The 57,671-nt window shown below is 59.0% G+C and carries 49 protein-coding genes and 2 pseudogenes (1 of these 51 running past the window's edge); 33 read left to right on the top strand and 18 right to left on the bottom strand.

The window, feature by feature from the left end; all coding sequences use genetic code 11:
• Nucleotides 1-281: the beginning of an SIR2 family protein gene (locus AB4Y71_RS15940; RefSeq protein WP_441721906.1), read on the bottom strand. 1,675 nt of this gene lie to the left of the window's left edge; the window shows 281 of its 1,956 coding nt (coding positions 1-281); the start codon lies at nucleotides 279-281; its stop codon lies off the left edge, out of view.
• Between the two features lie 114 nt (nucleotides 282-395).
• A complete protein-coding gene (locus AB4Y71_RS15935; RefSeq protein ID WP_441721903.1) occupies nucleotides 396-983 on the bottom strand; it encodes a helicase associated domain-containing protein in 588 nt (195 codons plus the stop codon).
• 37 nt (nucleotides 984-1,020) lie between these two features.
• Here AB4Y71_RS15935 and AB4Y71_RS15930 point away from each other — a divergent pair, with 37 nt between their 5' ends.
• The 3 genes from AB4Y71_RS15930 (at nucleotide 1,021) to AB4Y71_RS15920 (ending at nucleotide 2,897) form a co-directional block, all read left to right on the top strand.
• The gene (locus AB4Y71_RS15930; protein WP_441721900.1) at nucleotides 1,021-1,185 is read left to right on the top strand and encodes a hypothetical protein; all 165 of its coding nucleotides are present in this window, start codon (nucleotides 1,021-1,023) and stop codon (nucleotides 1,183-1,185) included.
• A gap of 279 nt (nucleotides 1,186-1,464) precedes the next feature.
• A complete protein-coding gene (locus AB4Y71_RS15925; protein WP_441721897.1) occupies nucleotides 1,465-2,157 on the top strand; it encodes a hypothetical protein in 693 nt (230 codons plus the stop codon).
• Between the two features lie 5 nt (nucleotides 2,158-2,162).
• A complete protein-coding gene (locus AB4Y71_RS15920) occupies nucleotides 2,163-2,897 on the top strand; it encodes a hypothetical protein (protein ID WP_441721894.1) in 735 nt (244 codons plus the stop codon).
• Here the strand turns inward: AB4Y71_RS15920 and AB4Y71_RS15915 are convergent.
• Both AB4Y71_RS15915 and AB4Y71_RS15910 read right to left on the bottom strand, forming a co-directional pair.
• The gene (locus AB4Y71_RS15915) at nucleotides 2,881-4,080 is read right to left on the bottom strand and encodes a M23 family metallopeptidase (RefSeq protein ID WP_441721892.1); all 1,200 of its coding nucleotides are present in this window, start codon (nucleotides 4,078-4,080) and stop codon (nucleotides 2,881-2,883) included. The genes AB4Y71_RS15920 and AB4Y71_RS15915 overlap by 17 nt on opposite strands.
• A complete protein-coding gene (locus AB4Y71_RS15910; RefSeq protein WP_441685886.1) occupies nucleotides 4,080-4,598 on the bottom strand; it encodes a hypothetical protein in 519 nt (172 codons plus the stop codon). Before AB4Y71_RS15910 ends, AB4Y71_RS15915 begins: the two co-directional genes overlap by 1 nt.
• 90 nt (nucleotides 4,599-4,688) lie before the next feature.
• Here AB4Y71_RS15910 and AB4Y71_RS15905 point away from each other — a divergent pair, with 90 nt between their 5' ends.
• The 10 genes from AB4Y71_RS15905 (at nucleotide 4,689) to AB4Y71_RS15860 (ending at nucleotide 16,077) form a co-directional block, all read left to right on the top strand.
• Complete coding sequence (locus AB4Y71_RS15905; RefSeq protein WP_441721889.1) at nucleotides 4,689-5,957, top strand: MinD/ParA family ATP-binding protein; 1,269 nt, start codon at nucleotides 4,689-4,691, stop codon at nucleotides 5,955-5,957.
• A 3-nt stretch (nucleotides 5,958-5,960) separates the two neighbouring features.
• Nucleotides 5,961-6,308 (top strand): hypothetical protein, encoded by a 348-nt coding sequence (locus tag AB4Y71_RS15900; protein WP_441685890.1) that lies wholly within the window; start codon nucleotides 5,961-5,963, stop codon nucleotides 6,306-6,308.
• Nucleotides 6,308-7,069, top strand: coding sequence for a hypothetical protein (locus AB4Y71_RS15895; RefSeq protein ID WP_441721886.1), 762 nt, complete (start codon nucleotides 6,308-6,310; stop codon nucleotides 7,067-7,069). The genes AB4Y71_RS15900 and AB4Y71_RS15895 overlap by 1 nt, the downstream gene beginning before the upstream one ends.
• Nucleotides 7,066-9,159 carry a hypothetical protein gene (locus AB4Y71_RS15890; RefSeq protein WP_441721883.1) on the top strand — a complete coding sequence of 698 codons (2,094 nt, stop codon included), beginning with the start codon at nucleotides 7,066-7,068 and terminating at the stop codon, nucleotides 9,157-9,159. The genes AB4Y71_RS15895 and AB4Y71_RS15890 overlap by 4 nt, the downstream gene beginning before the upstream one ends.
• Before the next feature lie 9 nt (nucleotides 9,160-9,168).
• Nucleotides 9,169-10,809 (top strand): hypothetical protein, encoded by a 1,641-nt coding sequence (locus tag AB4Y71_RS15885; protein ID WP_441721880.1) that lies wholly within the window; start codon nucleotides 9,169-9,171, stop codon nucleotides 10,807-10,809.
• A 212-nt stretch (nucleotides 10,810-11,021) separates the two neighbouring features.
• The gene (locus AB4Y71_RS15880) at nucleotides 11,022-12,419 is read left to right on the top strand and encodes an ATP/GTP-binding protein (RefSeq protein WP_441721877.1); all 1,398 of its coding nucleotides are present in this window, start codon (nucleotides 11,022-11,024) and stop codon (nucleotides 12,417-12,419) included.
• A complete protein-coding gene (locus AB4Y71_RS15875) occupies nucleotides 12,394-14,154 on the top strand; it encodes a type IV secretory system conjugative DNA transfer family protein (RefSeq protein ID WP_441721874.1) in 1,761 nt (586 codons plus the stop codon). The genes AB4Y71_RS15880 and AB4Y71_RS15875 overlap by 26 nt, the downstream gene beginning before the upstream one ends.
• A complete protein-coding gene (locus AB4Y71_RS15870; RefSeq protein WP_441721871.1) occupies nucleotides 14,151-14,786 on the top strand; it encodes a DUF4913 domain-containing protein in 636 nt (211 codons plus the stop codon). The genes AB4Y71_RS15875 and AB4Y71_RS15870 overlap by 4 nt, the downstream gene beginning before the upstream one ends.
• A gap of 249 nt (nucleotides 14,787-15,035) precedes the next feature.
• On the top strand, nucleotides 15,036-15,470 hold the full coding sequence (locus AB4Y71_RS15865; protein ID WP_441686406.1) for a helix-turn-helix domain-containing protein: 435 nt from the start codon (nucleotides 15,036-15,038) through the stop codon (nucleotides 15,468-15,470).
• 43 nt (nucleotides 15,471-15,513) lie between these two features.
• On the top strand, nucleotides 15,514-16,077 hold the full coding sequence (locus AB4Y71_RS15860; protein WP_441721868.1) for a PIN domain-containing protein: 564 nt from the start codon (nucleotides 15,514-15,516) through the stop codon (nucleotides 16,075-16,077).
• A 190-nt stretch (nucleotides 16,078-16,267) separates the two neighbouring features.
• Here AB4Y71_RS15860 and AB4Y71_RS15855 read toward each other — a convergent pair whose 3' ends face one another.
• Together AB4Y71_RS15855 and mobF are read right to left on the bottom strand one after the other, a co-directional pair.
• Nucleotides 16,268-17,482: a hypothetical protein gene (locus AB4Y71_RS15855; RefSeq protein WP_441721866.1), complete on the bottom strand. Its 1,215-nt coding sequence runs from the start codon at nucleotides 17,480-17,482 to the stop codon at nucleotides 16,268-16,270.
• A gap of 15 nt (nucleotides 17,483-17,497) precedes the next feature.
• Nucleotides 17,498-21,838 (bottom strand): MobF family relaxase, encoded by a 4,341-nt coding sequence (gene mobF / locus AB4Y71_RS15850; protein ID WP_441721949.1) that lies wholly within the window; start codon nucleotides 21,836-21,838, stop codon nucleotides 17,498-17,500.
• A gap of 603 nt (nucleotides 21,839-22,441) precedes the next feature.
• On the opposite strand from mobF, the gene AB4Y71_RS15845 reads away from it, so the two are divergent.
• The gene (locus tag AB4Y71_RS15845) at nucleotides 22,442-22,876 is read left to right on the top strand and encodes a hypothetical protein (RefSeq protein ID WP_441721864.1); all 435 of its coding nucleotides are present in this window, start codon (nucleotides 22,442-22,444) and stop codon (nucleotides 22,874-22,876) included.
• 279 nt (nucleotides 22,877-23,155) lie between these two features.
• Here the strand turns inward: AB4Y71_RS15845 and AB4Y71_RS15840 are convergent, their stop codons facing one another.
• Nucleotides 23,156-23,578 carry a hypothetical protein gene (locus AB4Y71_RS15840; protein WP_441721861.1) on the bottom strand — a complete coding sequence of 141 codons (423 nt, stop codon included), beginning with the start codon at nucleotides 23,576-23,578 and terminating at the stop codon, nucleotides 23,156-23,158.
• Nucleotides 23,579-24,223: 645 nt separating this feature from the next.
• On the opposite strand from AB4Y71_RS15840, the pseudogene AB4Y71_RS15835 reads away from it, so the two are divergent.
• A pseudogene (locus AB4Y71_RS15835) lies at nucleotides 24,224-24,397 on the top strand (IS110 family transposase); the annotation flags it as partial.
• 638 nt (nucleotides 24,398-25,035) lie between these two features.
• Here AB4Y71_RS15835 and AB4Y71_RS15830 read toward each other — a convergent pair.
• From AB4Y71_RS15830 to AB4Y71_RS15810, 5 genes are all read right to left on the bottom strand, one after another.
• The gene (locus AB4Y71_RS15830) at nucleotides 25,036-26,664 is read right to left on the bottom strand and encodes a ribonuclease J (protein WP_441721858.1); all 1,629 of its coding nucleotides are present in this window, start codon (nucleotides 26,662-26,664) and stop codon (nucleotides 25,036-25,038) included.
• A 464-nt stretch (nucleotides 26,665-27,128) separates the two neighbouring features.
• Nucleotides 27,129-27,914, bottom strand: coding sequence for a universal stress protein (locus AB4Y71_RS15825; protein WP_441721855.1), 786 nt, complete (start codon nucleotides 27,912-27,914; stop codon nucleotides 27,129-27,131).
• A gap of 90 nt (nucleotides 27,915-28,004) precedes the next feature.
• Complete coding sequence (locus AB4Y71_RS15820) at nucleotides 28,005-29,234, bottom strand: MFS transporter (RefSeq protein ID WP_441721852.1); 1,230 nt, start codon at nucleotides 29,232-29,234, stop codon at nucleotides 28,005-28,007.
• A gap of 18 nt (nucleotides 29,235-29,252) precedes the next feature.
• Nucleotides 29,253-30,767 carry a SulP family inorganic anion transporter gene (locus tag AB4Y71_RS15815; RefSeq protein ID WP_441721850.1) on the bottom strand — a complete coding sequence of 505 codons (1,515 nt, stop codon included), beginning with the start codon at nucleotides 30,765-30,767 and terminating at the stop codon, nucleotides 29,253-29,255.
• A 168-nt stretch (nucleotides 30,768-30,935) separates the two neighbouring features.
• A complete protein-coding gene (locus AB4Y71_RS15810) occupies nucleotides 30,936-31,175 on the bottom strand; it encodes a hypothetical protein (protein ID WP_441721847.1) in 240 nt (79 codons plus the stop codon).
• A gap of 86 nt (nucleotides 31,176-31,261) precedes the next feature.
• On the opposite strand from AB4Y71_RS15810, the gene AB4Y71_RS15805 reads away from it, so the two are divergent.
• From AB4Y71_RS15805 to AB4Y71_RS15790, 4 genes are read left to right on the top strand one after another with little or no spacing between them, the layout of a single operon-like run.
• Complete coding sequence (locus AB4Y71_RS15805; RefSeq protein ID WP_188687255.1) at nucleotides 31,262-32,869, top strand: peptide chain release factor 3; 1,608 nt, start codon at nucleotides 31,262-31,264, stop codon at nucleotides 32,867-32,869.
• A gap of 10 nt (nucleotides 32,870-32,879) precedes the next feature.
• Nucleotides 32,880-33,356, top strand: a complete 477-nt coding sequence (locus tag AB4Y71_RS15800) for a hypothetical protein (protein WP_188687254.1) — start codon at nucleotides 32,880-32,882, stop codon at nucleotides 33,354-33,356.
• 37 nt (nucleotides 33,357-33,393) lie between these two features.
• Nucleotides 33,394-33,771 carry a helix-turn-helix domain-containing protein gene (locus AB4Y71_RS15795; RefSeq protein ID WP_441721842.1) on the top strand — a complete coding sequence of 126 codons (378 nt, stop codon included), beginning with the start codon at nucleotides 33,394-33,396 and terminating at the stop codon, nucleotides 33,769-33,771.
• A 49-nt stretch (nucleotides 33,772-33,820) separates the two neighbouring features.
• Nucleotides 33,821-35,848, top strand: coding sequence for an acyltransferase family protein (locus AB4Y71_RS15790; RefSeq protein ID WP_441721839.1), 2,028 nt, complete (start codon nucleotides 33,821-33,823; stop codon nucleotides 35,846-35,848).
• Between the two features lie 194 nt (nucleotides 35,849-36,042).
• On the opposite strand, the gene AB4Y71_RS15785 is transcribed toward AB4Y71_RS15790, so the two are convergent.
• Complete coding sequence (locus AB4Y71_RS15785) at nucleotides 36,043-36,447, bottom strand: MerR family transcriptional regulator (protein WP_441721836.1); 405 nt, start codon at nucleotides 36,445-36,447, stop codon at nucleotides 36,043-36,045.
• Between the two features lie 176 nt (nucleotides 36,448-36,623).
• Between AB4Y71_RS15785 and AB4Y71_RS15780 the strand changes: the two genes are divergently transcribed.
• Nucleotides 36,624-38,147: a SulP family inorganic anion transporter gene (locus AB4Y71_RS15780; protein WP_441721833.1), complete on the top strand. Its 1,524-nt coding sequence runs from the start codon at nucleotides 36,624-36,626 to the stop codon at nucleotides 38,145-38,147.
• 277 nt (nucleotides 38,148-38,424) lie between these two features.
• Here AB4Y71_RS15780 and AB4Y71_RS15775 read toward each other — a convergent pair whose 3' ends face one another.
• From AB4Y71_RS15775 to AB4Y71_RS15765, 3 genes and pseudogenes are all read right to left on the bottom strand, one after another.
• On the bottom strand, nucleotides 38,425-38,754 hold the full coding sequence (locus tag AB4Y71_RS15775) for a PDDEXK nuclease domain-containing protein (protein ID WP_441721830.1): 330 nt from the start codon (nucleotides 38,752-38,754) through the stop codon (nucleotides 38,425-38,427).
• 537 nt (nucleotides 38,755-39,291) lie between these two features.
• Nucleotides 39,292-40,320 (bottom strand): annotated as a pseudogene (locus tag AB4Y71_RS15770) (Na+/H+ antiporter NhaA); the annotation flags it as partial.
• 263 nt (nucleotides 40,321-40,583) lie between these two features.
• A complete protein-coding gene (locus AB4Y71_RS15765) occupies nucleotides 40,584-40,841 on the bottom strand; it encodes a metal-sensitive transcriptional regulator (protein ID WP_022876876.1) in 258 nt (85 codons plus the stop codon).
• Between the two features lie 517 nt (nucleotides 40,842-41,358).
• Here AB4Y71_RS15765 and AB4Y71_RS15760 point away from each other — a divergent pair.
• The 8 genes from AB4Y71_RS15760 to AB4Y71_RS15725 all read left to right on the top strand — a co-directional run bounded on the left by AB4Y71_RS15760 (nucleotide 41,359) and on the right by AB4Y71_RS15725 (nucleotide 48,934).
• On the top strand, nucleotides 41,359-42,756 hold the full coding sequence (locus AB4Y71_RS15760) for an MBL fold metallo-hydrolase (RefSeq protein ID WP_022876878.1): 1,398 nt from the start codon (nucleotides 41,359-41,361) through the stop codon (nucleotides 42,754-42,756).
• Nucleotides 42,757-42,870: 114 nt separating this feature from the next.
• Entirely contained in the window at nucleotides 42,871-43,455 is a 585-nt protein-coding gene (locus AB4Y71_RS15755; RefSeq protein ID WP_022876879.1) for a rhodanese-like domain-containing protein, read from the top strand.
• A 121-nt stretch (nucleotides 43,456-43,576) separates the two neighbouring features.
• A complete protein-coding gene (locus AB4Y71_RS15750) occupies nucleotides 43,577-43,873 on the top strand; it encodes a rhodanese-like domain-containing protein (RefSeq protein ID WP_441721825.1) in 297 nt (98 codons plus the stop codon).
• Nucleotides 43,874-43,938: 65 nt separating this feature from the next.
• The gene (locus AB4Y71_RS15745) at nucleotides 43,939-44,835 is read left to right on the top strand and encodes a sulfite exporter TauE/SafE family protein (protein ID WP_022876881.1); all 897 of its coding nucleotides are present in this window, start codon (nucleotides 43,939-43,941) and stop codon (nucleotides 44,833-44,835) included.
• Nucleotides 44,836-44,889: 54 nt separating this feature from the next.
• On the top strand, nucleotides 44,890-46,218 hold the full coding sequence (locus tag AB4Y71_RS15740) for an MFS transporter (protein WP_441721821.1): 1,329 nt from the start codon (nucleotides 44,890-44,892) through the stop codon (nucleotides 46,216-46,218).
• An 88-nt stretch (nucleotides 46,219-46,306) separates the two neighbouring features.
• Nucleotides 46,307-46,726, top strand: a complete 420-nt coding sequence (locus AB4Y71_RS15735; RefSeq protein ID WP_441721818.1) for a DUF302 domain-containing protein — start codon at nucleotides 46,307-46,309, stop codon at nucleotides 46,724-46,726.
• Between the two features lie 396 nt (nucleotides 46,727-47,122).
• Nucleotides 47,123-47,713, top strand: coding sequence for a recombinase family protein (locus AB4Y71_RS15730; RefSeq protein ID WP_441721816.1), 591 nt, complete (start codon nucleotides 47,123-47,125; stop codon nucleotides 47,711-47,713).
• Between the two features lie 228 nt (nucleotides 47,714-47,941).
• Complete coding sequence (locus AB4Y71_RS15725; RefSeq protein ID WP_441721813.1) at nucleotides 47,942-48,934, top strand: PIN domain-containing protein; 993 nt, start codon at nucleotides 47,942-47,944, stop codon at nucleotides 48,932-48,934.
• 245 nt (nucleotides 48,935-49,179) lie between these two features.
• Here the strand turns inward: AB4Y71_RS15725 and AB4Y71_RS15720 are convergent, their stop codons facing one another.
• A complete protein-coding gene (locus AB4Y71_RS15720) occupies nucleotides 49,180-49,746 on the bottom strand; it encodes a hypothetical protein (protein ID WP_441721810.1) in 567 nt (188 codons plus the stop codon).
• 188 nt (nucleotides 49,747-49,934) lie between these two features.
• Here AB4Y71_RS15720 and AB4Y71_RS15715 point away from each other — a divergent pair, with 188 nt between their 5' ends.
• From AB4Y71_RS15715 to AB4Y71_RS15695, 5 genes are all read left to right on the top strand, one after another.
• Nucleotides 49,935-51,911, top strand: coding sequence for a site-specific DNA-methyltransferase (locus AB4Y71_RS15715; protein WP_441721807.1), 1,977 nt, complete (start codon nucleotides 49,935-49,937; stop codon nucleotides 51,909-51,911).
• A complete protein-coding gene (locus AB4Y71_RS15710) occupies nucleotides 51,908-54,502 on the top strand; it encodes a DEAD/DEAH box helicase (protein ID WP_441721804.1) in 2,595 nt (864 codons plus the stop codon). The genes AB4Y71_RS15715 and AB4Y71_RS15710 overlap by 4 nt, the downstream gene beginning before the upstream one ends.
• 164 nt (nucleotides 54,503-54,666) lie before the next feature.
• Complete coding sequence (locus AB4Y71_RS15705) at nucleotides 54,667-55,590, top strand: hypothetical protein (protein ID WP_441721801.1); 924 nt, start codon at nucleotides 54,667-54,669, stop codon at nucleotides 55,588-55,590.
• A 179-nt stretch (nucleotides 55,591-55,769) separates the two neighbouring features.
• Complete coding sequence (locus AB4Y71_RS15700) at nucleotides 55,770-56,141, top strand: LexA family protein (protein ID WP_441721946.1); 372 nt, start codon at nucleotides 55,770-55,772, stop codon at nucleotides 56,139-56,141.
• A complete protein-coding gene (locus tag AB4Y71_RS15695; protein WP_441721799.1) occupies nucleotides 56,123-57,436 on the top strand; it encodes a Y-family DNA polymerase in 1,314 nt (437 codons plus the stop codon). The genes AB4Y71_RS15700 and AB4Y71_RS15695 overlap by 19 nt, the downstream gene beginning before the upstream one ends.
• On the opposite strand, the gene AB4Y71_RS15690 is transcribed toward AB4Y71_RS15695, so the two are convergent.
• Nucleotides 57,433-57,671, bottom strand: a 239-nt coding sequence (locus tag AB4Y71_RS15690) for a hypothetical protein (RefSeq protein ID WP_441721796.1), incomplete at its 5' end; no start/stop codon positions are given. The two genes, AB4Y71_RS15695 and AB4Y71_RS15690, sit on opposite strands and share 4 nt — an antisense overlap.

Genomic DNA, 57,671 nt, shown 5'->3' with positions numbered 1-57,671 from the left:
AGGATGCTTTGCCTGTCATGAGGGGTAGGCGCAACATGTTCCAGCAGATCTTCGTAGGTAGGAACTTTGTTGAAAGACTCTTCGTACCAGGTGAAATGGTCGTCAGGCATTACATTCTTTAATTGCGCCACGCGACGAAGCAGCTCATTTTGAACACCCCACGCCGAGGGCACTCCGCTGGGAATTGAAATACCAGCCCCAAGAACGAAGGCATAGGAACCAGGCGTTGACCCCAGTGAGAACGCAAGTCCTAAAAGCTCATCTAGATTATTGGTATCCATCAACTGCAGCATACTTCCTTTGCTAATCGTTTTCCCCACAATAGCTTTACACGCCAAGATGCTTCTCCACGGTGCAACCATCGCAACGACAGCTGGTCCAGCTGTCGACGCTTTCTATCCTCTGCTACACCATCCCGGATTCGCTTCGTTGAGCGCCTCCAACTTCCATAGCTCGAGCCGGTTTTCGGTGCGTCGTTGATGCTGGTTATGAAGCCATACTCCCAGGGCATGCTCTTCTTCTGTGGCGTAGGACCTGTATCTGGGCATGCGCTGTTCAGCATCTACAAAAGCGATGAAGAGTGCGAGTTTCTTTTTCCACTGCATTTCACGTTCTCGCGCACGTGCGCTGACGTTCCAATTTGGGAGTGGTTCAAGTAGAACGATTTTTGCTTGTGGCAGTTCGTTTCTCTCGAAGAGACGGCGTTGCTCAGCGACCCATTCAGCCAGCGACCGCTCTGCCGGCTTGCTGGTACTGCGTGGGAGACGCCCATGCATTGCATAGAAATCTTGTGCCTCTTTCACACGCCTCCGCCATTTCGTAGTGATGCGGTACGGGCCGCGGGCTTCTAGCGCTGCCGTATGTTTGGCGAAGAAGTCGGGGTCGTATTTTTCGCGGTTTTTCAGGTGCAGGTGCACGGTGGCGATGTTCTGTTTGCATCGGTCGGCGATTTCGCGCGCTGTGAGGCCGGCGGTAAACATCATGTCCCATTCCGGGTGCCTCGAGACGTCCCAACCGACCATGCACACCAAGCTACTGCACACCACTCTCTATTTGAAGAGTACTGCGACACCGACTCTGCCGAAGCTCGGAAACCGCTGGTTCGAGCGCGCTGCACACGCGCTGTCCCCAGATTCTCGTGCTGCGTTCTCCCCTGCGCAGCAGCGCTACCGGCAATCCCGCTAGCAGCTACCCTTTGTTCTTCATGCCGGGGCTCCTCGATTGTTCGGCTATCTCACGAGCATATTCGTTGAGCGCCTCCAGTCGGTGAGCACACGTGCCACAACCGGGCAGGGGGCTGAATTTCGGATGAATCGGTGTTTTGTGGCCGAATTGTGTCTTGTCCCCACCTCTAAACTGGGCTCAAAGGCACTTCGGGCACGATAAATTAAGACAGGTTGGCAAAAGCACCGAGCATGGTCTCGGTGTGGAAATGTTGCTGTGGTGTGAGTGAATGAGCGGTAAGTGAAGCTAGGACGCAATGAAGTTCAAGCGTGGCTGGATGACGTTTCTCCAGGCACCGGTTCCGTGCGCCTTGCTACCCTCGCTGATCTGCCTCGGTTGCGGGTCAAGCAACAGCTCGCTCGAGGCAACGTCGCGCCAGCGACGATCGCTGCCATCTCCCGCGGCCTAGGCTTGGATCCGCTGACTCAGCTCACCAGGTTCGAGGTCTTCACTGATCTTGTTCCCTCGTCCCCTGCCGACAGTGAAATGCCTGGATTCATTTCCTCTCCAGGGCTGTTCCGCGCGAGTGCAGAACGCCTGGAAAACCAACCAATAACCGAAACCCAACTCGGGCCTGAGAGCTATGAGCTGGCAGCGCTGTACTGGTTTAACCTCGCCAACGACGGAGCATTGCGTGCCCGGATTGCTGACGAGCTCGGCGTGAATCAGTCAACGCTGTGGAAGATGCTGCGCACCCGATTGCGTGAAGACGTAGCCCTCACTGTCTGTGAGCATGCTGGGTGGCCGGGCGTGTCGGCTCTAGTCGTCTCTGAAGTGCTCACCGGGAAAGAAGCTGGATGGGCTGAAGAATGCCGTGCGACGTGGGTCAATACGATTCCAGTCGGAAAGTTGCTCAGTTGCACTGAGCAACGTTTGCAGCAGGTCGGCAAGCAGGAACGCGACCGAGAGTCTTTCGACCGTCATTTAGGATGAATAATGTGGCGTTTTCGAGCTGGGTGTCTGCAATCTTTGCCACCAGTTTCCTCGCAGCCCTCATCGCACGTCTTCCTCGCCTGATCCAAGGGATCGGTAATCTCTGGTTGTGGCTCACCCATTTAGGCATGGCCCTCGTCTTGTCTTTGGCTGTTGAGCCGGTCTATGCGTTCGTTGATTCCTTGGCTGGATCCCATAATTTTGCGAACCTCGTATCCCATATTGGTATTGCGCTGGTGTTCTTCTGTGGCGGCATACAGATTTCCCATGGCATCAACCGTCCCGAGATCGCCAGCAAGATCCTGAAACTCTCCACTGTCGCGTTGCCGGCTTCTGCCGCCCTGATGGGTGTCCTATTCGTGTTCAGTGGCAGTTCCTATTCTGACGTTGGGTTGAATGCGTTCAGGGATAACCCGCTGGTGGTCTTATATAAACTCGCGCTCTATATCTACCCGGCGATTGTTTCCTCGTTCCTGGTGGCCCCGCTGATGCGGGCAGCTACCGAATCGGTGTCCAGGATTCCTTACTACTCCAAGAAGCTCATGGGCTTCGGCTTCGGCCTGGTCATCGCGGCCCCGCTGGGGCATCTGGCCGAGCTGGCGAACCGGCAACTGGGCTGGATCACTGATCTGTTCATCTATCCTGCGATTCTCAGTGTCCTGGCGGGCATGACGTTGGGCCTGGTGGATGCGGTGCTGTGCCGGAGGCAGCAGCGACGGGAGTTCATCCGGGCATCGTGACGCCTTGCTGCTCGAGCAGTTCCATCGGGTTCGTGATTTGCCCGTCGCGCCATACTTCGAAGTGCAGGTGAAAGCCGGTGGAGTTGCCGTTGGTACCCACCTGGGCGATCTGCTCTCCTGCTTCAACTTCGTCGCCGACGTGCGCGATCAGATCGTCCGGATACATGTGGACATAGAGTGTCGTGATTTGGGTGCCGTCGTGGGTGCCGTGGTCGATTTCGATCTGGCATGGTGAGCGTCCGACGACGAGGTCATCACAACTGGCGCGGATGACTTGTCCTGCGGCTGCAGCGTAGATCGGGGTGTCTTCCGGGGCGGCGAAGTCTTCGCCGGCGTGCGGGTAGGGGCCGCGGGATTCGCCGTAGTTGTGCCAGATCTTCGTCAACGTTTCCAAGGGGAAAACCCACTCCGAATCGTTGTTTGGGATGTTTATCTTTTTCGGGTTGCGGGTTTCGGTTCTGTTATCGCATGTGGCGTGGGGTTCGTCTTGGTCGGTGACGGTGACTTCTGTGCCTTGCAGGGCTGCATAAATCAGTTCCGCGTCGTCCCTGCGTTGTGCGTAGTTATCAGGCAGGCCGGAGGCTTGGACGGCTTCGGCGGCTTGCTCGTAGGGCAGCTCTTCCCACCCGTCGATGTTCTGGAGGCGGTCGAAGAAGGTCGCGGCCGCATAGGTGGGGTTCATGATCTGTTTGACGGTGCCCCAGCCGGCGCTGGGCCGTTGCTGGAAGGTGCCCATGGCATCCCAAGCGTGCCCGACGCCTTCATGCGGTTCATCCAAGGAAGCCACGGCCACCTCTTTGGCTTGTTCCCATTCGTTTTTGGTCATGATGCGGGTACCTTTCGGGTACTCCCAGCTCCCGTCGTTGGCCAGGATGGTTAGGCTGCTTTCCTGGATGGAGGTCATCAGTCCGATGATGGCCGCGCGTTGGGGCAGGTCTGCGGTGCTAGCTTCGTTGATGATAATCGCGGCGTTGGCCAGTTGTTTCTCGGTGTAGCTGCCGACTGGGGTGGTTGGCAGGTGGGTGACGTTGATGTTGTCCCCGATGCTGCTGTTCGGGTTGCAGTCCATAGTCCGGGGATCCGTGGCGTCTCGTGGTCCGAGGATGGTCAGAGAGAGGAAAATGCCGCCGAAGAAGATCATCAGGGTGATGGCGAGGATTTTGATGAGTCTGAAGCGTCGCATTACTTGGTGCTGGTGATCTTTTCGACGACCCATTCACCATCAGCCCGGCTCAGCAGGAAGTCCAGGGAGCCGGTGTTGGTATTCACGGTGACGGTGGCGATCGCAGGTGACCGTCCTTTGACCGGGTCTTCGGTGCTGGTGACTTTGGTGGCGGTGATGTTCAGGTTCGAGACGTTCTGGAAGGTGCGTTGCGCGTCGTCCGAAAGGTAGGGCCGCAGCCCGGTAAACCATTGGGACTGTTCCAGGTCGGGGCGGGCGTAGGCTGTCGCGGCGTTGGTGGCGACGTCGCTGGCTTCTTGGGCGATCTGGGGGCTCCATTTTTCGATGGCTGATTGTTCCGGTGAGGCGTGGATGTCGTGCATGATCCCGTTCTCATCCCCCGGCGTGTCTTCTGGGTCGGCTGGCGCGCAGCTAGCAAGCAGCGCACTGGCTAAGGCCAGAGCGAGCCCTGCCGTGGCGGCACGGCGGCGAGAGTGTTCCCTAGCGTGGTGCGTGGTGCGGTGCATTCCCTGGTTCATGGCAACCTCTGTTGAGTATTGTTTAGTGTTGAAGCTTATATTTTCAATACTAATTGATACCATGGGTTTGATGAACGAAAGGGGACCTGCATGAGCGGGGATTGGCCGGGCGAAGAACGCCGCCGCATGAAAACAGACCTTCTGGTGAAACCAGCACCCACCAATGAGGACACCAGCAACCCACCCACCCAGCAACCAGCCAGCGACGAACCAGCAGCTGGATCGAGCACTGCCAGCACAAGCGTCTCGACGCAAGAATCAGCAGACGCGTCTGAGAATCCGGAGCACATGCAGGAATCCTTGACGAGCGAAACACCTCTCGGCTCAGGAACCCCACTGGTCTCGGGAACGCTCAGCAGCGCGATCACAGGCTCCGACGCCCTGGAAACGCCATTGCCAGCCGAAGAAGGGTGGCAAAAGAAGATCCGCACCTTCACTGGCGGGCTGATCGCCCCGAAACCAGGACCCCAAGAACTGACACGCCGGGCCACGCTCGCCTCAATCCGCCGGGTCTACCCGCGCCCGGTCACCGTGACCATCGCCCAACCTGCCGGCGGCGCAGGGAAAACATCCCTCACCGTCGCACTGGCCTCCACCATCGGCAACACCTCGGATCACAACGTGCTGGCCATGGACAACAACGAAACCATGGGCACCCTCGGGGTGCGCACCCGGTCCAACGGGTCGAACATGACCATCATCGACCTGCTCGACGCCCTGGAGCAGCTGAAAAGCGAACGGACGCGCAGCGGCGATGTCCAGTACTACACCCGCCCGCAAGGCGATAACCGGTTCAGCGTGCTGGCTTCCGATGAAGATCCAGACCGGATGCAAATGCTTACCCGTCCCACTTTCAACGAACTGCTCGAAGTCGTCCAGCGCTTCTGGAATGTCGTCGTACTGGACACCGGCAACAACACCCGAGCCGAGAACTGGCTGGCAGGCATCGATGCCACCGACCAGCTCGTCTTCCCAGTTGAGCTCAACGACAAATCCGTGGTCTCTGTCCTGCGCACTATCGAACAGCTGCAGGCGATGTCCCAAGTCACCGGGAACCAGCACTACGCCAGCCTGTGTGAGCATGCGGTCTTGGTCATCACTCCAGGCTCCCACCGCCGCGCCGTAGCCACGGAACGCCGCAAAGAGCTGCGCCGCATGCTCGAGCAAGCACTCGGCGAGACCGCCACATTCCTAAACGTCCCGTACGAGCCAGCCCTGGACACCAACGGGCTGATCGACTGGCAGCTCGCCACTGACGAGTCAGTGCGTGCCTTTGAAAAAGTCGCCGCTGCCGTCAGCGCCGGACTCTTCTATTCCGCCTCTAACGACACGACCCCACGAAATACCAAGGAGAACTAACCCGTGTTCGCACCAGTACACACCGCGCTCAGCATCGTTGCGGAACAAAAAGAGTCCACGACCGTGAAAAACCCGTTTGAGGGCGTCTCCCCCGACATCTCGCCGTTGGGCGATGGATTCGATAGCGCACTGGGCATCATCCTCGGCGTCATCTGGGGCGTCGTACTGATCTATGTGGCAGTGAAGCTGCTGACCAGCCTTGGCAAGTTCGCAGGCGCGAAAAAGCAAGGCCATTATGAAGAGCTGGGCGATCATACCGATGAGATGAAACGTCGTGGCATTGCCCTGGTCGCGGTTGCCGCGTTCGGCGTCGTCATCGGCGCGGTCTTGAAATTGGCGGGGATGCTCTAATGACCAGCCGCCGCAGAATCATTGTCCTCATCGTCGCGGTGGTGGCTATCGCCCTCGTCGTGGTAGCCAGTGTCCTCATGTCCCAAGATCAGGATCAATCCGATTCTTCGGCGGCCACCACCCCCACCACACCAGTAAAAACCAGCGAGTACGGGTTCCCGATCTCGCATATCCGCCTCGGTGAAGGCGGAACCAAGACCGCACCCGACGGAAAAACCCCTATCGGATACACGGCGTCGTGTGACGACGCAGTTCGCGCTGCAGTGAACTACGTAGCCCCTCTTTCTTCTTCCCCAAAGGCATGGGACCAGCAGAAAGCTACGATGAAGCAGATTTTTGCTTCTACCGAAGAGAACCAGGAGCTTATAGAAGCTTCTGGGGTCCTCACCAATGAATTCCAAGCGACCGATACCTATTCCCTGCTTGAGCCAGGCCTATACCGTGTTGCCAACTGCGTAGAGGGAAAAGCCGCGACCATCCAAGTTCCGGTCCGAGTCGCTCGGTCCGAGTTCGTTGTTGATGGGCAGACTTCCCCCGCATACACGAAGATCTACTTCTCGGTACAGCAACTGGTCTGGGAAGACAACGACTGGAAATACACCGCTTCACCAACCACTGCCACACCGTTCAGCGACAATCAGTTGCAATACATAGCTGGAGACCAGCCCCCTACAAATGTAGGAACCACGCTGAACAAGCTCTTTGTCGACGCCTCAGGAAATCCGCTATCCCGAGATGGGTGGGTACAGCTAGCCAAATGAAAAAATTCCTGCGGCCTCTGCTCATGCTCTGCACGCTGACGCTGCTCTTCAGCTCAACGCTCGTGCCAAGCTACGCCGATGAAATCACCGACAACCTCCAAAGTGTTCTCACCACAGACGAAATGAAACGGTTCGAGGCGCTAGAAGATTCGCAAAAGACGGAAATCCGAGAAGACCTGATTTCCTCCGCGGCAAAAGAAAAATGCTCAGACCTGATATACAGCACTAACATCAAGCTCTTTAGCTTCAATGGAAAAGACTGCGAAGAAACGACTAAAGAAGCCCTGTTCCTCATGTATCCCAGCGGGACCTCCATATTTCAAGGTGAACTAGCCATGGGATTCTGTGACGCACTTGATGAAGCAGGCGCGACTTGGGGCGCTGTCAACACCTGCAAACGGGACCAGCAGTCCGCCCAGAACAAGATCGAAAACAGGGCCGAAATTCGAGATTGGCTTAACCAAAGCGACTTCGGCAAAGGAGTCCTCAACGTCACGGATGCCATCGGAAACACCATCGACTTCGTTGCCGACCCGAAAAGCGGACTCGAAGAAGTCGCCAACAGCAGCAAAACAGAGTCCATCGCACTCACCTCAAAAGTCCTCGAAGAGCTCACCTCCACCACCGAATTCGATGCCTCCAGCCAAGAGTTCAAAGACCGCTGGGCCCTCTACGCAGGCATTGGTGTCGTCGGCCTCTCCATCATGCTGCTCACATTATTCAAGCACCACAGCAACGGAGAGATCAGCGACGACGACTTCAGCAACTCCTTGCTCTACTACCTCCCTGTCAGCCTCTTCCTGGTGATCTACGGGCCGTGGGCCATGAACGAAATCCAACAACGCATCGCCCCACTGACCTCAGGGGCCACCGACTGGTCCGCGGAAATGATCAGCAACTTCATCACTGTGATCTCACGGTTCGCTTCTCTGGAATCCAGCAGCTGGTTCGGCCCGCTGGCGGCGATCATCTTCTTCGGGATGCTGTTCATCGGCTCGATCGCCCTGATGATCTACTTTCTGCTCATCCCGATCTTCCAGCAACTCATGGGCCTGGCCATCGCCGCCCTGATCGGGATGCTCATCTCGCCGAAAACCCGCCGCTATGTTCTGAAGATCGCTTCCACCCTCGCCACATTGCTGATCCTCAAGCCCGTGGTCTTCCTCGTCATGGGCGCCGTCTTCGGGGTCCTGGCCTCGCAGACTGCGTTCAAGGAAGGCACCGACGATGTGCTGGTCAATGTGGGCAACCTCGGTGCGACTGCGTTCATCATGCTGCTGATTGTGCTTTCCCCGGCTGCGATCTTCCGGTGGATGCCGATTATCCAAAGCCGTGAAGCGAACTTCGGCGGGATCTCCCCCGAGATATCTGCTGGTGTCGGTGCTGCGGCCGGTGGCATGGCTGGTGGACTCGCCGGAGCCGGCGCAGGAGCAGTGCGTCGGGCGATCTCCTCCCGTCGCGGCAGCGCTTCCAATGGCTCCTCTTCTTCTGGTTCCCGTGCCGGTAATGGGCAATCGGGCAGTTCTGCAGCAAATGCTGGTTCGGCAGCAGCCGGTGCTGCTGGCCAAGGACCTGCCGCCGCTCGTGGCGGTGATGATGGTTCAGCGTCAGCGTCAGGGGCCGGTACGTCCGGCGGTCCCGAGGCCAGCCAGCCTCAGGGTTCTTCTGGTGTCCAGTCGTCTGCTGGAAACCCGGGCCAGGGTGCTCCGACCCAGGCCAGGGAACGGCCCATCAGCCCCCGAACAGGCAGCACAGGACATCCCGGCGGATCCAACGGCGCGGGCAATCCCGGGACAACGGGCTCTTCGGGCCGCAGTGCTGAAGGTGGCTCTGCTGACGGGCCCGCTTCCGATGGTGGCGGTACTGGGACTGCTGGCCAGGCTGCTGGGGCTTCCGACCGGCAAACCCCACCCGCAGGTCCCGCCAACGCTTCAACCAATGCCACCTCTAACAAGGCGTACCGGCCGTTGCGGACCGGCAAAGTCGGAATGCTCACCAACGCCCGCTACGCCATGTCCAACGCGGCAGCCCAAGCCCGCATCGCCCAACAGGACTCCGACCCCGATACCTGGGATTCGTTTAAGGACTGATCGACCCTCATGACTCGTCACGTTGCCCTCGGCGGTGAGTTCAAGTCCCGCGGACTGCTCTCAGGCCGTTCCCTGCCCGAAAAGCTCCTCCTCTTCATTGGCCTCGCACTCTCCGCGTTCCTGATCATGTTGGGATCGTTCAGTTTCTTCTTCCTCGTCGCAGCGCTCTTCGTGGCCGTGGCCAGCATCCTGACTACGATGCCCACCGCCATCAACGAAGGGCGCAGCCTCGCGGCTATTTATACCGAACGGGTTTACCGGTTCTGGCAGAAAACCACTGGAAATGATGTCTTCGACCCCGTCCACGAACAAACCGCTGCGGAGAGTCTGAAGACGTACCAGCACGCCACCGAACAGGAGAAGAAAACCCTGCGCAAGCAGAGAACACAGAACAACCAGAAAACCCAGAACCAGCAGAAGACACCGCGTCCTAAAGGTTTCGCAGTACGCCGGGCCCAACGCCGCAAGATCACGGACCGTCCGGCTCCGTTGATGATCGGGAAGATGAGCGCCACCGAAGTGCCGTTCAACTCCCGCGAACGCCTCACCATCTTCCGACATGCGAACACCACCCCGGTGTTCTATACCGCGATCTTCGAAGTGCGCGGCAGCACCGGAGGTGTCGTGGAAGAAGACATCGAAGACATCCCGTTCATCGGATTCGGCAAAGTCCTCGCCCGAGCCGCCCGGCGCACCAGCGCCATCTCCCACATCCAAAGCTTCACCCGCTCCGTCCCCCTGGACATCACCGACCACATCTCTTGGCTCTCGGACTACGTCCACCCCAAAGCCCACGACCACCTCGTGCGTTCCTACCAGGAGCTCTGCTTGGATGTGGAGCAGAAGGCCGAACAACACCGCTCCTACTGGGTACTGCGCTTCGACAACCTCGCCGCCCTGCAGCGCACCATCACCGCACAGGCTCCTGGTCCGCGGGCGGTGCATGACGCGATCGTCAACGAAGCCCACGCACTGATGTCCCAAGCGGTCACACATAAAGCGATCCGCAGCTTCCGGCCGGTGAACTCCAACATGGCCGCCGCGCTCCTCTCCCATTTGCAGGACCCGTATCAGTTCAGCATCGACGATCAAGATCAACACCTCGGTTCGGTCTGGCAGCGCCTGGATGCTACGAAGACGTCCAAAGCAGTCTTGGTGAATAACCGTGCTTACACTCGGGTGGCTTATATTCCTCGGCATGGGTTCATGGCCGGCTCCGCCCTGCCGGTCCAGTCCATGCGGCAGCTGGTCAACGGGATCGTGCCCGCAGTGATCCATTCGGTGTCGTGGGTTAACGAAGTGGTTGATGCCCGCACCGCGCGTGCCCAAGCAGTCTCTGATCGCACCAGTGATAAGGCCAAGCGCAAATCAGATGCCGAGAAAGGCAAAATCAGTGACGGAACCGAGCACGTCATGTCCAGCTCCTCAGACCAACGCGGACTGGACCTAATGCCAGGCAGCGGGCATCACGGCGTGAAATGGGGCGCGTACCTGAGCTTCACCGTGCAGTCCGAAGAAGAACTATTGGCTGTTTCTACGCAGATTGAATCGGTGGCTACTGATTGCGGGATCGAGCGGCTGATCTGGCTCGATGACCGCCACCATATGGCGTTGGCTTCCGTGATGCCGCTAGGACGAGGGGTCCGTTAATCATGAAATATTTCAAGAAAGTGAACAGTGCAACTCTTCTGCCCACCAGCCCCAGCAATCCTGGGAAGACCGCATCCGGGCCTATCTCCCCTACGGATACCGCCACCAACCAAAAGGGCACGAAGAAAGCTTCGTGGAAGGACCGCCGGGCAGCCAAGCAAGCTAGGAAACTAGCAAGCACGCGAAACAGCAACGTCCAAACTTCCGCCGAGATGTCCCGCCCGGACGTGTCCTGGGACGCCGGCCGCCGCTCCCGCACCGGATCCACCTACGGCCTCTACGACCCAGCCCCCGAAGGCGGGATCAGCACCACCCGGCAAACAGAGATCAGCAACCTCGCCGTCCCCTGGTCCCCCACCTCCTACAAAGGCCTGCTCTTCGGCCTAGACCTGGAATCAGGATGGGGCGTCATGCACGACCCGATCTTCGCCTACCCGAACACCGTGAACAACGCCAACGTCATCCTCATCGGCGACCTCGGCTCCGCCAAAAGCTCCGGCGGCAAAACCTGGGGCTGCCTGCGCCCGCTGATCCTGAACCGCAACGTCATCGTCGTCGACAAGAAACCCTCAGACTCCAACCCGGAAGAAGGCGAATACGCAGCCCTCTCTAGGTTCTTCGGGCGCGAGCCGATCACCTTCAAAATCGGTGGTGGCGGAGCCTGCCTGAACATCTTCGACCCGGCCATCTCCCCAGAAGTCGAAGACACCCGCACCAACGGCTCCGAAGCCCCACCAAGCCAAGCTCAGCTATTGCGTGCGGTCGCCACCGAAGTCCTCGGCCGGCCAGTGTCCTCCCGCGAAGGCAAAGCGATGCGCACTGCCCACCACCGCGTCCTCAAAGAAACCCATGCTACTGGCCGTACCCCCACCATCGGGCTAGTCATTGCCCGCATGCTCGCCCCCTCCCCGATCGACTGCGAGGAACTGCAGATCGACCGGACCGTCTTGCGCGAATGGGGGTACGATCTGGCGTTCGAACTGGAACGGTTCGTCGATGAAGATCTCTCCGGACTGATTGACGGCGAAACCTCAGAGAACGTGATCCTCGCTGACGGGTTGACCGTCTTCGACGTCTCCCAACTGCCCGAGACCGGGCCGGCGTTGGCGATCATCATGACTGTCATCAACACGTGGATGACCAACCGGCTCTTCCGGGCCAAGAACCGGCGCCAAACGCACTTCATCGTCGAAGAAGCCTGGCACGTGGTTCAAACCTCCGTCGCCAAAGTGATCCGCCGCAACCAGAAAGTCTCCCGCGCCATCGGCCTGTCGAACTGGTTCATGTTCCACCACGTCTCAGACATCCCGCCCGGCACCGAAGCCGAGGCGATCATCAAGGAATGCGACACCGTCCTGGTGTATCAGCAGAAGAAAGCCCCGGACGCTAGGGCTGCAGTGGAAATGTTCGACCTGCCCGCCTCCAGTTATGGCACGATCTTGAACTTGGCCACAGGCACTTGCCTGATGAAGATCGGCAACGAAGCACCGTTCGAGGTCAAGCACCTGCGCAGCGACGTGGAAAAGATCCTCACCGACACCGACAAGGCCCTCACCGCCCAGAAAATGAACGAGGTGATCACCGATGAGCTCGAACCCCACGCAGCGTAACCGCGAAATCCCCGCCTGGCTGATCATCGCCATCCTCGCCGGCCTGGCCCTGGTGGCACTGAACTGGGGCGAACACTTCACCCCTACCGGGACTGGGATCTCGTGGAACCCGATGGACCTAGTCCAGGCCGCCTTCGACGAGAACCTGGCTTGGCCGACCGCGTCGTGGTTCATCCTCGGCGGCTTCGCAGCCGTGCTGGTCGTGGCGTATGTGCTGTTCACCGAACTCTGGACTGGCTCGCGGGACGAGGCGAAGAAATTCACCCCGCAAGGGGCTGCGATTACGTCGATGATGGGCTTCACCGCAGCTTGGCGCAAAGCCCGGCAGATCTACGGGCAGCAGGTTACGAAGAAGACCGCCGAAGCGTTCATCGCCCTGGCGGTCTATGCCAATGCGTCGAAGAAAATCCCGCTGTATATCCAGCTGGAAGACAGCATGTGGGTCTATGCCCCAGCTCGCGGTGGCAAGACCTCCAGCATCGTCATCCCCATGGTCCTCAACGCTCCCGGCCCTGTTTTGGCTACCTCAACTAAACCTGATGTGGTTGCGTGGACTGCTATTGCCCGGGAGAAACAAGGGCAAGTGTTTGTGTGCGACTGGGAAAACATCACCGGCTGGCCCAACACCGTGAACTGGACCCCAATCTACGGGTGCGAAGACGAAGACGAAGCCTTAGAGCGCGGCAAGGCATGGGCTAACGCTGCCCCGATGGAAGGCACCAAGAATGGTTCCTGGTTCAGCGCCAAAGCCGGCACCGTCCTCGGCCGCCTCCTGCACGCCGCAGCATTGGAAGACCGCACCATGGATGACCTGCTCATGTGGATCTTCGACTCCCACAACCCCGAACCCATCACCATCCTTGAAGACCACCACAAATCCCGGGCCTTCATCCAGCCCCTGCGCGAACGCACCGAATCGCGGGCCGGCGAAACCGAAGACTCCATCAAAGCCACTCTCATCTCCCTCGCCGAACCACTGGTCACCGAACGGGTGCTCTCGCAGTTCCGCTTCCGGAAGGAAGAAGCCTTCGACATCAACACGTTCCTTGAAGGAGCGAACACCCTGCATATCGTGGTCGACGGGGAGAACTCTCCGTTGGGGACCTTGAGCACGATGTTCGCGGACCAGGTCTATCGGGCAGCACGCCGCAAATCCAGCCAGTACGCCTCCGGACGGCTCTGGCCCGTATTCCGCATGGTCCTCGATGAGGCACCGAACGTGGCCGCGTTCAGCAACATGGGAGAACTCATCACCGACACCGGCGGCCGAGGCATCCAAGTCATCGGCATCAGCCAATCCTTCATCCAGAACGAAGCACGCTGGGGCAAGGAAGAAGCCAAAACCATCGAATCCAACGCGAGCTTGAAGCTGATCTTCCCCGGCATCAACAGCGAAGACCTGAAAACCTACGCGAATGACATGGGAGTGCGAGACACCCCGCGTATCAGCCACTCCTCGAGCAAGACCGGCGGATCGATGACCCAAAGCACGGAGGAAAAAGCGGTCGTGCGTGCTGAGGAGCTCAAGCACCTGCGGTTCGGGCAAGCCACCGCCGTCTACCGGAACCTGCCGCCACATGTGGTGCATACCGAAATGGTGTGGCAGCGCAAAGACCATAAGGACTTGAAAGACATGAAAGACCAAACGTTGCGCAGGTGCGGAAAGATCTTCCACGAACCCACCCAAACCCATGACGGTAATCAGTCGGCAGAAACCCTTGGCGGTGCCCGATGAGCGAACCACAAACCCACGATGACCTCGTCGAGCTGATCGTTCCGCTGATTGAGCCGCTGATCGAACGTCAAGAAAAGGTCGAGCAAGGCCTCGCAGCACAAGAAACAGTTCTTGCGGAACTCACAAACCAGCTCGAACGACTCACCAGCATAGGACCTGAGCAGGAGGTTTCACCGTGGAATCTCTATGCGGCCAACCCGAAACAAATCAGTGAACTGCTGACCAAGATCAACCAGTGGCTGCCATGGATGAACGCAACCTACGGTGCAGGGCAAAGCACGAACATGATCCCGGCCTGCTGGTTCCTGCACCCGAACGTCGTTGCCCAGGTCGTCGGGTTATATACGTCGTGGACGGCAGCGAACTATGGGAGTGAGAACCCGAATAGTGATCTGGTGTATTGGAACCTGCGTTATCTGCCCGACGTCCTGGATATCGTGAACGCCCCAGCGGATAAGGGCGGGATGGCCGGCTGCCGACGCGAACACCGCGCCCCAGAACGGACGGATCCAGTCCCGGAAGCACTCACGGATGAGTTCGCACAGTGGCTGGCCGCCTCGTACCCAATCGAGCAACCGGACGAAACAAACGCCACCGAGCACACCGGAATTGACGAAAAATCTACGCTCTGAAGGTGGCAGGAAAGAGTTCCGATTACTCCTCAAAGACCTCAAAAAATATGGGTCTAGCTCGGAATAAGAAAACCTGATCCAGCATCCCATTTTCCTTCTACCGCTTTCCCTCCATGGCGAGCATTGGGCAACAGCGATCGTGAATCCACTGACCAGCTTGATTTCATTTATAAGTGAAAAAGGGGTATATTGGATGCACAGAGCGGACTAGGCCAGCACAGGACAGCCTAGGACAGGAAAGGATAGGCCATGAGTGCAACATTGCTGAGAAACGAAGTTATCGTCTCTTCGGATGACCTTCTGACTGTTCGCCGTGAAGTCGAATCCCGCTCTACTGGGATCACCGGCTTCGCAGCAGTACTTGCTAACGGGGAAACACGTGAGCTACCCGCCCAGTTGTCCAAAATTATTGATTTGGCATTTCATGCACTGGCCGCTAACGGAAGCGTTAGCGTCGCGACTTTGCCCGAGGAGCTTACAAGTAACACCGCAGCGGATGTGCTTGGAGTTTCCCGACCCACGCTACTAAAGATGGCAAAGGATGAGCAGATTCCTTCTTTCAAGGTTGGAACCCATCGACGATTCAAACGCGATGACGTTTTAGCTTTCAAATCCCAGCGGGAACAGTCTCGGCGTACCGCCATGCAAGAGTTGCTCGATATCGAAGACCAGCTCGAGGGCTAAAAACAGTCAAAAACATGTTGGGGCATAGGGCAAAATATAGATTATGCCCCAACGTGTTTTTGTCGATGCCAATGTCCTCTTTAGCCGAACGCTTCGCGATTGGCTTTTCCTCCTGCGTCTAGAATCGCAGGGTAGCCTGTTTCAAATTCACACCACATGGGACGTTATCACTGAATCTGGAGCAAGGCTTAGGGACAAGCATCCAGAAGCTGATGGGCGTCTAGTAAGCGAGCTGATCGAGAAGAGCCAAAAAATCTTCGATGAGATCCTCTCGGATTACCCTGGCGGTAAGGTCAGCGACATCGAGGATCGGGAAGATTGGCATGTGCATTATGCCGCCAACGCCTGCCGGGCTCAAATACTCCTAACAGAAGATACTGGGTTTACTTCTGAAGATACGTTCTACGAAGCGTACTCGTGCGATGAATTCTTTATGGAGATCAACACTTCTTCGCCTAAAACCGTACAAAATGTTACCGAAAATCAGGCAGTCTACTGGGGCAGGAAGAACGGTAAGTCTTTGCCTACAGCACTGATCGAAGCCGGTTGTCCACGATTCGCTCAAGAGGTCCAAGCTCATATACGACGTCTAGCCCTTAAAAAATAAACGCAGAACAGCAACCCCAGGGTCAGTATAGGTAACATCCACCATTCAAATACCCTATATTCCTATGCCTTTTCTCCCGCGGTCCACCGGTCTGGAATATCGCGGAGTCTAAGATTTGAGACTGAACCAGCCAGAATCCTGATTAAATTACAAGAACAAAAGGCTAGGACACATCTCAGCATCACTATTTTTAGACAAGATGCGGCCCGTCAGGTCTTGGTCTTGCTGGTCGGTCATTTTCACCAAGCGATGGCCGCCGCTGGTTGGTTTGTTGTTGTTTAATCCGTTGCAGCTTGCCCATGATGTCCTCGATAGCCGCTGATGCTGGCTCACTCGTCTGCGGGGATGCTTTGATCCGTGCGATCAGCGCTTCAGTGCTCTTTCGCGGCCGAGCACCTTCAGCCACTTGTTCACTGGCATACTGTTGCACCCCGTGAACAATCGTTTTCTCGCTTCTCCGGCTGGTGCCGGCGACGAAGCGGTCTTCCGGCGTGGGACGGTAAGCCCTTAGTCGGCTTGCCAGAGCGCTGGCCTTAGCCTCTGGGTCTTGAGGCTGTCTTGCGGTTGCAGCCTCTAGCAGGGGCTCTATAATGGAAGGTGAAGAAACGGAACTGGCACCGGCCTTAGGCCCGTAAAGGTTGCGGACTCCCGGATTCTGCTGCGGCACATGGGAGTTTCTTCTTTTTAACCCCGATTCTGCACCCAAATCCGCGGTCAGATCCTTGCCGATCGCATGAACATAGCGAATCGTCTCCACGTTCTGCACCCACTGGGTATTCCCATGGATCAACTCTTGGCGCACCGCCCAAGACACCACGTCCGGCATCCATAACAGCTTCTCGTTATACGGGGAGGCATGGCTGACGCTCATCTCAGAACCCAACAGCCCGCGGCTGGCCGCGCGCTTCACGACCAGCTGGTCCTGGTGATTTCGTCCCGGGTCTGAGGATTGGTTCAAGCTTTCCAGAACCAGATGCTGTACCGGCGAAGTACCGCGGTTCAGTTCATAGGCCAGACGTACGAGGCAGTCATCGCGGGCTTGGTTCTTATTGTCATCCTTGATCATCGTTTGGACGGTGACGACGCTATCGACCGGGGAATTATTGATATGGCGCAGGAAACCGGTGAGCTTGGCCGGGTCTTGTCCGAACTGCTCGGTGGCGTGAAAGAACCCGGCTTTCGTTTCAAAGCTGTCCAATGAATCCCGAAGGGTTTTCAGGTCTTCACGTTCGACCAGCACCGCGGTGAGCAGATAGAAAGGCTGTTTATGTTCGTCGTTTGAGGTTCCGTAGGTTTCATCGATCAACGCAATCGGTGATTTGCCGCGCTCATACAACGCTTCAAGCTGTTCACGGCTGAGCGCTAAGTCTCGGTTTTCAAGGTAGTTCTGTGCTCCACGGCCCACCCTTGGACTTCCTTCTTATCTCAGTGTTGGTCCAGCTGGTCCGCGGCGCTGCGCTTCATCGTCGTTGAGCTTGCGCTGCTGATCAGCTACTTGTTGCTGTTGCTCTTGGGTTTTGCGCAGGCGGGCCAGCAACTCATTCGCCTCAGCCGCCCCGGACCTTTCCTGGCCTGCATGGTTTTCGCTCGTACTCATGGCGTTCTCCTTCTCCTTCGGGGTGGTCTCGCTCGTGGTTTGGGCTCGTTGGCGTAGCGCCGCGATCTTCGCCGCAGCGTCTGACTGTCCCACTGTTGCGGCAGATTCATTCGTCTTCTGCTGGATCAGCTGTTCCTTTGCCTCGGCCGGCATTGGCTCGCGGGTGGTCAGTTCGGAGTGCTTATGCAGCGCCGCGGTGCGGTTGCGCAGATCCTGCGCCACCGGATTGTTCTTCAGGTGCTGCGTAGGCAGGAGAGCTGGTTCAGCGTCAGGGATGTTGTAGGTGTGGCGGTAGGCGGCGATTTCCGCTGCCAGCCGGCGCCACTCCTCAGCCCGGGCAGCCCGACCAGGCACTGGCCCCAGGTCCTCAAGCCATGCTGGTGGGTTCTGGGCGAGTTCTGCTCCGAGCCGCTGGTGCTCAGCATCAACCACAGGACGGTACGCTTCGATCTGCTCCTTCCACGCCGCAGGCAGGCGCGGGTCAGCCAACGGTTCACGAGGTGCGAACCACTCACCCAACCTGTTCGCTTCACGGCGCTTCTCGAACGGTGTCTGTTCCAGTTCGCGCAGCTTCAGCTCGGTGCTGATGCGCCGCAGGACGGTGCCGCTGGTGGCGGCCAGGTTCTTGTGGTCGCGGTCGCGGATTTCTGCTTGGGCCAGTGGTTCTGGCATGTCCTGTCGTAGTTGCTGCTCTGCCTGTAGTCGGCCCAGTGACCAGGACAGGTACGCTTCGTTGTTGTCCACGTCTGAGGGGATCTGACGGATCAGTTCGCCATCGGTGCGCTTGATTCGAGCCGCTAGCTCCTCCTCGGTCAGGTGACCATACAGTCGGCGGGTTAGTGGTGAGATCTTTTCAGTTTCAGCAAGCTCGACCGCGCTCTTCCGGTACGAGGTCCCGGCGGCTTCGGAGCGGTCCAGGGCGTGTTCTTTCAACGCGAGCAGGTGGTCTTGGTCGACTGCGCGTAGTGGGCGTTCGGCGGTGGTGAGGGTGGCTTCGCGGTTTTCGAGCAGGGTGTCCATGCGCCATGCGAGGATCGCGGCGATGCTGTCGGCTTCGGTGAAGTCGTGCTGGGAGTAGGCGTCCTCGATGAGGGTTTCCAGCTTCACCCCAGCTTCTTCGGCCCGCTCCATATGTCGGGCAACTGCGCCCCAGGCTGGGTCGTCAAGGATTGGCTGGGCGATCGGGCTGCTGAGGGTAGTGCACAGAATCTGCTCGTACTTGGCACTCTGGGCTTGGTCCACCAAGTCCCGATAGATCGTCCCTAGTCCCTCAATGTCTCGGGCCTGCTCGAATTCACGGCTAATGGACTCGTGCGCGGTGAGGTTCAGGTCAGTCCGCGCGGCAATACCGTTCAGAACCTCATCCGGACGTTCCCCTTCGGAGAGTCCCACATAGATGCGGTTGTCGTATTTGCCGCGGCTGGTCGCCACATACGCTCCGGCACGGTCAGTGTTTTTGGTCAGCAGTGCGTGGGCGGTGTCTACGGTGGCGCCCTGGGCACTATGCACGGTATCTGCATACCCGAGGATGACGCTTCCGGCAACATAATCGGCGGGGATGACAGCTAGGCCGTGGTGTTGTTGGTGGCGGGCGAGCAGGTGCCCTGATTCGATGCCTTCGACTATCCAGGAGTCGTTGTTCTTCACGAAGTCCTTGCCCTGGTGGACGCTGAGGCGGCGGTCGTTGTTCTTGGTCAGGATGACATCGCCAACATAGATCTCTGTGTCGTTCCGGCCGGTGATCTTCTGGGTTGGATCCAGTTCGTTGTTGCCCAGCCGGTAGGCTTGAGCCTTCTGGTTCAGGGCAGCGACCTGTTCGTTGGTGCCGGCCAGCATCAGGGAGGTGCGTTGTTCGTTGGTGTCTTTTTGCCAGGCAGCGAACACTTGGTCTGCCATGTCACCGGTGGTGCCGGCTTTGATCTTTCCTTCACTGCGGTAGTACGCCCACGGGTCGTCCTTGCCGACTGCGGGTGCTTCACGCAGAGCCAAGGACGCGGCGGCTTCGCCGAGGTTCGGTGTGCCATCGGGGTTCCGGAACCGGTGGATTTCTTCGAGGTGGGTGAGCTGTTCTTCGTGGTTGAGCAGACGCAGGATCCCGCCAGAACCGACGGCAGCGAGCTGCTTGTCATCGCCAATGGCGCGGACCAGGGCACCGTGTTCTTTGGCTTGTTCGATCAGGGCCAGGAATTGGGTGGTGCCGATCATGCCGGCTTCGTCGATGATCACCACATCCCCTGGCGATAGCTTGTCCTCGCTAGCCAGGAGCCGGTCGACGGTCATCGCTTCCACCCCGACTTCATGGCCCAACAACGTCGCGGCTTTGGCGGAAGGTGCCACGGCGATCACGTGGTGATCGGCTTGCTTCATGGCGTTGACGGCCAGTTTCATGGAGGTGGTTTTGCCGGTGCCTGCCGGTCCAATGCCTGCCACGAGGAGTTTGGTGCTGCAGGAGAATTCGCGGGCCAACGCCACCTGAGCTTCATTCAACCGGCCTTCGAAGCTGTCGAGTACGTTCTGGAAATGGTCGGCCGTGACCGCGGGAATGACGTCGGTGCGCGCGGCTTGCAGGACCTTGTATTCGGCTTCCATCACCGTCTCTGAGGTATAGAGGGCGGCGTGGGGTTTCTGGTACTTGTGCACCGCCACCACTGCTCCCGCTACCGGTGCTGGCACGGGCAGCTCAGGGGTCACTTTCAAGCTCAAGGAGTCAATCGCGGTGGCCCGGACTTGTGCGATGACTGCATCAGATACGGGTTGGGCTTGGTACTGGTTGGTGAGTTGGCGGCGCACTTCTGCTTCCACATGCGCCTGGTTCCATGTCGCTCGCGACTGCTCCAGTCGGGTGATGGTGGACTGCGCCAGCTCACGGATCTGTTCTTCTGGCAGCTTGTCGATTGGTGTATAAACAGGTTCCTGGCTGGCTGAGTATTCACGGGCGGCCGCGAACAATTCATCCCCCACCAAGGCCCCTGGAACACCTGAGAATTTGTCTTGCCAGTGCTCGGTGAGCTCCGAAAGGGAGAGCCCTTTCTTCTTCTCGGCCCGGGTTTCCAAGGTCGCTTGTTGGGAGAGCTTGATCAGCTGCTTCGGGCTCGGAACCCGCCCATGCTTCTCTTCAAACTCGTCCACGAGGTTCTTCAGCTGGGCTTTGATGTTGCTCCGGCGTGAAGAAGCGGCCTCAATGCTGGCCAGTGGGATACCGCCGATTTCGGTGATCGAACGCTTGCCTTCCACCGTGCGTTGAGTGGTGGCCAGGCCGAGGTCGCGGCAGATGTTCTGCATGACCCTTGCGTTGTAATGCTCCGAGGCAGATACCGCGTACTTGTGCAGGACGGTCCCGTCGATGGCACCCCACTTGCCATCCATCCCCATGACTTTGTTGGAGACGACGATGTGGTCGTGCAGCTGCGGGTCGCCATCACGGGAGTCGTAGTGCCGGAAGGTCGTGTAGATCAGGCCGCCATCCACGTCTTCAGAACGCACGCCGTTCTTGCCGCGGCGGGTGAAGACCGCATTGGTTTCCAGGTACTTCATGGCGTCTTCAATGGCCTCGTGATGGGCTTTCTCAATGACTTCTTGGACCTTGCGGTCGCTGACGCCCCAGAGGTAGGAGATGCTCTTGGAGGGAGAGAACACCATGTCGTACCCAGCTACCGCGTTCGAGCCCTTATGGGTTTGCCGGGAGATGAATTGGGAGAGTTCTTCCTTGTTCTTCGGCTTGCGTCCATAGAGCTTGTAGAAGTGTTCGCCGCCTGCTTTGGCACGCAGGATGCGGCGTTCGTCAGCGGTCGGTTCGCGGTGCTTGAGCCGGGCGAAGTCGCCCATGACGGTGTTGATTTTCTTGGCCAGTTCGCCGTCGAACTGGTCGAACCGCTTATATCGTTGCCCGAGCTGGGCTTGGATCTTCTCCCCCGACACCGGATCCATCTGGCCGGCTAAGGGGTGTTGTCCTAGCCCGTAGAGCAGTTCCATTTGCTCTTCGGTGACTTCGCCTTGCACGCCGAGGTTCTTCGCTCCCCTGCCGCCCCAGATGCCTGGCGGGTGGCCGGTGACGGTGTAGTAATCCCCGAGCTTCCGATCCGGTGAGCGCAACTCGTCAGCGGAGGCAACTTCACGGGTGTAGTAGAGATAGCCGTCCCCTGCACTGAGCTTATGCAGGGTCATCACAGATTCGACTCTAGCAATTCTGGCCAAACTTATCGAGGATGCAAGAGGTGTGACAGATCTACTCTTGATGGATCGGGGAGAAATAGGGCCGGAGGACTTCGACGATGCGTGAGAGATCTTGAGACGGCCAAATCGAGGTACGAGTGGAATGTGGCGGGTCAAGGCTCTTGCGTGTCGTCGATGGCACTGACCGGAGGGCTGCTACCGATCCATGAAGTTGGTCGGATCTGCATCCTTTGAGGAACGAAGAAGAAATAGTGCAGAACCGGGCAAAGAGATCTGGCCATCAAAAGAAGGATGTTTTTGGTGCGGTTTTGCATATGCGATCTTCGCTGTGTGCAGGTGCGTCCAAGGTGGGTTTGATAGGGTCGCAGCTGTGCCCAGGGCAAGTCTCTTGTGTGAAACCGTGGCCCGTTGTTTTCCACGTGTGGGCGGGTGGAGATGGCAGTTGATCTCAAAGCCGTCCACAGGTGGGAAACATCGGGCAGGACAGAGCCTGAGCGTCAGCGAAGCCCGTTAACGCGTTTTTTGGGTGGGGTGCGCGAGGGGTGTCCCCTCGCAAAATTTTGTTTTCGAGTTGGTGAAGGATGAAGTGTTTTGATGAGTAAGCCACGCAAGTCTGCTGCAGCGGTGGCCGCCCGAGAGAAGGCGCGGGCGAAGGCTGAGGAGATCACGCGTCGCAATGAGCAGTTGATCGAGTTGGCGGCCGCGTTCTTCATCCATGAGGACGAGATTGAACTGATCGATGAGGACACAGCGAAGAAGATCGCCGAGCTGCAAGCGGCTGCGGAGGCGAAGAAGGATAAGGCACGCGCTSCAGCGGCGTCCGTAATTGAGCAGATGCTCGGCACCGGTGAGTCGAAGAAGTCGATCGGTGAGCGTCTGGGGCTGAGCTCCTCGGAGTTGAAGAACTTCCTACCGGCAGCGGCTCCAGCGAAGCAACCAGCGCCGGTCGAGGACCAAAACGAAGACACTGCCCAGGACCCAGCTTCGATTGCCGCGGGGCAGGCTTCCGGAGTTGCGGCCAACGTTTAGGGCCGAGTGCTGAGCGTGGCTCTACATCTCTCGATGCAGCGAGTTTAAGCTTATGTGTTCGGCCCACGGTGGGCCATGGATTGCGGACCTCGACGCGCGAACACTCTTGTCTTCAGACAGCCTCATGCGCAATCCACGCAGCGAAGCAGCCCCGGTGCGTGTGCGCTGGAAATTCATCCACAATAGCGAGGCTGATATTACAGCCCATCGCCTCAGGCAGAATTCCCGTGACAGATCTTTGGCCCTGAACGCTCACGCGTTCAGGGCCAAAGTGTTGGGTTAGTTACCGAAGTCCGGAATGTATGGTTCACATAGCCCGTCGATCTGTTTGAACTCTTGCGGGTTCATCCCTTCCAATGCTTCTGGTCCGTCTGCTTGCCCGCTGGCCCAGTACCAGAAAGCTTCCTTGCTGATGGCCAGGTTGCGGGCCTCGCAACTGCGGTACCAGCGCGCGGTCACGTCGCCTTCCACATAGGTGCAATATCCGAACAGCTTCCCAGTTTCGTCTTCAGTTTTGGCGGCGGCGAAGATAATATATGGCCAAGATCCCAGGTCCCAACCCTCGCGGCCCCACCCTGGCACTTCGTGCCATCCGGTGCCGGCCAGTGATTCCATCCAGTCATACCCTTCGCCGTACATGTCGCGTTCGACAGTCGCTGGGACGGTGACGGTTTCACCGGTGTCCTTGGTCGTGGTCTGCATAGGTTTTTGCTTCCTTTCGCTTCACGGAAAGAGGGGCAGGTTGCCAGCCACCCACACGAGCCCTCCCCCGGTTGTTTTTTGCCTGCTGGCGAAATGAAATGAAGCGGGGCCAGCCGGAAAACCCATCAACCCGTCAGGGGTGCGCAATCCACGAAAATCTTGGGCCGAAAGAAGCGACGAAGGAGCGCGGACCCGAGAATTTCTGGTGGAGCACGCCCGAAGCGCAGCGAGTGGCTTGTGGGTTTGGAGGTGGCCCGTACACTCCGAAGGACAGCAGCAAAAAACAGGAAAAGACCGGACGCCAGGCCGGTCCACAGCCGGCCGCTCGCGTTCGGCTGACGTTTACGCGAGTCCAATGCAAGCTATGCAAAACGATCTCTTGCCCAATGCAATACCAAATGACCTGACAGACAATTCGCCCCACCGGCTGGATTGAAGGTCAAGGAACCACGCTGCCTGGCCTGGCCAACGTGTAAAGCTTGCTTTGTTTGACAGCGGGCACTGAACCTTAAGCAGTTGCACCATGCGATGCTTTCAGCCCCGAGACCCACTACGCTGGAGACTTTGGATTCCGCGCGGTTCAGCACCGCTGAAACGGAGCAACACGGCTGGAAGGTGCAAGCCATGAGTAACGCAGCAACCCAAATTCTTAGACAGCTTCATGGCCCTGAAACTCGTGCCTACGCAGAACAGTGCAAGTCCGAAGGCAAATCATCGTCTGAAGGCCGGGGAATTTTGAAAGGGTATTTAGGTAGGCGCCTGTATCGCTTATTAAACGATCTTCATTCGTTGTCTGGCGTCCCGATATTGGCTGGTTGACGATATAGAAGATTCGGATCATTGTTTAGACAGGGGAAAAACACGATGCCGAGATTGGTCGGCCGACTGTCCCTATGATCCTCTTTTAGGGAATATCAAAAACATAACGAGGGAATACATCGTCGCCTCCACGTTGCCTCTTGCGTTGCAAGAGTTGGAGGGTAGCAAAACGGGATATGGCAGCGTCAGGGCCCCGTGGCCTCCGATATATCAGCAAAGGTAATCATTTCTGGGTTGGGGCTTCCCTGGAAGACCACAGTTCCTTAACGTACTAGTATATTTTCAGAACGGCGCTGGACAGTCTCAGAGATCTCATTCCCCTTCCCAAAGACGTGGCAGAGGCATTTCGCTAGGCATGTAAGAGCGGCGTGCCCCTTGATCTGCGCGGTAAGGAGAGTTCCAGTCTTTGCAGTGACTCGGGAATAACCGAACAAATGCGCTCATGGAGTTAAATAAATAGCGACCCTTGCTAGCCCTCCGATAGGAAATCTGTGAGTTCGCTGGGTCAGAGAACTCAGATCCCCATCATTGCGGGATTGCGCCCGCGGAGCCGGCGATACCCTAGGCCCACTCTGAAGGCATCAGCCCAGAACACGGCCGATGCTGCACCGCCGAGCTGTCTAGAAGCTCATAATCATTTAGATCGCATCCACGATGATCACGGTGATCACCGGCTTGCGCCGCAGCGCACGATCCGTCCACCTCGTGAGCGCCTCGACAACTATGCCCTCGACGGAAGATCCAGCCTTGAAGCCCTTGGCCCCGGAGCAGGCCTTCTGCACTACGCCGGTGGCTTTGCTGCGTTCTTGCGCGGAGAATTTGAATCCCACCGGGAAGAACTCCGGCGCTTCCTCCAGGACGCCGGTCTCCGGGTCCAAGATAACTAGGACGCTCAACGCGCCGTCTTCGGCCAGGCGAACGCGGTCCTGGAGGGATTCCTCGGTGGCGGCGCCGGCGACCATGTTCTCGACGTATACGTAGTCGGCCGGAATGCTGCCGGCAACGCGTGCGCGGCCGTTGACGAGGTCGACAACGGTTCCGTCCTGGGTGATCAACACGTTGTCAGGATCGACTCCGGTGCGGATCGCCAGCTCGGCATTGGCCTTCAAATGGCGTGGTTCTCCGTGCACAGGCATGACGTTCTTGGGCCGGACCAGGTTGTAGCAGTAGACCAGTTCTCCGGCCGAGGCATGCCCGGAGACATGCACCTTCGCATTGCCCTTGTGCACGACGTTGGCGCCAAGCTTGGTCAGGTCGTTGATGAGGCGGTAGATCGCCGTCTCGTTGCCCGGGATAAGGGAGGACGCCAGCAGGATCGTGTCATCCTGGACGAGGTCAATGACATGGTCCTGGCTGGCCATCCGCGCCAGTGCCGCCATGGGCTCGCCCTGGGAACCCGTGCAGATGATGACTACTTTTTCCGGTGCCATTTTTTCGGCCGCCTTGAACTCCACCAGAACCCCGCGTGGGATTTTCAGGTAGCCCAGTTCTTTCGCGGTCCCCATGTTCCGGACCATGGATCTGCCCACGAAGGCGACCTTGCGCCCGTGCTGATGCGCGGAATTGATAACCTGCTGGATGCGGTGCACATGCGAGGCGAAGCTGGAGACTATGACTCGGCGTGGCGCGGTGCGCATGACGGTGTCGATGGCCGGTGCGAGGTCGGCTTCAGCTGCCATGAAACCCGGGACATCGGCGTTGGTGGAATCCACGAGGAACAGGTCCACGCCTTCTTCGCCCAGTCGGGCGAAACCGGCCAGATCGGTGATACGGCGGTCCAGCGGGAACTGGTCCATCTTGAAGTCGCCGGTATGCAGGATCTTCCCGGCCGGAGTGGTGATGGCCACGGCGAGACCATCGGGAATGGAGTGGTTCACGGCCAGGAATTCGAGGTCGAATGGGCCGACTTTTTTCTTCTCCCCTTCCTTGACTTGAACCGTCTTTGGGGTGATTCGGTGCTCCTGCAGTTTCGTTTTCACGAAGGCCAGGCTCAGCCGTGCCGAGATCAGTGGGATATCGCTTCGCTCGCGGAGCAAATAGGGGATCCCTCCGATGTGATCCTCGTGGCCGTGGGTAATCACTAGGCCAACGATATCGTCCAGACGGTCTCGGAGAGCCGAAAAATCGGGCAGGATCACGTCTACACCGGGATGATGCTCCTCGGGAAACAGGACGCCGCAATCAACGATCAGCAGCTTGCCAGCGTATTCGAAGACCGTCATATTGCGGCCGATCTCACCGAGGCCACCCAAGGGGGTGATCCGCATGGTTCCCGCGGCGAGGGGGTGTGGCGGTGAATGTCGTTTTCTGGTCATGAAAAACCGTTCTCTAGTTGTGACTGTGGGGGTACTGCCAATGGGCGCCGCCGGAGCTGCGGCAACCGGATCTGTAGCTCCGGTTCCGGCCACGCGGAAATAGGCCTTGCGGTGTGCACCGTGGCATAGGAAACAGTATCGAAGCTCAGCAAGCGCCGAGTCAGGCAAAGCATTTTCATCCAGCAACCTGAGACAACGCACATATCGGCTGAGCTGCACCTTTTGGGCTAATTCCATGCGTTTTTCCAGTCGTGCGCGCTGCCATGATCTGGAGTTTACTTAAATCTGTTGATGCGGTGACCTGATGTAGACGATACAGCTATCGTCTACACCAGGTCACCGTCGCTACCGGGCATGCCGCCGGAAGCCTGTTCCCCGGCGGGGCCTAGGTCCACCCGCAGCCCTGGTATTTGTCGTTAATGAATGACTGCCACGGGGCACGCGGAACGCTCGAGCACAGACTGGGTGACTGAACCAAGCAGCAACGTGCGGATGGGCCCTTGCCCTCGGGTGCCTATCACCAGCAAGTCGGCATCGCCGCTAACCTTGGCGATCTCCTCCGCAGCGATACCCTGCACCCGCCGAACCTCTGTCCGGACACCGGAAAAGTTCTCGAATACCCTCGCGATCGCCTGCTCGATGTGTGCGTCAGTGGCGTTTTCAGGCTGCTTGAAGACCTGGAGGGCAAGCACGCTTCTCGAAGTTTCTTGAGCATGGCGCATGGCAAACTCCAGCGCTCTGAGGCTGTGCTCGGACCCATCGACCCCGACAACGATCCGCCCCGTGCGCGCGGAGGGCAGCTCACGCACCACCACCACCGGTCCGGACGCGTGGCGTATCACGTATTGACTGACGGACCCGTTCAGCACACTTTGCAGCGGACCCTGGGTGCGCGCCCCCAAGACCGTGAGGTAGGCCGATTCCGCCGCATCAACCAGCGCCTCCCCGGGAGATCGGAGCACGGTGGACACAGCGGAGTTTTCGGTCTTTGCCGAGGCCAGAATCCGGTCGAGTTCATCGGAGACGTGGGCTGCCTGGTATTCCTTCGGGACATCCGCAACTGCGGCAACATGCAGTGCGGACACCAATACCTGCAGCGGCCGCGAAAGCTCGACAGCGAGTTCATCAGCCCATGCCAGAGCCGTTTTACTATGTTCGGAACCGCCATAGCCCAGGAGTATGGCATCGGTGATAGTCGTCATATTGGGACTCTAACATAACGTAACGGTCATTTTCCTTCGCCAACAAACGGCCTGAAGGCGTCCATCCGCAGCCGCCCCGGCCAGCAGAACCTAATGCGCCGCAAGGGCCCGGGGTTCGCGGATAAGCACCGATACGACGCCCACCACCAGGGGCAACGCGGCAAAAACCAGCAACGGGCCGACGTAATTGCCCGCTACGTCGCGGGCCAGAGAAAGCAGAATCGGCCCGAGGGCGGTCGCCGCCAGCCCAATCGAGGTGGCAAATCCGCGAATGGAACCGATATGGACCGTACCGAAGTAGCGCGAGAAAGCTGCCGCTTCAATACCGCGCAGGCTACCGCCCGCCGCCCCGAGCACTAGCCCAAAGGCAATGGCCGGCCACCCCGGGGAAACACTCGGGACGAGGAGCAGAGCCGCGGCCATGGCAGCCATCGAGAAGGTGACGCAGTATTTAGGCGCAATGCGGTCCGCCAGCGCCCCGGCGCCCAGCGTGGCCGCGATGCCGCTGATGGTTTGCGGCAGGAAGTTCGCTGCCGCCTCGGCCGGCCCCAGCCCCTGGGCGCCCAGCACCGAGATCTGGTGAAATGCCAAGGCGGTAGTCAGCAAGCCAGTGACGGACACGCCCGCGACGAGCATCCAGAACATTGCGGTACGCGAGGCCTGAGCCAGCGTCCATCCGCTGCCATCCGCATCCGCGAACCCGGCGTCCAGGCGATCCGGCGACTTCCGCCCGGACGCTCCGCGCAGCAGCAGCGCTGTCGGCACCACTATGCACAGCACGGCAAACGCCTCCAGGCGCCACGCGGCCTGAATGCCCACGCCGGCCACGAGTCCGGAGAGGGCAAAGGGGGCAATGGAGATTCCGCCTGAGCCGATAGCGCTCGCCAAGCCCAAGGCCAGCCCGCGGTGGCGGGTGATGGACCGGGCCACCAAGGTCGTCGCCGCGAGCGAGAGCGCCCCCTGCCCGGCTAGGCGAATCCCGGTGAAGCCCAAGGTGAGGCCGGTAGCGTCCACGGCGAAACTCAGGGCATAAAGGAATCCGGCGAATGCCAGGCCGATTCCGGCGATGGTGGCACGCAGGCTCCAACGGTCCATGGCTCGGCCCAGGAATGGCAGGGCGAGGGCTCCGATCAGCGTGCCGATCAGATAGCTCAGCGAGACCGCCGAACGGCTAATGCCCAGATCCGCAATAATCGGATCAGTGAAGACGGACAGGCCAGCGGTCTGTCCCGGGGCGCTCATCGCGGAGAGCACCCCGCCGGCCGCGACGATTCCCAGCCATGCGGCCGGGAATCCGTGTGCGGCGCGGGCGCGTGCCACCGTTTCGGCTCCCAGCGCCTAGTGCCCACCGCCGAGCTTGCCGCCCAGGCGTTCGCGCATCTTCAGGCTCGCGGTATTCAGCCCTTCGATCTCCACGGTCTTGCCGTACTTCGCGTACTTCTCCGTGATGGAGTCCAGGGCCGCGATGGTGGAGGCATCCCACAGGTGCGAGTTGTACATGTCGATCACGATATGCCCGGGATCCTCGGCATAGCTGAACTGCGTGTACAGGTCGTTGGAGGAGGCGAAGAACAGCTCGCCGTTGACCTCGTACTTGGCGATCTGCTCACCGAAGTGCTCCTCGACGGTGCGGGTCACGGTGACCAGGTGCGCCACGCGGCTGGCGAAGAGCACCATCGCGGCGAGCACCCCGACGCCCACGCCGACGGCCAGGTTGTGGGTGGCGACGGTGAAGATGACGGTGACCAGCATGACGATGGTCTCGCTCTTGGGCATCATGCGCAGCGTGGAGGGCTTGATGCTGTGCCAGTCGAAGGTGGCCACGGAGACGAAGATCATCACGGCGACCAGCGCGGCCATCGGGATCTGCGCCACGATATCGCCCAGCGCCACCGCCAGGATGAGCACGAATACCCCGGCCAGGAAGGTGGAGATCCGGGTGCGCGCCCCGGAGGCCTTGACGTTGATCATGGTCTGGCCCACCATGGCGCAGCCGCCCATGCCGCCGAAGAATCCGGTAATGATGTTCGCCGCACCCTGGCCCCAGGATTCGCGCGGCTTGTCCGAGTGGGTGTCGGTGACATCATCGACGAGCTTCGCGGTCATCAGGGATTCCAATAGGCCCACGATCGCCATGCCCAGCGCGAACGGGAAGAGGATCTGCAGGGTCTCGAAGGTCAGCGGCACATTGGGGATGAACAGGCTGGGCAGACTCTGCGGCAGCTCGCCCTTGTCGCCCACGGTGGGCACGTTCAACGCGAACACGATCGCTGCGGCGGTGAGCAGCACGATGGACACCAACGGGGCCGGAACCGTCTTGGTCAGCCGCGGCAGCAGGTAGATCACCAGTAGTCCGGCAATGGTCAGCGGGTAGACCAGCCAGGGCACATCGATGAGTTCGGGCAGCTGGGAAGTGAAGATCAGGATGCCCAGGGCGTTGACGAAGCCCACCATAACCGAGCGTGGAATAAACCTCATGAGCTTGGCTACGCCAAGGATGCCCAGAATGACCTGGAAGATGCCGGCCAGGATCACCGCGGCGATGAAGTAGTCCACGCCGTGGCTTTTGACCAAGGGCGCGATAATCAGGGCGGTAGCCGCGGTGGCGGCGGAGATCATGGCCGGGCGCCCGCCCAGGAAGGCGATGGACACCGCCATCGTGAAGGAGGCGAAGAGGCCGATCCGCGGGTCTACCCCGGCGATCAGCGAGAAGGCGATGGCCTCCGGGATCAGCGCCAGGGCCACGACGAGGCCTGCCAGGACCTCGGTTTTCAGCAGCCGGGGCGATTTGAGCGTTCGCCACACGGACTGCCTTTCTTCAGGGCTCAGCCCTGCCATCGGGGGTGTATGCATGCTAGTTGCCATCAGGCTCCCATCGGTCGTCGGCGCCGTGCGCCGGTAGGTCAATAAGTTTCGGCGGGGCCGCTCGTGCACGGTGGCACGGGCAGCCCGGATCATTCAGCGTTCGCTCCAGCTTCTGCAGGCGAATGCAACTTCAGCTTGGTTCTGCGTCGACGCCTTCTAGCCATGGCCATAGACAGGAATCAGGCGCCGCCCAGATCCGGTAAAAATAACGCGCATGGCACCTCGGAACCAGCTGCGCGAAGCGGCGTCCTGCCGGACGGCTTCAAAACTTCGGGGTTTCATGTTCGGGAAGCCAGCGCCTTTGCTCACGCAGGCATTTCCCATCACGAAAAACACTACCATGACGTAAAGGTAGTGTTTTGACCATGTGATCGACGCCACCACCACCGGTACCATTGCCGGCGCATCCCCTCAATCGAGTTCGCCGGCGGCGGCAATGCGGCCCAAACCTTACTCTTACGTTATGGTATGGTTGCGGTATTATGTATGCGACGCCCACCGAAATTACCCATGAGGCCGACCGCCGGCGCACCGTCGCAATAATCGCGCATCCCGACGCAGGAAAATCGACCCTGACCGAAGCACTGCTGCTCCATGCCCAGGCCATCGAGTCCGCCGGAGTCGTGCACGGAAAATCCGGCAGGCACCATACCGTTTCCGATTGGAGCGCCATAGAGCAGGAACGCGGCATCTCGGTCACCTCCTCGGCGCTCCAATTCGAGATCGACGGCACGGTAGTGAACCTGGTTGACACTCCCGGGCACGCCGACTTCTCCGAAGACACTCTTCGGGTCCTGGCGGTCGTTGACTCGGCGATTGTGCTGCTCGACGCAGCCAAAGGCTTCGAGGCGCAAACCCTGCAGCTGCTGGATGTCTGCCTGAAACGCTCGATCCCCGTGATCACCGTGATCAACAAATGGGACCGGCCCGGCAAGCATCCGCTGGAACTCATCGATGACATAGAGCGAGTGACCACGATGCGCCCCATGCCCATCACATGGCCCATCGGGGATGCCGAACGCTTCAGCGGACTGTACGAGCCCCTGTCCAAGAAGGCCTACCGCTACGAGCAATCCTCTGCGGGGGCACACCGGCCGGAGCAGACCCCCGTGCCTGAAGCAGATCTCGACTCGGTGTTCGGCGCTGATGGAAGCACCTGTCTGGATGAAATCCAGTTGCTCCAACTCGACGGTTATGCATTCAGCCCCGCGGATTTCCTAGCCCGTGCCGGAACACCAGTCTTCTTCAGCGCGGCGCATAGAAATATCGGTGTAGGGCAGCTATTGGATTTCATCTCCCGGCATGGCGCTAGACCGGGGGCACGAATCGACATCAGCGACAACCCGCGCCCCGTCAAAACAGATTTTTCCGGATATGTCTTCAAAATACAGTCGGGCATGAATCGCGCCCATCGCGATCGAATCGCCTTCGTTCGCGTTTGTTCAGGGGTATTCGAACGCGGAATGGTGGTCCACCACGCACAAACCGGGCGGCCCTTCACCACGAAATACTCACAACAGATTTTTGGAAGCCGCCGCTCCACTCTGGAAATAGCCTGGCCCGGCGACGTGATCGGACTGGTCAACGCAACGGCGCTAAGCCCCGGGGACACGCTTTACGGCGAGACACCGGTCGCTTTTCCCCCACTCCCGCACTTTGCGCCAAAGCATTTCAGAGTTGCGCGGGCAACCGACGGGGCAAAATACAAGCAGTTCCGGCGCGGCCTGGAACTGCTTCGGCAGGAAGGCGCAATCCAGGTGTTCATCGCCGAACGCCTCGGTGAGCAATCTCCGATCCTCGGTGCCGTCGGCCCGCTGCAATTCGAAATCGTCTCCTCACGCATGGCCGAGGAGTTCTCGGCACCGATCGATTACGAAGAATTGCCGATGACCCTGTGCTACGGCTCCACCACGGAAGCCCACGAGGCCCTCGCCAAACGATCGCAGGCCGAGTGCGAAGTGGCGACTCGCGCCGATGGTTCAGTTGTCGTTTTGTTCTCGTCAATCTGGAAGTACCAAGCCATTAAGCGCGACCGGCCCGAACTCGAATTTTTCAGCCTGTCTGGCTCCAACGAAACCAACGAACCCTAAGAGAGAAGCGATGGACAATCAAGTATTGAAAACCGACGATTACGAGCTGGTGCAGAACTTCCTAGTAAGTCAGATCACCGCCCAGCTGCATGCAGGAGCCGATCGGCAATCCTGGATCCGCTTGATCAAGGAGCTGCGACCCATTGATCGTGAGCAATGGGCCCGGCAAACCGGATTCCTCTTTGACTTCACGCTGGGGCGGTTCCTCTGCGCAATTCAGGAAACCGTTCCTGAAACCCTGAACTTCATACACGCCGGATCCGAATTCCTTGGCGACTTCCTCACCGCCGTGGCTACACAGAATTACGTCGCAGCCGAGGGGCTGTGGAACACCAAGAATGCGGCGCACATCAGCTACGACGGCTCATTGCTGCCTTCCACCGCGGAACTGGCGGAGCAGGCGAGCGCCATTTCCGAGATTCTCACGGTGCAGCAGCTCCTCCCGCACTTGCCGCCTGAATTCTTTCCGCCCAATTTCGTCTCCTGACCCTGAGACGTCAATCTTCGACAGTTTGGAGGATGCCATGGCGTGCACCGCAGAGCACACAATGCACATTGGTGAACTAGCCGACCGTACCGGTTTATCGCTCAGAACCATCCGGCACTACGGAGAAATCGGACTTCTCCCGGCCAGCACACGCACGGAAGGCGGATTTCGCGTCTATTCGGAGTCGGACTGCACCAAGGTCTTGGGCATCAAATGCCTGAAGTTCCTGGGATTCGATCTGGAGACGATTGCAGAAATGCTGGATGTCACCCAAAACCCGGATGCCGCGCGACTGCCGCGGATTCAGACTCTCGTTGCCGAGGCTCGGATTAGCCTCAACACGCTGGAGCAGCAGCTCACGGAGGCACACAGCTTCATTGCAGCCCTGGAGCGCAAATCGGCAAGCAACGAGTAGCCGACCGGCCCGGCTACGCAGAAACCGGTGAATCCTTGAAAGGGGCCCCTTGACACTGACAGCACCAACACCTCGGCAACACAGCTCGCCGCCCAGCGCCCGGTTCCGCCCCGAGATCAACGGGCTAAGGGCTTTGGCCTTGGCCCTGGTACTGATCTACCATATCTGGGTTGGCCGAGTCTCTGGGGGCGTCGATGCCTTCTTGCTTATTTCTGCGTTCTTGCTGACCTCTTCTTTTGCGGCGCGTGCAGCAAACAACCGCCCCCTCGCCATCGCCAAATACTGGCGCAAGATTTTCCTCCGCCTGACGCCGACAGCAACTGCAGTCCTGCTCGCCACGCTGGCCTCGATCATGCTGCTCTTCCCCGAAATCCGCTGGACGCAGCTTATCCAACACGCTTGGGCCTCGCTGCTCTATGCCCAGAACTGGGCCTTGGTCCTGGAGTCGGGAAACTATCAGATCGCTGATGCAGCGACAGCCAGTCCCTTCCAGCATTTCTGGTCCCTGTCCATCCAGGGTCAGGTATTCATCCTCTGGCCCTTGCTGTTGCTCATGGCTGCAGTCATTGCCCGACGGTACAGGCCTTCGTTCACGGCGATCGCCGCAGCTCTGTTCCTGACGATTTTTCTCGGCTCCATGGCTTTCGCGATCGCTGAGGCAAATGCCGGATCTGGCTCGGCCTACTTTGATACCAGAGCCAGGCTTTGGGAGTTTGCCCTCGGATCCCTGCTCGCGCTGGCACTGCCTCATGTGCGGCTGCGACCGGGCCTTCGGGTTGTCCTAGGCTGGGTTGGGCTGCTGGGTCTGGCCAGCTGCGGGATACTGATCCGCGATGTCGCGGCCTATCCGGGGTGGGGTTCCCTGCTGCCCACCCTCAGCGCCGCCCTGGTAATTGCCGCAGGATCCACCGCGCATCGGTGGGGAGCGGACCGTTGGCTGACCGCACGACCGATACAAAGAATTGGCGACCTGTCCTACGGGATCTATCTGTGGCATTGGCCGCTCCTGGTCGTCTACTTCGTGATAAAGCAGAAAGACGCGGTGACGATAGCTGAAGGGCTGGGAATCATTGCGTTGGCTGTCTTATTGGCTTGGTGCACGGAACGGTTTTTCGACCGTCCACTAAGATTTTTGGCAACCACCTATGAGCGAATAAGCGCCAGCTTTCTCGTTGTCTTGGCAGTGATGGTGGCCGTGCCACTGCTCGAATGGCAGAACCGCATACATCATGCCGAGACGCAGCTCCAGCACCAGAGCCGCGAGCTGAACCCCGGTGCGGCCGCGCTGGGCGCCAATGACTTCGAGAGGTCGAAAAACGCGCTACCCATCCCTGCGGCAACAGCATTGGACGAGCAATGGGGCAACGCCGGCCCCGCCTGCGAGCAGAAATACGCCCCCGATCATGCGGCCATCGACTCCTGCCACCAGATAGAACCGACGGCTCCTGCGCAGAAGACCATCGCCGTCATCGGCGACTCGCATGCCCGGCAGCTGATGACCGGAATCATGCCGCTCGCTCAGGAGCGGAACTGGCGAGTCATTTCATTGCTGAAAAACGCCTGTCGTTATGGTGCCGAGTCCACGGAGCGAGACCCGGCCTGCAATGCGCATAATGCAGCAGCGCGTGAGCACGTACTCGAGCTTTCGCCCGATGCGGTGATTACCTTGGGCACTATGAGCCTGGCGCAGGCGCCCCGGGAAACTATGGTTCCAGAGTATGCAGCAGGCATTGAACCCTTCCTGGAGAACAAGATCGAGGTCCTCGCCATTCGGGACAATCCAAGGTTCGATTTCAACATGTACGAATGCGTCGCGCTGCATGGCAGCTCCGCCGCACAGTGCAACCCTCCGCGCAATGAGGTGATTCCACCCGATAACCCCTTGGAAGAGCTGTCCGCGGACGTGCCGCTATTGCACTCCGTAGATTTCACCGATGCAATATGCACGCAGCTGACATGTCCTGCCATAGTCGGAAATGTTTACGTGTACCGGGATTACGACCATCTCAACAAGACGTATGTTGAGACGATGACTCCAGCTATCAAACGGGAAATCCTTGAAAAAACCGGGTGGTAAAGGCCTTGGGCTGCGTTACTCCAGAGCAGAACCCCGTAAGCACGAATCGAAACCTAGGCTTAGCTGAGCTGGTCGGTTGCGTGCCGAACCCTACTGAGCGTCGGGGCTGCTTGACCCAACGCACTCACCGCGTTGGCAAGCCAGCGCGGGGGCAATGCATTCGCTTGGGAGCTGAAGCTGGGTCGGCGCTGGGTCTACTGCCCGACTGAGGCTTCGCCGGAGGATTCCAGCCGGTCGATCAGTTCATCGGCCTGGCGGAGATTGCGAATGATCTTTTCTCGCCGGGTCTTTGCTTCACCGGTCAAGAATGCCAGACGCTCCCGGGCAACTTCGGCCAGCTCTCCGCTGTCGCGGTCGGACAGAAGAGCCAGGATTTCGGCCATCTCATCGAGAGAGAATCCAAGGGGCTTCATCTGCTTGACTACCTGCAGCCGATGCATGTCGGCCACGGTGTAAACCCGGAAGCCGCCGTCCGTGCGTCCGCTGGCCGGCAATAGGCCGACTTCGTCATAGTGGCGAATAGTTCTCAAGGACAGCCCGGTGGTCTCCGCCAACTCGCCAATGTGCATGGTTTTTACATCACTCGCGTCTTGTTCCATTGCGAATTACCTCCACGATAACTATTTAAACCCTAACACGACGTTAAGTTACAATTTTGAAGCAGTAGGTATATCGTGCCATCTCCCAAGTTGTTTTGCATTTTCAACATTGCGCCTTGGCGGTATTCCGATTCGTCCTAGGCCTTTGTTCCCCTGAGAGTAAGTTGAGTATTTTTGTGAGCACCCAAGCAACCGCAGGCCCGCCGACCCTGAATCCCGAAGAGCGGCAGTCGGTGCTGCGCACGCTCAAATCCCCGCGGCTGCTCAAAACAGAGGTGCTCGCCGGGCTGGTCGTGGCCTTGGCCTTGATCCCCGAGGCCATCGCCTTCTCCATCATCGCCGGGGTGGACCCGCGCCTCGGGCTCTTCGCCTCCTTCACCATGGCCGTGTCCATCGCCTTCCTCGGCGGGCGCCCGGCGATGATCTCCGCGGCCACCGGCGCCATCGCGCTGGTCATCGCGCCGCTGGTAGCCAGCCACGGCGTGGACTACTTCATCGCCGCGGTCATCCTGGCCGGCATCTTCCAGGTGCTGCTCGCGCTGCTCGGCGTGGCCAAGCTGATGCGCTTCATCCCGCGTCAGGTAATGGTCGGCTTCGTCAACGCCCTGGGTATCCTGATCTTCCTCTCCCAGGTCCCCGAGCTACTCGGCGTGCCCTGGCTGGTCTACCCGCTCACTGCCCTGGGCCTGCTGATCGTCTTCGGCCTGCCCAAGCTCACCACCGCCGTGCCGGCCCCGCTGGTGGCCATCGTGCTGCTGACGCTGATCACCGTCTTCGCCTCGGTTGCCGTGCCCACGGTGGGCGACAAGGGCCAGCTGCCCGAGTCCCTGCCAACGCTGCTCTTCCCGGATATCCCGCTGAATCTCGAAACCCTGCAGGTGCTCTTCCCCTACGCGCTGGCCATGGCCTTCGTCGGCCTGCTCGAGTCCTTGATGACCGCCAAGCTGGTCGATGACGTCACCGACACCCACTCGAACAAGACCCGCGAATCCTGGGGCCAGGGCGCGGCGAATATCATCACCGGCTTCTTCGGCGGCATGGGCGGCTGCGCGATGATCGGGCAGACCATGATCAACGTCAAGGCCTCCGGGGCACGCACCCGCATCTCCACCTTCCTCGCCGGGGTGTTCCTGCTGATCCTAGTGGTGGCCCTGGGCGACATCGTGGCGCTGATCCCGATGGCCGCGCTGGTGGCCGTGATGATCTTCGTGTCCGTGGCCACCTTCGACTGGCACAGCATCAAGCCCTCCACCCTGCGCATGATGCCCAAGAGCGAAACCACCGTCATGCTGGCCACCGTCGTGGTCACCGTCGCCACGCACAACCTGGCCATCGGGGTCGGGGTCGGGGTGCTCACCGCGATGGTGCTCTTCGCCAACCGGGTGGCCCACCTAGTCACCGTGGAACGCCGCCTGGAGGAGCACTTCGGGGAGCAGATCGCCAAGTACGAGGTCAACGGGGAATTGTTCTTCGCCTCCTCCAACGATCTCTACACCCAGTTCCAGTATGCGGAGGATCCAGACCGGGTGGTCATCGACATGTACAACTCGCATCTGTGGGACGCTTCGACCATCGCCTCGTTGGATGCTATTACGGAGAAGTACGAGAAATACGGCAAAACAGTGGAGATCGAAGGGCTGAATACCGCGAGCCTGAAGATGCGCGAACGCCTGGGCGGCAAGCTCGGCGGCGGGCACTAATACATCGATTAACGTAAAGGTAGCGACGGAATCTAGTTCCGTCGCTACCTTTTATTGTGCAGTGTCGCAAAAATTTTGGGTTGCAAGAGGTCTCATGGAGCAGGCTATCTACCATCGTCACCCTCAGTCTCTAGTGCAGCTGCGATAGTCTCCGGAGACGGCAAAGTAATCTTTTTCTCTTCAGGGAGCGCCTCATACGTATACGACGAAACTGCCAACGGCTGCGTCGAACCATCCAACGCGTAACACACCTTCCGGTCATTCTTCGACCCACAGACTAAGATCCCCCCCTGTTGGTGTCTGACTGGGAAACCGCAACATAGAAATTCAATTGCCCCAAGTTCTCGGGTTTCAACTTTCCAGCTTTCAACTCAACAACAACATAGCGGTCTGACGGCACGTGATACAGCAACAGATCAATATAGAAATCATCGCCATCGACATCAAGATGATACTGCCGACCTACGAACGCAAAACCCCCACCAAACCCTGCCAACATCTGAGAAAAACGCAACGTCATAGCTTCTTCCAAAGCGTGCTCTTGCGCTTCTTCGGCGAGCCCAAGGAAATCAAAGATGAGAGGGTCTTTAGCATTTTCCCTCGCCAAGGCAGTCCCCTCACTTGACAAACGAGACTCGAGAATATTCGGGGGCAGCACCCTACTCTTACATGCAATTGAGTGCGAATCTGGTGTTCCAACACTGCCAACGACCAACCACGTTGAAGGGCACGTTGTGCGTACCACTTCCGCAGCCCAAGCTCATCAAGCTTGTTCAGCAGAACTGACGTTATGACTCCAGCTCAATTGTCCAGACGGCATCTGGACAATTGCAGTGATCAACGTATCGCGCTTAATGCATTGCGTGGCACAATAATGCAGGGCTAACCTAGCGCAGTGTCAATATCAGTCGTTTTTGGCACAGTAGTTTTCGAACTTCAAGGAAAAATTTTAGTTAGGTGAAAATTCAACAAATTTATCGACAACATAGTCGCAAAACCCAGTGCCACAAACTATGCATCGAAACATCATGCGCCACATGAGTATTGAAAGATCCATGCGCGCAGCATCTCTGCAGTACCGCGCACCATGCCTCCGCTGGTGACGAAAAACTACGCGTTCAATTGACCCTATCGCCAGCGGCGTCTATTTCCCCTGCTGATAGACATCCGGAATCCCATCCGCATCATCATCGATACTCTCCGCTGCAAGCAGCTTCCGATATTGACGATTGCGGATGCCCAGAAGAATGGATGCCAGAACCGCAGCCAGGATAGAGGCAGCCAGAATCGCTACCTTGGCATGATCGTTAGCTGGGTCCCCTAAGCCGAAACTGAGTTCAGCCACAAGCAACGAAACGGTAAAACCGATTCCTGCCAGCAGGCTCACTCCCAAGAGGTCCACCCACTTCAGCTCCGGGTCCAAAGTGGCCTTCGTGAGCTTAGAGGTCAACCAGGTTGCCAGCAAAATCCCGATCGGCTTTCCCACTACCAGAGCAATCATGATGCCTATAGCCACCGGATCAGTTAATGCCGAAAGCAGCCCTTCCATCCCGCCTACGGCCACGCCGGCTGAGAAGAACGCAAAGACCGGCACTGCGAATCCAGCCGACAACGGACGGAAACGATGCTCGAAGATCTCCGCTAGCCCCGGACCACTTTCATGTTTGTCCTTTTTGGCCTGATGCAGAACCGGAATGGTAAAGGCCAGGGCAACCCCGGCGACCGTGGCATGAATGCCTGAAGCATGTAGCAAAGCCCAAGCTGCGAAGCCGATCGGTAGCAAGATGAACCAGGCAGCCGATGATTTGAGCCCGAAGAACCTTCGGTATTTCTGCGCCAAGAAGCCATACAGCGCTAGGGGAATGAGCGCCAGCAGCAACGACGTGGAATTGATTTCGTCCGTGTAGAAGAAAGCGATGATGGTGATGGCCATTAGGTCATCAACCACCGCCAATGTCAACAAGAAGATACGCAGCGGGGTAGGCAAATGCGAGCCGATCACCGCCAGAACCGCTACGGCAAAGGCAATGTCAGTGGCAGTAGGGATAGCCCAGCCCGAGATCGCCTCCGGGTCAGACCAGTTAACTGCTGCATAGATCAGCGCCGGCACAACCACGCCGCCCACCGCTGCAGCGACAGGGACAATGGCTGTGAGCCACAACGATAAGTGGCCTGTTTTTCACAGTGCTTAGTGGCGGTGTTTTCTGGCCTTGGCTGTTGCATCTTCGGGCCGATGGATCAAGCACCCACATTGACTGCTGTCGCTCGGTGCGCGGCGTCTGATTAGTGAACAGGGGTGCTGATCGCTACGGCCCGCTTGCCGGCAGGGAGTGATTCTTCGGCGGTTGCGGAACCGCCGCACTGCCGAAGTTCGCGCAGTGGTCCTGCCGGACTCCATGGGTGGTCTCGGCGAGAGCTATCGCTGGATGGCTGGGGCTAGGCCAGGGAGAGGAAGAGTTTTTCCATGTCAGCACGGTCGGCTGTGGGGTCCTCGCTTTTCAGGCACTGCTCGAGCCCGGTGGCGATAATGGAGAACCCGGCACGGTCTATGGCCTTGGAGGCGGCGGAAAGCTGGGTGACCACCGCGCGGCAGTCGCCGCCTTCCTCCAGCATGCGGATCACGGCGTTAAGCTGGCCCTGGGCGCGCTTGAGCCTGTTGATGGCCGGTTTCATGGTGTCCGCTTCAAGTTCCATGGTGGGTCCCTTCAAGGTGTTGATTTCTTCAATGGTATACCCCCGGGGGTTCCCTTAGCGTATCAATGGCAGTGATTCTCGATACCCCCTTGGGTATATGCCATACTCGAATACAGAGGGGGCGGCCAAGTCTCCATCAACAACCCCAGACGCAAGGAGTCACCATATGTGCCGTGCGACCAAATGCCGTAAGTGCCAGAAAACCACCTGGGCCGGATGTGGCCAGCATGTCAAGCAGGTCATGGCCCACGTGCCGCGGAGCGAGCGCTGCTCCTGCGATCCAAATGCCCCGAAGGAGTCCGGCAAGAAAGGCGGCTTCTTCGCGCGCCTCTTGGGCCGCTAGGCCCAGCCTCGCATGCGCCTGCGGCGATCGGCACCATTCCCGATGGTGTCGATCGCCGCTTTTTTGTGCATCCGTGAACGACTTGACGGATACCCCAGGGGGTATTATTGTTGTCTGTGAACCGGATACCCCCAGGGGTATGAAGGGTAAACTGACCAACCACAAGGAGAACCAATGCTTCTCGAACGAATCTATGACGAGGACCTGGCACAGGCCAGCTACTTCATCGGCTGCCAGGCCAAGGGCGAGGCCCTCGTGGTGGACGCCCGGCGCGACATCCAGGTGTACCGGGACCTTGCCGCAAAAAACGGCATGAAGATCACCGCCGTCACCGAGACCCACATCCACGCCGACTACCTCTCCGGCACCCGGGAGCTGGCCGCCGCCACCGACGCGGAGATTTACGTTTCGGGCGAGGGCGGGCCGGACTGGCAATACGAATTCGAAGCCGAACGCCTCTTTGACCAGTCCACCATCACGCTGGGAAACATCACCGTCACCGCCCTGCACACCCCGGGGCACACCCCCGAACACCTCTCCTTCCTGGTCACCGACGGCGCCTTCAGTGACAAGCCGGGCTTCCTGCTCTCGGGCGACTTCGTCTTCTCCGGGGACCTGGGCCGCCCGGACCTGCTCGACGAGGCCGCCGGCGGTACCGACACCCGTTTCGCCGGGGCCCACGACCTCTTCGTCTCGCTGAAGAACAAGTTCCTGACCCTGCCTGACTACGTCCAGGTCTACCCGGGCCACGGCGCCGGCAGCGCTTGCGGCAAGGCCTTGGGCGCCATCCCGTCCTCCACCGTCGGGTATGAGCGCAACTTCGCGTGGTGGGGTCCCTACCTAGAGGCAAACGACGAGGCTGGATTCGTCGAGGCCCTGCTTGACGGGCAGCCCGACGCCCACGCCTACTTCGGCCGCATGAAGCGCGAAAACCGCCAGGGTCCGGCCGTCCTGGGCGAACGCGCACCGCTGGCCCAGCTGGCCATCGAGGACGTTGCCACCGCCCTGGCCGCGAACGAAATCGGCATTGTCGACACCCGCCACCACACCGAGGTCCACGAGGGAACCGTCGCAGGGGCACTGAACATTCCCGCCGGCACCAAGGCGGCAAGCTACGGTGCCTGGGCCGTGGACCCGGAAACGGACCAGCGACCGCTGGTGCTCTTGGCTCCCAACAGCGAAACGGCCACCGAGATGTGGGACCACCTCATCCGCGTGGGCATCGACCGCGTCGCCGGATACATCACTTCCCTGGACGGCCTGCCGGTCTACGTGCCCCGCACGATCTCCCCGGCCGACCTGGCAGGGTTCGATGCGGCCATGGTCTTGGATGTGCGCAACAAGACCGAGCACACTGCCGGACACGTGCCCGGCTCCGAACAGCTCAACGCCGGACGGGTGCTCTGGAACACCGACAAGCTTCCGTCCGACGGCGTGATCGTGAGCTTCTGCCAGTCCGGGGTGCGCAACTCCGTGGCCGCCTCCGCCCTGCGCCGGGCCGGGTTCGACGTCGTTGAACTCGAGGGCAGCTACGCCGGATGGGCCGACTGGAAGCAAATGCAGAACGCCTAGGTTCTCCACTGCCCATCCCTCAACAATAAATTCTACGTATTCCCGGTCCCGCATCCCCCTTTCCGGATGCGGGACCGGCCGGGCGCCATGCCCGGCAGAAAGGCCCACACCACCATGAACACCATCCCCCAGGCCACCAGCCCCGAAGAGCTCAAGGACTGGATCGATACCGGCACCGACGTCGTGGTGCTGGACGTGCGTTCCGCCGCCGAATTCGAATCCCTGCATATCAAGGGCTCCTACAACGTCCCCCTCCCGTTGCTGGCAGAACACACCGAGGAACTCGCCTCGAAACTCGACACCAAGGTGGTGCTGGTCTGCCAATCCGGCGTGCGCGCCACCGAAGCCAAGACACACCTCGCGGCAGTCGGATTCGGCAACGCCCATGTCCTGTCCGGCGGCGTCCCCGCTTACAAGCAGGCCGGTGGCGGGACCGTCGAGGGTTCCAAGCGCTGGGACCTGGAACGCCAGGTGCGCATGGCCGCCGGTTCCCTCGTGGTGGCCGGGCTGGTGGGTGGGAAGTTCCTCTCCCCGCAGCTGCGCACCGTCGCCGGTGCCATCGGCGCGGGCCTGACCTTCTCCGCGGCCACCAACACCTGCGCCATGGGCAAGGCCCTGGCCAAGATGCCGTGGAACAAGACCGGCAACGAACCGACCCGTGCATCGGTCCTCGCCCAGCTTCCGCCCAAGAAGTCCTAGCGCACACCCGGTTGGCCCGCCGCCAACCGGATTCCTCCCGGTTTCCGGGCCCGGGTCGCGTTGATCCGGGCCCGGAAAGCACCCACATACCGCTTGAACACGCCCCCCGAAGGAGCAGACCATGCCCGAAATCACCATCACCGACACCGACCAGCGACGTGCCACGGACCAGGTCCTTGACGTCCGCGAAGACTTCGAAGTCGCCGAGGGAATGATCCCCGGCGCCATCCACATCCCCATGGGAGAGCTCAACACCCGCCTGGGGGAGATCGACCGGACCCGCCCCGTCATCGTCATCTGCCGCAGCGGCAACCGCAGCGCCCGCGTCGCCGACGCCCTCACCGGCGCCGGATTCACCGCCGACACCATGGCCGGCGGCATGACCGTCTGGCAACGTGCCGGCCTGCCCGTCACCTAAAGCCATACCCCGGCGCCAACCCCACCCGCGTCCCCTGCCCTTCCTTCCCAGACAAGGCCACCTCCATGACCCTCACCCTCGCACTCACCCTCCTGCTCTCGGTGCTGATCGGGATCTCCCTCGGCCTGCTCGGCGGGGGCGGGTCCATCCTCACCGTCCCGATCCTCACCTACGTCGCCGGCATGAACCCCAAGGAAGCCATCGCCGCCTCGCTCTTCGTCGTCGGCGCGACCTCCGCCGTCAGCGCCGTGACCCACGCCCGCAAGAAACGTGTGCAATGGCGCACCGGAGTCGTCTTCGGCGCCGCCGGCATGGCAGGGGCCTTCGGCGGCGGCCTCCTGGGGGGCCATATTCCCGGAACGATCCTCATGATCGCCTTCGCCCTCATGATGGTCGCCACCTCCCTGGCCATGATCCGCGGCCGTAAGAACCCCGCAGGCGCACCCCACCAGGGGGATCTGCCGGTGCCCAAGGTCATCATCGAGGGCCTGGTCGTCGGCTTGGTCACCGGGCTCGTCGGTGCCGGCGGCGGCTTCCTCGTCGTTCCGGCACTCGCCCTGCTTGGCGGCCTGTCCATGCCCGTCGCCGTCGGCACCTCGCTGGTGGTTATCGCCATGAAGTCCTTCGCCGGACTCGGCGGCTACCTCACCACCGTCACCCTGGACTGGACACTTGTCGGCGGAGTCACAGCCGCCGCGATCCTCGGCTCCTTCCTCGGCGCACGCCTGGCCGGACGCATCCCCGAAGCGGCCCTGCGCAAGGGCTTTGGCTTCTTCGTCCTGGCCATGGGCGTCTTCGTCCTCGTCCAGGAACTACCCTCCCCCGCCAACCTCATCCTGGGCCTCGCGGCCACCGCAATCGCCGCGGCCGCGGCCCTGTGCTGGTTTGCCATCCCCGCATGCCCCCTGCGACGCAAGTCCCTGGGTTCACCCGCCACCACCACGGCAACCGAAGCCCGCTAGCCCCGGCTCCCCGCCGTGTTGCCCCTCCAGCCTCGGCACTCCAGGAGTCCGCGCATGAAACCGTCCACCACCAAGATCCTCCCTGTCCTGGGTTTGCGCGCCAACGCGGCCCAGTTCGCGTTGCTTGTCGCGGTCAACGCACTCGTCGGCGGGATGGTCGGGCAACAGCAAACCGTCCTTCCGCTGCTGGCCCACGCGGAGTTCGGCCTGAGCGGATACACGTTCCTCTTCGCCTACGTGGCGGCCTTCGGGATCGCCAAGGCGACCTCCAACTGGTTCGCCGGGACCCTCTCGGACCGCTACGGACGCAAGCCCGTGCTGCTGGCCGGGTGGCTCTTCGCCATCCCGGTGCCGCTCATGCTCATTTTCGCCCCGGACTGGAGCTGGGTCGTCGCCGCGAACGTTCTGCTGGGCATCAACCAAGGCCTGACCTGGTCGACCACCGTCATCATGAAGATCGATCTGGTAGGCCCGGCCCAGCGCGGCCTGGCCATGGGACTGAACGAGGCCGCGGGCTACGGTGCCGTGGCCGCCACGTCCCTGCTGGCCGGATACCTCGCCGAACAGTACGGGCTGCGTCCGGCGCCCTTCCTCTTGGGAATCGGCTACACCGCCTTGGCACTGCTGCTGTCGGGCCTTTTCGTCCGGGAGACCCACCCACATGCCCTCCTGGATGCCGGAAACATGGCTGCCCGGGGCGCCTCCGCCCGGCATGGCCTGGACGCCAACCTAGCCAACGGCCAAATCTTTTCCCTGACCAGCTTCCGGGAACCGGCCTTGTCCTCGGCGAGCCTGGCCGGCCTGGTGAACAACCTGAACTTCGGACTCTCCTGGGGCCTGTTCCCCCTCCTGCTCGCCACCGCGGATCTCAGCATGGGCCAGATCGGCCTGCTTTTCGCCCTGTATCCCGGGGTCTGGGGCATAGGCCAAATGGCGACCGGTGCTCTCTCGGACCGGATCGGACGCAAACACCTCATCACCACCGGCATGTTGGTCCAGGCCGGAGCCCTTGCGATCATCGCGCTCGGGGACGGCTTTGGTGCCTGGGCCTCGGGAACCGTATTGCTCGGCGCGGGAACCGCCATGGTCTACCCCACGCTGCTGGCCTCCGTGGGCGACGTCGCCCATCCCGCTTGGAGGGGACGCGCGGTGGGCGTCTACCGGGTCTGGCGCGACCTCGGATATGCCGTCGGTGCCATCATTGGCGGGATCGTCGCCGACCTGTTCGGGCTCAACGCCGGCGTCTGGATGGCCGCGGCACTCAGTGCAGCCGCAGGGCTGATCGTCGCGATCCGCATGCATGAAACGCACCCACCGCATCCCCGGCCGACCCCTGGGGGCAATGCCCTGGCAACACTTCCGCGCGACCACACCAACCGGTAGCATGGCCACAGAACCGAGGTCCCATGCCGTGGCGGAGCACGCAGTCGCGCTCGGCACGCCTCCACACCACGACCCGAGGAGAACCGCCATGACCTACACCCACGCCATCACCGTCCCGCTGTCATGGCAAGACGCCGTCGAACGGACACGCGGCGCCCTGGCAGAACAGGGATTCGGTGTCCTGACGGAAATCGATGTGAAGGCGACCTTCACCCAAAAGCTGGGCCAGGAGGCCGGGGTCTCCGTGGGGGACTACATCATCCTTGGGGCCTGCAACCCGCAACTGGCCCAACGCGGCATCACCGCCGAACCGCAGCTGGGCGCACTGCTCCCGTGCAACGTCGTCGTACGTCGCGCTCCCGCCGCCACGGAAACCACCATCGAGGCCATCGACCCGCAAACCATGGTCAAGCTCAGCCACAGCGACGCGACACGCGAGGTCGCCAACGAAGCCGACGCCAGGCTTCAGGCGGCATTGAAGGAAATCTCCGGAACAGTAGGTACCTAGGTTCTCACCTCATTGGCACAGGTCGCTCGCACGATTCCCACATCGCTAGCGGGCACCGATTCCTGGGCGGAGCTCCATGCGGAGCCAGGTACCTCAGGAATCGGCCCATGAACCGTCCGGTTCCGGACAGTGTTAAGGGCACCAAACGCGCCGACCACCACCCGCCAAGTCAGCAAAGAGTGATGGGCGTTGCAGCCACGGACAACAGTTATTGAGCGGATAAGCCGGGAAACCACCGTCTTGAAAACCTAAAGCTTTTTGAGACACTGCACAGAGACCAAACCTGTTGTTTCAAATAGCCGGAAGAATAAGGACTGTTTTTGTCTCATTAAGTCGTCCCACCGCAAAACGTCTTAGCAACTTGTAGCGCAAGGGTTTTCGAGTCAAACTGAGCAAGTGAGATATTTGGGATACACGCGAGTGAGCACTTCGAGCCAAGACGCATCCTTGCAACTTGATGCCCTGATTGCAGCGGGGGTGCAAAAACGCGACGTGTTCGCCGATGTGACGTCCGGCAGCCGTAGTGCGATCGAGCGGCCCGGGATGAAGAAACTGCTGGAATATGCACAGTCCGGAGATACGGTGGTGGTCTGGCGAGTAGACCGGCTGGGCCGTTCCCTCATCGATGTCCTGAACACCGTGAACCTCTTGCGTGAACGCGGCGTTAACGTCCGCTCCATTTCCGATGGCATTGACCCGGCCACTTCGACCGGACGAATGATGCTGAACATGCTCGCCTCATTGGCTGAATACGAACGAGAGCTGATCGTTGAACGAGTCAACGCTGGTATCGCTGCCGCACGGCAATCCGGAACCCGTTTCGGCCGGCCACTGTCAGACCCGGCGGTGATTGCCGACAAGCTCGCGATCGCAAAAGACGCACGCGCCAGGGGACGCACCGCCGAAGACGCAGCACGCCTGGTCGGGTGGAGCCGCGCGACGTTCTACCGCCACCTGGCCAATGAAAGCCAATCGACCAAGAAGTAGTCGATTTGATGGCATCGCGCAGACGCTTCCCAACGGTCGTTTACGTGACATCGAAATTTCGGAAAAACATACCACGATCAAATTCTGTCACTTATCTCGTTATTTATTCTAAGTTATACAAAGACTAAAAAGTTTTGTATAAGTGACATTTTCCAAGTTCTATGCATACCGCAGGATCTAGTCGAGTCCGACGCCTGACTGGGCTTGCACAGACTATAGGCTGAGATTGTGCTTAGCATTTTGGTAGATACTTCGACATGGCTTGACCTCGCTGCTCGACGTGACGGGCAAAAATGGATCGTTTCTATGCAACAGCTGATCCGTCAAGGAGATTTACGGCTTTTAATCCCAGAACTGATCCTCGACGAATTCGAGCGAAACCGACCCCGCGCCGAAAAGGCAATGACAAATCGTATTGCCGAAAGATTCCGGAGCCTGAAAACGGATATCGGTACCGCATATCAAAACGACGACTTAGAACGGTCGCTTTCAGCGCTCGACGGTCTAGCTCATCACATCCCTCTTATCGGGGCTATGACAACACGCAATTTTGATGACATCTTCCAAATGCTCAAAGCTGGCGTCCCACTGGAACCTACAGATATCGAACACACTCGTGTGGTGCAGCGTGGATTGGAAAAGAGTGCACCTTTTCACCGATCACGTAACAGCGTGGCAGATGCGCTACTGATTGAGCTTTATGTTTCCGCGAGCACAGACGCAAACCATGACGATGAATCCTTCGCATTCGTCACTAGCAACTCGAATGATTTCTCCATGGAAAACGGCGACAAACGACTGCCTCATCCGGACCTCGAAGCGGCGTTCTTCAAAGAAGGATCAAATTATGCATTGGGGTTTGAAGGTCTTGCGTCGACATTGCAATCGCACTTTGGCGATGTATTGTCCGAGCTGCTAGAGGAATCAGATTTTGTTGAAGAGCCCCGATTGTTAGAAGAGATTCTGACAGCGGAGAAGGAACTGTTCGACCGAATCTGGTACCACCGGACTATGAATCATATTTTCAAGCTCGAAAGTAAAACGGAGAGCAAAGAGCTTGAACGGCTCATGGAGATAGCGGGGTCTCCCATGGCCCGCGTTGAAGCGAAATACGGCGACACTTTGGGTCCATACTCCGACTTTGAGTGGGGGATGTTCAATGGAAAAATGTCCGCACTCAGGTGGGTATTAGGTTCCGAATGGGATTTCCTCGACACTTAGCATTTTGTCGAATCGGGACAACATCACCGATTAGGCACTGAGCCTGGACGATATTTTTCACTACATCTACGGGTTACTGCGCTCCCCCAAAATATCGCGAACACTACGCAGCGGACTTGAAAAATCAACTACCTCTCATCCCGCTGATAAAGGGCCGCGAATGATAATTCCGTGACCACCACTAATTCTTAGTCCTCCCAGTGCAAGGTCTTGGCGGCGAGGCTGGTAGTCGGCGCGGACACCGATCAATCTCCCAGTCTGGTTTTTATCCGCCTTGCTAATCTTCGCTTCTTTCGTAAAAATGGCGCCCTAGAAACAACAACTAGTGATTCTTGGTCAAACTCGACGTTCGCGAGCATCTGATCGGAGTATTCAAAATCAGTCTTCAATCCTGGTCTGCTGTTTGGATCAAGGTAGTTCGTTGCAGTTTTGAGTGACGTCAATAGTTGATCGACCGCCGAACTGATGTGCCTATTTGTGGTGAGGCCGAGCCGCAGAAGCTTAGCCTGAGCTTCAGCCCAGTCACTCGCCGCTTGGGCTGCAATCGAGTCAATCTGCTCTTTGGTGAGTTTGAACTCTACAGCGGGCATGTGAATCGTCTGTAGCCCATCTTTGATGGCTGTGGACAGGACGACGATCTCGGCCACCTCTGACATCATCTTCGCTGTCCGGGTGAGGTGCCTTTCCCATGCCTGCATACCGAACGTGATCAGCCCACCAATGACGACACCACCAAGACCGATGACCGCCGGGATGTACTGTGCCCAGGCGATCGTATTTTGAGCGGTCGCGGCGATTTGTAGATGTAGCATCCGTCTATCCTAGGGGCGCGCGCTTATGACCTCTCTGAATATGGGCGTGGTCCGACTCGAAGGGCTGAAATTATGCGACATTGACCCCAGGAATCCGACAATTGATCGGCGCCCATACCTTTTGCTGATAGAAATAAAGCTAGTGTCCGTACGCGCGGCGATTTTCTAGGAGTGTCATGTCCAAAAGCATGTTCGAGGTCTACTTGAACGAGGTGACGGACGAAGGGCTCCGAGCAAAGCTCAAGGCTGAGTTCGAGCGCACCACCAAGAAGTTCGGACTCGTCTTTGAACGACACTCTCCCGAAGGCATCCGGATGCCCCAGGCCCAGGTGCGCCGAGGTCGCACAGTCATCCGCGAAGCAGACGGCACATTCCACAAGGTCCGCGCCATCAGCGGCGACTCTGTGACTCTTGCAGACGAACATGGCAACGTGTTCGAAGAGAAGCTCTCGAACGTAACGGCGGCTCGGCAGTTCGGCGAAGTGGTCTTCCCAGGTCTGAAGACTGTGGGTTCCGTACGCACCGGCAACCCCGAAGACCCCGCTCACGTGGTGATCAACGGGGAGAACTTCCACGCCCTGGAAATGCTCGGATACACCCACCCGGAATCCGTGGATCTGATCTACATTGACCCGCCGTACAACACAGGCAATAAAACGTGGCAGTACAACGACCACTACGTCGGTGAACAAGACAGCTTCAAGCATTCCAAGTGGCTGAGCTTCATGGAACGCCGACTGACGCTGGCCAAAAAACTTCTCAAGTCAACGGGCGTCATCATCGTGGCCATCGGCGACGAAGAGCACCACCGATTGCGGATGCTCATGGACGAGATCTTCGGTGACAACAACTTCATCTCCGACGTGGTCTGGCAGGGCGGCCGTAAGAACGATTCCCGCTACGTTTCCAACGGCGCAGATTACATGCTCATCTATGCGAAGAACGAACAGTCTCTACGCGAATCGGATGTGACTTGGCGCGAGAAGAAAATTGGTCTCGTCGAAGTACATGCGAAAGCTGCCGAATGCTTTCGGGTTGCGGATGGGGACGCAGTAAAAGCAACAGCGGCCTATCGGTTGTGGCTTAAGAGCAAGAGCTTGCAGGTCGACGAGGGGATTTCACGTTTCAAGAGCATTGAACCCATAACTGGTCGCCTATACAACGATGATGTGCCGCTTTCGTGGCCGGGCTCCGGTGGGCCACGCTACGACGTCCTTCACCCGATCACAAATAAGCCAGTTACTGTTCCTTCAGCCGGATGGCGCTATGCCTCCCCTTTACGAATGCAAGAGCTCATTGACGCTGGGGAGATTGCTTTTGGACCGGACGAAAAAAAAGTTCCGCGCAGGAAGTCATACCTAGACAGCGTTGAATCTCAAGTTACTTCCTCAGTATTTTCAACCAACAGGTTGGCGTCGAGTCAACATCTGCAAAAAATCTTGAATGACAGACGGTTCCCATTCCCTAAGGATCACAATGTCTTGATGAGGTGGATTGGGCTTGCCGCCCCCAAAGAAGCCGTGATTCTCGATTTCTTCGGCGGATCAGGCACGACTGCTGAGGCGGTCATACGCTTGAACGCCGAGGACCAAGGTACGCGTCAGTGCATCTTGGTCACCAACAACGAGCTGTCAGCCAAAGACGACGCCGCGCTGCGCAAAGCCGGCCATCAGCCAGGCTCCGCAGAATACGAGGCAAAGGGCGTGTTCCATCACGTCACCAAGCCCCGCATCGAGACCATCGTGACCGGTGTCCGCCAAGACGGATCTGCCTACTCAGAAAGTCTGCCAGCCAACGTAGAGTTCTTGGATCTTGCCTACCTGGAAGAGAGCCGTGTCCACGCAGCGCTGGAGTACGAGAACCTCGCACCATTGTTCTGGATGAAATCCGGCGCAGTGGGCTCAATTGTGCAGCGCACCGAGGACAGCCCAGACTACGAATGGAACGAAAAGTCCTCAATGGCGGTGCTGTTCAACGCAGGCAAAGCAGCAGAACTTGCCGAACTTCTAGCGACCAAGCCCAATCAGGTCAAACACGTCTTCATCATCACCGACTCTCCCGAACAGGGCGGCCTCGCCGGCAAAGCGTTCGGGGACGAGATAACCGTTGAGCCCATCTACGGCTCCTACCTTGACGCCTTCCAGATCAACCGGAGCGATTCGTGAACTTCACCCTTGCCGACTACCAAGCCGACGTTGTTGAGGACACCCTCAACGAAATCAGCATCGCTACCCAACGCCTCCGCTCCAACAGTGAGCGCAAGACAGCCATCGGCATCAGCGCTCCCACCGGCGCCGGCAAAACCGTGATTGCCTCGGCCGTTCTGGAGGGGCTGTTCTTCGGGACGGAAGACTCAGATCCGCGTCCGGAAACCACCGTTCTATGGCTCACCGACGACGCAGAACTCAACGAGCAGTCCCGCAAGAAGATCCAAGCCTCGTCCGACCGTATCAACATAAACATGCTCAGGACTGTCGAAGCAGACTTTGACCAGGCAGAATTCAACCCCGGCCTCGTCTATTTCCTGAACGTCCAAAAACTCGGTACCGGTGCAAAACGCCACATCCAGACCGGCGACGGGCGCCGGTATTCGCTCTGGGAAACCATCGGCAACACCATCAAACAGCGAGGCAGCGGCTTCATCGTCCTGGTCGACGAGGCCCACCGAGGAGCCACCGACCGGAGCCGGCCGACGATACTGCGCCGAATCCTCGACGGAGCCACCATCGAGGTGCCGGGAGGCAACGGCACTTTCCGCACCATCGTGAACCCGCCGGCGCCTATTGTCATCGGGTTGTCAGCAACGCCTAAGAAATTTGAGGAGGCCATGCGCGGCGCATCGGGTCGATCTCTGGTGCAGGTCGTTGCCGATGTGCAAAAGGTGCGCGCCTCCGGTCTCATCAAAGAGCGCATCAACGTCAGCTACGCGGTGGATGACCAGCCCAGTGATGACACCCTGATTCGCCAGGCTGTAGCTGACTTGGACCATTCCGACCGGCAATGGCAGGACTGGGCACGTGCCACGGGCGCTTCATCCTATCCGGTCCCGCTTCTGGCCATTCAGGTGCCTGACATGACGTCCGATGCCAAGATCGGCGAGATTGTCCAGACACTCACGGATGCCTCCGACGCTTTTGACGACGCCGATTCCGTTGCCCATTCGTTCGGTGAGCACTCACCCATCACGACCACCACCTGGTTGAGCGGTGTCGAAATGCCCAGGGTGGTCCAGTACATTGCCCCGACCTCGATCTCGCAATCGGGGAACCTGCGTGCAGTGATCTTCAAGCAGGCACTGACCACCGGTTGGGATTGCCCCCGCGCCGAGGTCATGGTGTCCCTGCGTACGGCTCAAGAGCACACGCAGATCGCCCAGCTCATCGGCCGAATGGTGCGCAACCCCTTGGCCAAGAATATCGAAGAGCCGGAGTTCGACGATCTGAATTCAGTGGATCTGTATCTGCCGCACTTCAACAAAGCTGAAGTGGCGATGGTCGTGAAATCTTTCATGGATTCGGCGGACATCGAGGTTCCGGTGCAGTTGAATCCCAAGCGCATGACGCGAAATCCGGATATTCCGACAGCAGTCTGGGACGCCATCAGCGGTCTGTCGCGGGAGCAGAAACCGGTACGCCGTTTCAGCTCGAACGTGAATCGCCTAGTGCGCCTCGGTACTCTGCTGGACAACTCCGAATTCGAGCATCCAGGTGGATCTTCCTACACCCAGGAATCGCGCGAAGTGGTCGTGGAGACCCTAGCTTCGGTGTACAGCCAGAACCGTGTTGCTATCAATAAGATTGCCGACTCGTTGCTCGAAGTGAGCTTTGAAATGGCCACGTTCGACCAGTACAGCGGTGCCAACACCGGGACCACTGCGCGTACGGCTGCTACCAGTCAGAAGAATCTGCGCCAGCTTCTGGAGGAGGCCAAACGACGGCTCCCCGACGCCGCCGCAGCCTGGTACAGCACCTCGCTGGTCATCGCCGGAGAACTGGAATGGGATGAAGTGGTTGTCCGAACAGTTGCCCTGGCACGGTCTACCGAAGCTCGGGAAGCCTTAGAATCCCAGTGCGGTGCACGCGTCGAATCTTGGCGACGGAACACGGCCGGCTCGGTGGCACGCCTGAAGCCAACACAGCGCCAAGAATTCGAGACCATCTTCGCTCCCCTCGGATCTGCACTCACCAGTACTCTCGGCATGCCCGAGACAATCTCCCAGAAAACGGAGATCCTGAACAAGGACACCGGTTTAGTCGAGGCCCTGCCGCTGTACGCGGGCCATCTCTACGCGCTGCCCGAGACCAAACTGTTCCCCGATAACTTCACCGGCTGGGAGGAAAGCGTCCTTGAAGCCGAGCAAACCTCTGACACACTGCTGGGCTGGTACAGGAACCCTGTCGGCGGAAGCCATGCACTGTCGGTTCACTATCTGGACTCCGAGGTGTCCAAAAACCTCTACCCAGACTTCCTGTTCTTCCACGATGACGGCGAGGACGGAGTAGCGATTGACCTGGTGGACCCGCACAACCACTCGCTGGCTGATACTTCACCAAAGTGGGCGGCCTTGGCCCGTTACGTCCGCGAACATGACGCTGACTTCCGTCGGGCCGCGATTGTCATCAAGAACAATGAGAGCGTTCTGCTGGCGATCCAGCTCTCCGGCCAAACCGACGACCATTTGGAGAAAAAGTTGTCCCAGGCAACGTCCAAAGAAGCCATCGAGCAACTGTTCCGTGAAGTGGGAGGAGTTTACTAAAAGATAGCGCTGGACTACCAATGAATGATTTGGATTTTCCGCCTATTTGCTTCCACCAAAAATCACAAAGAAGGTAAGCCGAACATCTAGTTGCGTGGCCTTTATAGCTATTCCTCAGTCAAGTATTGGCGAAGGACGTTTCACCCAGAAGTAGAATTCACATCATGAACATCGCCCAGTATCCGGATTTTGAATCCGATAAGTTCAAATCTCTGCGGAAAACAATAGCTTCGCTAGACACCACCAAAGCAGTACAACAAGCGATGGCCAGTTCCGGCATACTCGACTCCATGCGTGTCTCGATAGACGCCAGCAACGCAGCTCAAAGAATATTAGCCAACTCCGGAGCACTCAACTCCATGCGTGCCTCGATAGCTTCGCTAGACACCACCAAAGCAGTACAACAAGCGATGGCCAGTTCCGGCATACTCGACTCCATGCGTGTCTCGATAGACGCCAGCAACGCAGCTCAAAGAATATTAGCCAACTCCGGAGCACTCAACTCCATGCGCTCAGTCTTGGCTTCGTCAGAGATGTCTACGGTTTACACAACTTTTATCGAACAGCTGAAATCGTCCTCTATCGATGAGATGATTGACGAAATTGTTCAAGATTCGTCTGAGGCCGCCCTTGAACAACTGGGCGAACGCCAGTCTGAGACTGAACATGCTGAATCGGTTCCTGACGAGGGACGTGAATGGGTAGACCCTGTACGGCACGCAATTTTCGAAAAATCTGCTGAGTGGTCAACCAAGATTCAGAATCGATATCCGACATACAGTGATCGAGCCGTTTATGCCATCAATAAAATCGTCGAGAATTCAGTCGCCTCCCTTATCTCGCAGCTTTTGCCGGTTATACTCATCGCCTGTTTCGGAGTTGCAGGGCTAGCTGCAAGTTGCATAATTTCGGGTGCCGCTCGGTTCGTCAGTGCAGAGCAGAAGAAGAAAATGAGCCCAAATTCTAGAAGTGGAATAGGTATCGAGTGCCCAACTTGCCGAGCAATACCTAACATGTGGTGCATCACCGTACGGGGTTCCAACCCGGGAAATGCAGCCAGCAAATTGCACAAAGCCCGCACACAATAGGCACTTTATGAAACTTCCTCTAATAATGCGGAGACAGTGGTCCCCTTCTCAACCTCAAATGTCGGTCCATCCTTCTACACTCAAATATTAGAATATAGTTTCTATGATTGGGTATCATTATGAAAGTTGATCGAATACAAGTATGTGCACTGGCGTCCCCGCCGCAGCGCGTGATCGCGATGGCGCTGGACCGGGTCCCGGCCGGCTACCCCTCCCCCGCCCAGGACTACTCAGACACGAAGATCGACCTGTCAGAGATGCTGATCCGCGACCAGGTCTCCACGTTTATTGTCCGAGTTTCAGGCGAATCGATGCAGGGTGCGGGGATCAGCGATGGGGATGAGCTGATCGTGGACCGCTCCGTAAAGCCTAGAGATGGACACGTGGTGATTGCGGTGATCGACGGGGAGATGACCGTCAAACGGTTATCCACTGGCCCTGCCGGGGTGGTGCTCAAGGCTGAGAACCCGGACTATCCCGATCTGCGCGTGGCAGAACTATCGGATTTTCGGATCTGGGGCGTGGCCACCACATGCCTCCATCACCTCTAGACTCCCCCGACCCGGCACAGCGGGGCGAATACATCGCGCACGTGGACGTGAACAGCTTCTATGTCTCCTGCGAACGGGTCTTTGACCCGAAGCTCGAAACCCGCCCGGTGATTGTGCTGTCCAATAATGATGGCTGCGCGGTCGCACGCAGCAGCGAAGCCAAAGCCCTGGGCGTTGAGATGGGGGCGCCCTGGTTCAAACTCGCCGCCGACGCTGAGCGTCTCGGGCTGGTTGCGAAGTCCTCTAATTACGAGCTGTATGGGGAAATGTCGACCCGCGTCATGAAGCTTTTAGGCCGTTTCTCGGCTTGGGTGGAGGTCTATTCCATTGATGAGGCTTTCCTCGGCGTGAGCGGCACGCTGGATGAGCTGCAAGCCCTGGGTGAGCAGATCAAGGCTGAGGTGTTTCGGCTGACCGGGTTGCCGGTCTGTGTGGGCATCGCTAAAACGAAGACCTTGGCCAAACTTTCGAACCAGTGCGCCAAAAAACTCAGTGTGCTAGGCGGGGTGTGCGTGTGGGACCGCGCCCCACGGACCACCACCGAAAACCTGTTAGCCCGCCTTCCGACGGTCGAGATCTGGGGCATCGGCCCCCGGCTGACTAAACGACTGCGGGGGCTTGGGATCTGGACGGCAAAAGAGCTGCGGGATGCTGATGAGGTGCGTATCCGGGATAAGTTCTCCATTGTGCAGATGCGCACCGTTTTAGAGCTGCGCGGGATTCCCTGCATCCCGATGGAAGAAGAACGGGTGATCAAGGATCAGCTGATCTTCTCCCGCAGTTTCTCCGATCCGATCACTGATCGGGTGGGCATGGAGCAGGTGATGGGGATTTATGCGCAGCAAGCCTCGGCACGGCTGCATAAGCACCAGAAACAGGCCAAGATCCTCTCCGCGTGGGCGATGACCAGCTACTACAACCAGCACCAGGATCACCAGCCAGCGATCACGGTGAAACTGCCCGGTCCGACTGCTGATCCGGTAGTGCTCACCCGCGCAGCGAAGCAGCTACTCCCCCAGATCTTGGTCGGGGTGAAATATGCGCGGGCTGGTGTGGTGGTGATGGATCTGCAGCCGGTAGCGATGCAGGAGACATTTGACCCGTTTGTTTCGGCGCATGAGGCGAAACAGATCGGCCCGCTGATCCAGCAGATTCGTTCCGAGCACGGTGTGAAGTCCATCGGCTTAGGTCGTGCTGGACTACAGCAGGGGCCGGCGTGGGAGATGCGGCGGGAAATGATGAGCCCGCGGTACACGACCCACTGGCGTGAGCTGTTGACCGTGAAAGCCGCCTAAGGGTAGCGATGCTTATAGACGGCTATGGCCGCGCGCTTTGCACTGATACTTGCGCCGAGTCCCATGAAGCCCAGTACCCCTAGCATAACAACCAGCCCTGACCACAGCACCAAAACCCAAATACTGGGAGCCACGCCAGCGAGGCTTCCGCCCGCGAACAAAATTGCTACCCCGGCCAGAATCAAGGTGAAGGCTTTGCTTATTTGGTCATAAGCTCCGGAGTCGAATTCGGTTT

The sequence above is a fragment of the Glutamicibacter sp. MCAF14 genome (genome assembly GCF_052114325.1).
Classification (GTDB): domain Bacteria; phylum Actinomycetota; class Actinomycetes; order Actinomycetales; family Micrococcaceae; genus Glutamicibacter; species Glutamicibacter arilaitensis.
Note: the sequence above shows the minus strand (reverse complement) of the source record. Positions and strands in the feature narration are given on the sequence as shown.

Bases quoted from the DNA above. Each gene is read 5' to 3' on its own strand.
- AB4Y71_RS15755 (WP_022876879.1), top strand. From the start codon at position 42,871: ATGAACACCATCCCCCAGGCCACCAGCCCCGAAGAGCTCAAGGACTGG.
- AB4Y71_RS15865 (WP_441686406.1), top strand. From the start codon at position 15,036: ATGAGTGCAACATTGCTGAGAAACGAAGTTATCGTCTCTTCGGATGAC.
- mobF (WP_441721949.1), bottom strand. From the start codon at position 21,838: ATGACCCTGCATAAGCTCAGTGCAGGGGACGGCTATCTCTACTACACC.
- AB4Y71_RS15905 (WP_441721889.1), top strand. From the start codon at position 4,689: ATGAGCGGGGATTGGCCGGGCGAAGAACGCCGCCGCATGAAAACAGAC.
- AB4Y71_RS15715 (WP_441721807.1), top strand. From the start codon at position 49,935: ATGTTCGAGGTCTACTTGAACGAGGTGACGGACGAAGGGCTCCGAGCA.
- AB4Y71_RS15830 (WP_441721858.1), bottom strand. From the start codon at position 26,664: ATGCGGATCACCCCCTTGGGTGGCCTCGGTGAGATCGGCCGCAATATG.
- AB4Y71_RS15880 (WP_441721877.1), top strand. From the start codon at position 11,022: ATGTCCCGCCCGGACGTGTCCTGGGACGCCGGCCGCCGCTCCCGCACC.
- AB4Y71_RS15695 (WP_441721799.1), top strand. From the start codon at position 56,123: ATGCCTCCATCACCTCTAGACTCCCCCGACCCGGCACAGCGGGGCGAA.
- AB4Y71_RS15750 (WP_441721825.1), top strand. From the start codon at position 43,577: ATGCCCGAAATCACCATCACCGACACCGACCAGCGACGTGCCACGGAC.
- AB4Y71_RS15740 (WP_441721821.1), top strand. From the start codon at position 44,890: ATGAAACCGTCCACCACCAAGATCCTCCCTGTCCTGGGTTTGCGCGCC.
- AB4Y71_RS15700 (WP_441721946.1), top strand. From the start codon at position 55,770: ATGGCGCTGGACCGGGTCCCGGCCGGCTACCCCTCCCCCGCCCAGGAC.
- AB4Y71_RS15870 (WP_441721871.1), top strand. From the start codon at position 14,151: ATGAGCGAACCACAAACCCACGATGACCTCGTCGAGCTGATCGTTCCG.
- AB4Y71_RS15840 (WP_441721861.1), bottom strand. From the start codon at position 23,578: ATGCAGACCACGACCAAGGACACCGGTGAAACCGTCACCGTCCCAGCG.
- AB4Y71_RS15910 (WP_441685886.1), bottom strand. From the start codon at position 4,598: ATGAACCAGGGAATGCACCGCACCACGCACCACGCTAGGGAACACTCT.
- AB4Y71_RS15815 (WP_441721850.1), bottom strand. From the start codon at position 30,767: ATGCATACACCCCCGATGGCAGGGCTGAGCCCTGAAGAAAGGCAGTCC.
- AB4Y71_RS15800 (WP_188687254.1), top strand. From the start codon at position 32,880: ATGGACAATCAAGTATTGAAAACCGACGATTACGAGCTGGTGCAGAAC.
- AB4Y71_RS15765 (WP_022876876.1), bottom strand. From the start codon at position 40,841: ATGGAACTTGAAGCGGACACCATGAAACCGGCCATCAACAGGCTCAAG.
- AB4Y71_RS15735 (WP_441721818.1), top strand. From the start codon at position 46,307: ATGACCTACACCCACGCCATCACCGTCCCGCTGTCATGGCAAGACGCC.
- AB4Y71_RS15810 (WP_441721847.1), bottom strand. From the start codon at position 31,175: ATGGTACCGGTGGTGGTGGCGTCGATCACATGGTCAAAACACTACCTT.
- AB4Y71_RS15895 (WP_441721886.1), top strand. From the start codon at position 6,308: ATGACCAGCCGCCGCAGAATCATTGTCCTCATCGTCGCGGTGGTGGCT.
- AB4Y71_RS15720 (WP_441721810.1), bottom strand. From the start codon at position 49,746: ATGCTACATCTACAAATCGCCGCGACCGCTCAAAATACGATCGCCTGG.
- AB4Y71_RS15860 (WP_441721868.1), top strand. From the start codon at position 15,514: ATGCCCCAACGTGTTTTTGTCGATGCCAATGTCCTCTTTAGCCGAACG.
- AB4Y71_RS15795 (WP_441721842.1), top strand. From the start codon at position 33,394: ATGGCGTGCACCGCAGAGCACACAATGCACATTGGTGAACTAGCCGAC.
- AB4Y71_RS15930 (WP_441721900.1), top strand. From the start codon at position 1,021: ATGCACACCAAGCTACTGCACACCACTCTCTATTTGAAGAGTACTGCG.
- AB4Y71_RS15745 (WP_022876881.1), top strand. From the start codon at position 43,939: ATGACCCTCACCCTCGCACTCACCCTCCTGCTCTCGGTGCTGATCGGG.
- AB4Y71_RS15885 (WP_441721880.1), top strand. From the start codon at position 9,169: ATGACTCGTCACGTTGCCCTCGGCGGTGAGTTCAAGTCCCGCGGACTG.
- AB4Y71_RS15915 (WP_441721892.1), bottom strand. From the start codon at position 4,080: ATGCGACGCTTCAGACTCATCAAAATCCTCGCCATCACCCTGATGATC.
- AB4Y71_RS15785 (WP_441721836.1), bottom strand. From the start codon at position 36,447: ATGGAACAAGACGCGAGTGATGTAAAAACCATGCACATTGGCGAGTTG.
- AB4Y71_RS15805 (WP_188687255.1), top strand. From the start codon at position 31,262: ATGTATGCGACGCCCACCGAAATTACCCATGAGGCCGACCGCCGGCGC.
- AB4Y71_RS15825 (WP_441721855.1), bottom strand. From the start codon at position 27,914: ATGACGACTATCACCGATGCCATACTCCTGGGCTATGGCGGTTCCGAA.
- AB4Y71_RS15935 (WP_441721903.1), bottom strand. From the start codon at position 983: ATGATGTTTACCGCCGGCCTCACAGCGCGCGAAATCGCCGACCGATGC.
- AB4Y71_RS15875 (WP_441721874.1), top strand. From the start codon at position 12,394: ATGAGCTCGAACCCCACGCAGCGTAACCGCGAAATCCCCGCCTGGCTG.
- AB4Y71_RS15760 (WP_022876878.1), top strand. From the start codon at position 41,359: ATGCTTCTCGAACGAATCTATGACGAGGACCTGGCACAGGCCAGCTAC.
- AB4Y71_RS15705 (WP_441721801.1), top strand. From the start codon at position 54,667: ATGAACATCGCCCAGTATCCGGATTTTGAATCCGATAAGTTCAAATCT.
- AB4Y71_RS15890 (WP_441721883.1), top strand. From the start codon at position 7,066: ATGAAAAAATTCCTGCGGCCTCTGCTCATGCTCTGCACGCTGACGCTG.